Origin of the sequence: Campylobacter concisus (assembly GCF_003048985.1) — a bacterium.
Classification (GTDB): domain Bacteria; phylum Campylobacterota; class Campylobacteria; order Campylobacterales; family Campylobacteraceae; genus Campylobacter_A; species Campylobacter_A concisus_AY.
On sequence record NZ_PIRS01000006.1, the window covers coordinates 57672 to 115342 of the forward strand.

The following is a 57671-nucleotide window of genomic DNA, read 5'->3' on the forward strand; positions in this document are numbered from 1 at the left end:
CAGGTGAGCAGCTAAAAGACCAAGAGTTAAGAAATGCTGTATATACAAGTGCGTGGCTGAGCGATGCAAAAGTGAAATTTTCAAAAAATAACTGCTTAGCGTATCAAAAGGGTTCAAAATACTTAACTGGTGCACCTATAAGACAAGAATACTTAGAAACTGCTATAAAGTGGATAACTGCTAAAAGCTACGATAAAGTAGGCGATGATAAAGATATATGCGAATATATGGCAAAAAATGCAAAAGATAGTAAAAACGCTGATGATTTATGGGGATATTTTAGTGGCGTAATAGACTGGGTAGAAATGAAATTCCCTAGATACCGTAAGGAAATGAAAGGATTGCCTTGGGGAGCCTACTATAATGAGTTTAAAAATAGCAATTTAGACAAAGATGAGTTAGAAACAATCATAAGTGAGCTAATGAAAGATAGTGATGTAGGAAGCAAGGGAGGAATTTATCCTTATTTATTGAGCGGCAATGAGAAGCATCTAAATATAAGGGCATTTGACAATAATCAAAAGCGTGAAGTCTATGAAAAGCAAAATGGAATTTGTGCGATATGTAAAAAGTATTTTGAGATAGAACAAATGGAAGCCGACCACATAATACCTTGGAGCGAGGGCGGAAAAACACAGCCTGATAATTGTCAAATGTTGTGTAAAAATTGTAACAGAACAAAATCAAATAAATAGCTATCTATCCAAAAGTGCCATTTTTGGCACTTTTGTTTTTTCCTTATCTAGCAATACTTTTAGCACACAGAGCCTAAAATTTAAAAACTCACACTTTTTCAGCTTCAAATCATAAAACAAAATGTAAAATGCTTAAAGTAATAAATCTTTTTAAGATTGGCTTTATATTTTAAGGATTTATGATGATAGACGCTAAAAGATTTGAGAGAAATTTTAACGCTATAAGCGAGTTTGGAGCGCTAAAAGGTGGTGGGCTGACAAGGCTAGCCTTTAGCAAAGAGGACCTTGAAGCAAGAAAATTTCTTATAAATTTGATAGAAAAAAATGGCTTTAAACTTAAAATTGACAATGTCGGCAACATCTACGCCATCTATGATGATGGCTGCGAGGTGGGAGCAAAGCCAGTTTGCGTGGGCTCTCACATAGATAGCGTGCCAAATGGCGGCTTTTATGACGGCACACTTGGCGTCATGGCTGGCCTTGAAGCGCTAAGCTCTATAAAAGAGGCTGGCATCAAGCTAAAGCGCCCACTTTGGCTCATAAATTTTAGCTGTGAGGAGTCAAGCCGCTTTAAGACAGCGACTATCGGCAGCAAGATAATAAGCGGCAAACTAAGCCAGCAAAGACTTCATGAGCTAAAAGATGAAGATGGCATATCGCTTTTTGAGGCGATGAGTGCGACTGGGTTTAAACCACAAAATTTAGATGAAGCCATCCTAAAAGAAAACTCCCTACACGCCTATCTTGAGCTTCACATCGAGCAAGGCCCAGTGCTTGAGCGAAGCGGCATAAGCGTCGGCGTGGTAAGCGGGATCGCAGCGCCAATTAGATTTGAGATCACAATACAGGGCAAGGCTGATCATAGCGGCGCAACTCCTATGAATATGCGTAGTGACGCTCTGCTTGCCGCTTCACACATCATAATCGCAGCCAATAAATTTGCCAAAAATAAAAAAACAGCTGTCGCAACCGTTGGCTACGCGCATGCAAAACCAGGCGTTTTAAACGTCGTGCCAGGCGAGGCTAGGCTAGGCGTTGATCTAAGAGATATCGATAAGGCTAGCTTAGAGGAGCTAAATTTAGAGCTTAGAAATTTTGTGGATGAGCTAAGCCATGAGCTTAAATTTAGCTACGAGATAAGAGAGCTAAGTAGCGACGAGCCAGTAAAACTAAGCGAACACGCCATAAATTTACTTGAAGATGAAGCCAAAAAGCTTGGCATAAAAACGCTTACTTTGCCAAGTGGGGCTGGGCATGATGCGATGAATTTAACAAAGCTTGCAAGTGCAAGTAGCGTTGGCATGCTCTTTATCCCTTGCGTGGATGGTATCAGCCACAACGTCAAAGAGGCGATAAATTTCAAAGACGCAGTAGCCGCAACTAAAATTTTAACAAACGCACTAATAAGACTTTCAAACGAGGAGTAGTCATGGACAAAATAGCAAAATTAGCACTATCTTTAAAAGAGGATATGATCAAAGATCGCAGATACTTTCACTCGCACCCAGAAACTGGCTGGTTTACATTTTTTACGACCGCAGTTTTGGCAAAAAGGCTTAGCGAGCTAGGATATGAAGTGAAGCTTGGCGAAGAGGTCGTAAAGAGCGATGCAAGGCTTGGAGTTGGCAGCAAAGAGCAGTGCCAAAAGGCGATCGAGCGGGCAAAAAGTCTTTTAAATCCTGACGAGGCAAAATACCTTGAATGCATGAAAGATGGCCTAACTGGGCTGACAGCCTTCATCGACACAAAAAGGCCTGGTAAATTTAGTGCATTTAGATTTGACATTGATAGCGTTGATGTGACAGAGAGCGCAGAGGCTGCTCATAGACCTTGCAAAGAGGGCTTTGGCTCAGATATCGCTGGTATCACGCACGCTTGTGGGCACGATGGACACATGGCGATGGGTCTAGCGCTTGCAAAGCTGATCGCTAAAAATTTAGACGAGTTTAACGGTAAATTTAAATTTATATTTCAAACAGCAGAAGAGGGCACAAGGGGCGCCGTGGCTATGGAGGCTGCTGGCGTGCTTGAGGGCATCGAGTATCTACTTGGCGGACACATCGGCTTTCAAGCAGAAACAAATGGGGGCATAGTTTGTGGCACAAACAAACTGCTTGCAACTTCTAAATTTGACGTGCATATCACTGGTCGCTCAGCCCACGCAGCAGGAGCGCCGCAGGAGGGAGCAAATGCCCTTTTAGCCGCAGCTCAAATGGCTCTAAATATGCATGGCATCACAAGGCACGCAAAGGGTGTGACTAGGATAAATGTAGGCGTTTTAAGAGCAGGCGAGGGCAGAAACGTCATCGCACCAAACGGCTATCTAGCCTGCGAAACAAGGGGCGAAGATACAAATTTAAATGAGTTTATGTATAAAAAATGCATGGATATCGTAAAAGGTGTGAGTGAAATTTATGGCGTCGAGAGCAAGGTCGTGATGACTGGGGGCACAAGCGGGGCAAATAGCGACAAAGAGGTGACTGAAATTTTCTATGAAGCGGCAAAAGAGAGCCCATTTATAGATGATGATAAGATCGTTAAAGAGCTTGACTTTGGCGCTTGCGAGGACTTCGCTCACTTTATGAGAGCTTTGCAAGATAGGGGCGCAAAGAGCGGCTATATGATGATCGGCACAAATTTAAAAGCAGGACATCACAACAGCAAATTTGACTTTGACGAGGAGTGTTTGGTCGCTGGGGTTGATATCTATCTAAGGGCTGCTTACAAACTAAATGGAGCTAAAAAATGAAAAATGCTTTACTAATCAGCGCTTCAAGCTACCAAGATACTGGCTACTTGAGACACTGCAAAAACTGGGTTAAGGACTTCTTGGGTGAGAGCGGCAAGGAGGAAATTTTATTTATCCCTTATGCTGGAGTTAGGCTAAGTAATGACGAATACGAGCAAAAGGTGATCGACCGCCTAAAAAATAAAAATATAAAGTCGATCCACCACTACGAGGATAAAATTTCAGCTATCAAAAACGCTAACAGTATCGCAGTTGGCGGAGGCAATACCTTCATGCTGCTTTACACGCTTTATAAGCTAAATTTAGTTGAACCCATAAAAGAAGCAGTGGCAAACGGCACAAAATACTTTGGCTGGTCAGCTGGTGCAAACATCGCTGGCAAGACGATGATGACGACAAATGATATGCCTATCATCATGCCAAAGTCATTTGATAGTCTAAATATCTTCCCTTATCAAATAAACCCACACTTTATAAGTGGTAAGCTAGCAGGCCATAACGGCGAGAGTAGAGAGGAGAGGCTAGAGGAGTTTTTGATAGCAAATCCAAACGATACCATCTACGCACTGCCTGAGGGCACGGCTCTAGTTATAAAAGGTAGCGAGGTTGAGGTCATCGGACACAGCGACATCTTAAAGCTTGAATATAAAAAAGAGATAGAAAAAATAGCAACTAAAAGCAAATTTAAAATCTAAACAAGGAGAGAGGTATGGAATCATTCAAACTCATTGCTGCCATTCTTGGCATCGTTGCAGTTGTAGCACTTCTTGTCTTAAAAAAAGAGACAAGAACGGTGCTAATAGGTGTTGGTCTGGTGCTTTGTTTAATCGCACTAAAACCTATGGGGGCATTAAGTGCTTTTACTGACTATATGACTAAAGCAGGGCTTATAAAAGCGATTTGTGCTAGTATGGGTTTTGCTTTCGTTATGAAATACACAATGTGCGATAAGCACCTTGTTGGGCTTCTTACAAAGCCACTTAAAAACGTAGGATTTATATTAATCCCTGCAACAACAGTGCTAACTTATTTTATAAATATCGCCATCCCTTCAGCTGCTGGCTGCTCTGCTGCTGTTGGTGCGACGCTTATACCGCTTCTAATGGCCTCTGGTGTTCGCCCTGCGATGGCTGGTGCGGCTGTTTTTGCGGGTACATTTGGCTCAGTTCTAAGCCCAGGCTCTGCGCACAACGTATACGTAGCCGATCTTGTTAAAAAGACAGTTGCAAACTACACTGTTCAAGATGTCATAAAAGTGCAAATTCCTAGTGCATTTACAGCTCTTATTATTGTAGTTATTACACTAACTATTGTTGCGATACTTTTTAAAGACTACCAAAAAAATACAAATTTTACTCTTGAAAATGGTGCTACAAACGAAGATAAATCAGTTTTCAAGGTAAATTTTATCTACGCTATTATGCCACTTGTCCCACTTGTCATCTTGGTTATTGGCGGAACAAGCCTTGCAAAAGACTATAGTTTTCTTGCGTGGACAAAGATGGGCGTTGCTGAAGCGATGATACTTGGTGCGATCATAGCTATCTTTGCTACGCTTACAAACCCACAAAAGATCACAAAAGAGTTCTTTAATGGCATGGGTCACGCTTACGCTGATGTTATTGGTATCATCATCGCAGCTGGCGTCTTTGTCGCTGGTCTAAAGGCGTGCGGAGCTGTTGATGTGGTCATCGCATGGCTAAAAACAGATCAAAGCTATGTTAAATTTGGTGGAACATTCGTACCATTTATCATGGGTATAGTTACGGGCTCAGGTGACGCTGCTACATTTGCATTTAACGAAGCTGTTACAACAAATGCCGCTGCACTTGGCTTTGAGCAAGATAAGCTTGGTATGGCTGCAGCCATCGCTGGCTCACTCGGACGTTCTGCTTCTCCAATAGCAGGTGCTGCTATCGTTTGTGCTGGTATCGCTATGGTTAGCCCAGTTGAGCTTGCAAAAAGGACATTTTTAGGTATGTTTATCTCTGTCGTGGCGATCGCATTTTTTGTCATCTAAAGGATGAAAAATGGATATCGTAGAGAGATTTCTAAACTATACGAAATTTAACACCACGACAAATAAAGAGAATGGATTAAAAGGCATTATGCCTTCTAATCCAACCGAGTACGAGCTGGCTCTTTTTATAAAAGATGAGCTTAGCTCGCTTGGTATCAAAGATATCATTCTGCAAGACAACGCTATCTTGATAGCAAAAATTCCTGCAAACTGCGAAAACGCACCAAGTATCGCCTTTTTTGCACACTTAGATACAAGTAGCGAGCAAAAAAACGACACAAAAGCTAAGATAGTAAAATACACAGGCGGCGACATCTGCTTAAACGAAGAGCAGGGCATTTATCTTAAATTTAGCGACAATCCAGAGCTTAAAAAGTACGAGGGCGACGACATAGTCGTGACTGATGGTACTAGTTTGCTTGGTGCCGATGATAAGGCTGCGATCGCTAGTATCGTAAATATGGCTAGCTTTTTCATGCAAAATCCTGATGTAAAGCACGGCAAGATCGTGATCTGCTTCGTGCCTGATGAGGAGCAGGGCTTGCTCGGTGCAAAAGCGCTTGATGTAAATTTGCTTGGAGCTGACTTTGGTTACTGCTTAGACTGCTGTGAGATAGGCGAGCTAATATATGAAAACTGGAACGCGGCTGACTGCACGATGGTATTTAAAGGCGTTTCGGCTCATCCAATGAACGCAAAGGGCAAGCTTGTAAATTCGCTGCTTTTAGCGCATAAATTTATCTCGCTTTTACCAGGCGGCGAAGTGCCAGAGTGCACTGAGGGCAAAGAGGGGTATTTCTGGGTAAAAGAGCTTAGTGGAAACAGCGCAAAAACGACGCTAAAGATCGACATAAGAGAATTTGACGAGCCAAAATTTCAAAAAAGGCTTGAGTTTTTAAACGACATGGCAAATTCTTTTAACAAAATTTATGGAGAGTGCTGTGAGATCACGCTAACAACACGCTATGAAAACGTCTTTAAGTTTTTAAAAGATGAAAATTCGCTCCCGATAAAACTTGCAAAAGATGCCTTTAGCGAGCTAAATATCACTCCAAACATAAAGCCTATGCGTGGCGGATATGACGGCGCTGCGATCTCTGCAAAGGGCGTGCCAACGCTAAATTTATTCACAGGGGCAAACAACTTTCATTCGGTCTACGAGTACCTGCCAGTTAGCAGCCTAAAAGCCGCAAGCGAAGTGATCAAAAAAATCATAATTAACGCTGCTAAATAAACTTCATAAAAGCCTAGATTTAGTAAATTTAGGCTTTAAATTTTACTTTCAGGATAAAAATGAAGGCTTTAGCTTTGTTTAGCGGAGGGCTTGATAGCATGCTCTCTATGAAAATAATAAGCGATCAAAACATCGAAGTGGTCGCACTTTATATGGATACTGGATTTGGCGTGGATGAGGAGAAGCATGAAGTTTTAAGGCGCCGTGCAGCCTTGGCTGGGGCTAGCCTAAAGGTGGTTGATATGAGAAACGAGTATCTTCGCGATGTGCTCTTTAACCCAAAATACGGCTACGGCAAGCAGTTTAACCCTTGCATCGACTGCCACGGATATATGTTTAAAACAGCTCTTAATATGCTAAAAAACGAAAATGCAAATTTTATAATCACAGGCGAAGTCGTAGGACAAAGGCCGATGAGCCAGCGCAGAGACGCACTCTTTCAGGTCAAGCGCCTAGCTGATGACGAGGATGATCTAGTGCTTCGTCCGATGTGTGCTAAGCTCTTGCCGCCAACTAAGCCAGAGCGCGAGGGCTGGGTCGATAGAGAGAAGCTACTTGACATAAGCGGGCGCGATAGAAAGCCGCAGCTTGCTTTGGCGAAGGAATTTGGCTTTGAGGACTTTGCAACGCCTGGAGGCGGGTGTTTGCTTACTATTGAGAGCTTTGCTGTAAAGATAAAAGACTACTTGAAATTTGATAAAGAGATGCGAGATATCGACGTTACGTGGCTAAAACTTGGTAGGCATCTGCGCCTGGTAGATGGTGCTAAAATGATAATAGGACGTGATGAGAGCGATAATAACGCACTTTTGGCTCACCCAAATGATAAATTTGAGCAGGTTAAATTTAAAGAGAGTGATGACATCGTGGGAGCTGTTAGCTTCATAAGCAAAAACGCTAGCAAAGCCGACAAAGAGCTTGCTGCAAGGCTCGCGCTAGCTTATACAAAAGCTAGCAAAGATGATGAATTTGAAGTTAGCATCGCTAATGAGAAATTTATTATTAGGCCTGAAGATAAAAAGCTAGCACAAGAGTTTTTTGTGAAGTAAATCCAATTTTGCAAAGGAATTTGATATAAATTTCTTTGCAATATCCAAAATTTTATAACTATTTCAAACCCTCACAAAATCTAAATTTACAAAATTCCCAGTCATAAATATGTCACAACTGTACCAAAGTACAATGGTTTGATTTTGATAAAATCGCTAAATTTAGGAAAAAATTTAAAAAAGGGAGACACATGTCAAAGGAAATAGGTGTAGTAAAAAATGTAACGCAAGGAAGCGTAAAAGCTGTAAGCCTAACAGGTGAAAGCAGAGAGTTAAAAGTAGGTGACATAGTATATCAAGGAGAAAAGATAGTCACTGAATCAACTGACGCAAAAGTAGTAATAGCAAAAGCAGACGGAAAAGAGATAAGCCTAATAGGTAAAGACTCAATAAATTTAGACCAAAGTGTTAGTGAAAATTCTCAAACAACAGCAGATATAACTTCACTTCAAAAAGCGATCTTAAGTGGTGAAGGCCTAGCTGGTTTAGAAGAAACTGCAGCTGGTGGAAACCAAGCAGGTGGAAACGCTGGAGGTGACGGCGTAAGTCTTGGTGCTGCTAGCTTTGCTCAGGGTGGGCACTACTCAAATATAAATGCGAATTTTAACAACCTCTCATCTCAAGCAAGCGCAAATTCCCCAGTTCAAACAGGTGTAGGTGGTGCAGTTACACTTGACAACCTTGCAGCTGCTATTGATGCGATATATCCAACCAGCAATGTTCCAACTCCAGCAATCACAACAATAATAGATGGCAAGTATGGTGGCAAATGGAATGCTGATGTAATAGGTGATCTATCAAATGACAATAGACCATTTATTAAAGGAACAGCAGAAGCTGGATCAATAGTTGAAATCTATGACAATGGCAATAAGATAGATGAAACAAGAGCCTATGATGATGGCACTTGGGAGTATGTAGTGCAAAATGACCTTCCTGATGGAAAGCACACTATCACAACTGTGGCTGTTGTAGATGGCGAGAGAAGCCTTAGCAGCACAGGAGCTGAGATTACCATTGATACAACTAAACCAACAGTAGAGTGGACAGATTTACCACATAACATTATAAGAAAAAATGTAATTTCTATGAGCGATAGTGATCCTGAGCCATCAATGAGTGGTAAGACTGAGCCAAATTCTGAAATAAATGTAAAAATAGGCAAAATAGAAGATAGTGGAACTCATACAGTTTTTGAAGGTAAGGTAAAAGCTGACGATAATGGTAACTTTACAGTAGATAAATCTACAATGGGTGATGGTTTTCCAGAGCACTTTGTGCCTGGTGAGTACTCTTTCACAACACAGGTATTTGATCCTGCTGGTAATGAAAGTTTTACAAATATACCTAAAAACTATACACCAAAAAACGGTGCATTCTCAATAGAGCGCATATATGATGATGAATTTAGTGATCTAACAGAAGTGCAAGGTGATTATAGTCCTGTTTATAGACCTGTTGATGGTGATAGAAAGCCAACATTTGAGGGCACAGCAGAAGCAAATGCTGAGATAACATTAGTTGTTAAACATCATGGCTTTGACTTTATGACTAATCAAAGAACTCCAGTTGATATACAGGAAGTTTTAACAACAAGAGCTGACGAGAATGGTAGATGGAGCGTAGAGGCAAAAGTTGATTATAAAGACTCTATGCAAGATTATCACACAGTGGAGGCAAAAGCTACTAATCCATCAGGTGATACACTTGATCTTACCCCAACTACATTTTTTATGCCAACAACCGCACCAGAAGATCACCTATAATCAATTATGCGAAGAGTTTTGCTCTTCGCTATTTCTTATTATTTAAAAAATTATTATTTGACACAAATTTAGATTTATACAAGTGGCGAAAAACCAGTAAAAGTAAGCTTAGATGAGCTATGAGTTAGAATTTCTACCAGGTGCTTTAAAAGAGTGGCAAAAGCTAGATAAAAAATTTAAAATATTTACTATTCAAATTTACAACTACGTCGCAAATCCAAAAATTTAAAAACTATTTCCTATTAAATTTTTATCATAAATAACATGATAGCTTTCTTTGCCTATTCAAGATACTTTATAGCTACTTTCTTTATCACAATTGTGATCAGTTAGCTCTAGTAGTATCTATATTGCTGTTTTATTTAGATATATGATGATAGTGTTATAGAGATGGTTGGGGAGAGGAAAGAATGAGAAAGAGTCAATGCCTAAAAACATAATCCACTTTTTAGCCTGAAACTCTTGCAATTAGATTAATTGCTTTTCAAAAATTTAATTAGAAATTTACCTATTATATAAGTTCTTTTGTCGCCAGTTATACTAAAAGGAGAAGCTAATGCTACAAAGTAGTCACTGCTTAAATATACATAATCCCTCTACACTATTTAGTTTCTATAAAATTATCTTTTATGCCTTATAAACTTAAGCCAACACTTTGTTTAACAAATTTATAATAAGTGTTTTTATCTTAATCTTAAAGGAACAAACATGAAAGGAACTGTATTAGCTCCTGGCATAATATTAAATGCTGATGATCAGCGTTTTACTTATCTACAAGAAGACGTAGCGTCTGTGGCAAAAGATGGAGCTGCCATAGTTTTAAAACAAGGCGATGAGGTTGATTTTATCGCGGATGGACAAACTGCAAAACAAATTTATCTCACAAAAGCAAAATCCATGAATCTAAATTTAGATAACATAAATTTTGATATTAAAAGCAATGATTTATCTACTATTAGAACGCTGGGATTAGCAGGTTCTGCATTGCCTATTTTGGGCATTATCCCATTCATTGGATTTATCTTTTTTATCGCTGGATTTTTATGTATGTTGTTTGCTATATTTAAGCTATCAGATAAAGTCGGTAGTCCTACACTAAAGAAAAACTATATCTTATATCTAGTTGTCGCAGTAGCATCGACTATCCTGATCTCAATCGGCGCGATAACTGGAGCATTAGGCTTTGCTGGTATGGGCTCTGGCTATGCAAATGCTGGTGGGACAGGTGCTATTTTTGGCGTCATTTTAGGCTTAGCGGGCGTTGTAGGTATGATTTATGCATTTTTCAAAGAATTTCAAGTCTATAACGAGCTTTCAAACATATCTGGCGATAAATTTTTCCTCTACTATTTTATAGGTTCGGTTGTTGGAACTATTACTTTATTTATAATCATTGGTTACATCTTGTTGATTGTAGCATTTGTTTTACAAATCATAGCATGGTATAGACTACAAGAGATCAAAACAGCTTAAATTTTAATCATAAATCGGAGAGGAATTTCTTGCTCCGATTTTCTTTCTTTATACAACACAAAACTTGTATTTAATTGCCTTATTATAGTAAGTTTGCAGTATAAAATTTTGCTAAACATTTACGCCAAAGCCATTAATGCAAACACACTAAAGAGTAAAGTAGAGATGGTATCGTATGAAAATGAATAGGGGTAAATTTCAAAGCATGAGATTTAAGACTATTCTTATATCTTATTTAGTATTATTTTAGGTATTAAATAAAGGATAAAAATGCAAACCATACAAGCAAATTTTACAGCTAGCATAAGCGAGCTAAAAAAATCTCCAGCTCAAATTTTAAAACAAGCTGGAGATAATGTTGTAGCTATACTAAACCACAATGTCCCTAGCGCCTATCTAGTACCCAGCTCTGTCTATGAAAAAATGGCAGAGATAATAGAAGAGTATCATCTAAGTAAAGCAGTAGATGTTGCTTTAGCAAGTGGTGAAAAACCAGTAAAAGTAAGCTTAGATGAGCTATGAGTTAGAATTTCTACCAAGCGCTTTAAAAGAGTGGCAAAAGCTTGACAATAGCATAAAAGTACAGTTTAAAAAGAAGCTAAGTGAGCGTCTAGAAAACCCAAAGGTTGCTAAAGATCAGCTGCGAGACTATGAAGATGTCTACTTGAGGTAAAATTTTATCTAATCAGCAAAAAATAAAAGCATTTATAGAAAGCATTTTGTAAAATAAAACAATCCTGAAAAAATGTACCGCTTTTTATAAAAACTGTACCATACTTTTAGGAAATCTTAAAGAAAGGGAAACTGCAAAAATGGCAGTTAAAGTATCGATAAGTAGGACATCTATGGTGTCAAGGGGGAGACTTGAACTCCCGACCTCCGGCTTATGAGGGTTTAAAAATAAACCTTGTGTAAGCACCAAAAAGACGGCACACAGCCAGTTTCACACTAGGTATCTGCTACATTTTGCTACAAAGTTATATTGCATAGGTAACAAAGATGCAATATTTAGTCAAGCGAAATGGCATATATTACTTTAGAGTAGCCATCCCACTATATCTGAGGCCTTATTTTGGTAATAAAACCGAATACATAACCTCCTTCCTAACAAAACGCTTTGATACAGCAAAAAATCGTGCTAAGATCTACTCTATAATTTTTAACGCGATCAAAAAGGCATGGAAGATGAATTTGAGCAGCGAACTTATAGAGCACTTGGTGCTTATGCTTTTAAAAGCCAAGGAGGCCAAAAGTATCAAAGAGCATGATATGCTTGGCAGATATATAAATTTAGATGGACTACTATCACTAAATTTGTTTTTAAAACAGAGTTTAAAAGAAGATAGCTTGCCCAGTGTAATATCAAAAGAGATTGATGATATCTGCAAAAAGCTATCTTGTACTGACTCTCACACCAAAAAGCTTCTTGGCAAAAGAGTGCTTGAAGCAACGATAGATAACATAAATCACATATCATATAAAATGTGCAAAAACCAAAAGCTACTAAATGATAAGCAACAGATATTTGTACCACTTGGTAAAAAGCACAAGAGTGCAAATTTAGATGATAATACTAAAGACGAGATAGCAAAAGGCGTTAAAGAGGCTAACATAGATAGCTATCAAGATGACATAGAGACTTTAAAAAAGCAGGATTTGGTGCTGCCTTTTACTAAAAAGTCCTTAAAGCACTCTGTTTGTGAGCTAAGAGATGCTATAAATGAGCTAGCAAAACAAAAGGGTGCACTCACACAAAACGATATCTTAAGAATATTTGGTTGTGAGTTATCGCCAGATGGAGACAATGAGCTAAGTGAAGATCTAAAATTTGGATATGGTAATTTGAATGATCCTACCTTTGGTGGTCAGGTGAAGCTATATAGGGCAGATAAATATGAAGATAAAGGCATAGTTTTAAATAACATTGAGGCTAAAGATCTTGCGATAGATGATACAAGTGATGCTAGTAACATGACTTTTAATGAAGCTATAAATTTCTTTCAAAAGCTCTTCTCAAATAGAGCTAAAAGCTTTATATCACAGCTAGACTCAACTACTAAAAATGAGAGTAAGGCTGGCATGGTCACGCTAAAGAGTGCTTTTGAAAACTATGTATCAAACAAAAGCATTTCAAACAACTGGAGTGATAGCACATTTGGTCTTGTTAGACATGTAGGACGGCTAATGTCTATGAAATTTGGCGATGAGCTAGATATCAAAAAAATAAAAAGAGATGACTTGCTAAATTTTAGGAATGTCTTACTACAACTACCAACCAAGCTCTCTCAAAATAGTCTCTATAAAGATAAGAGCCTAGATGAGGTCATAGCTTTAGCAAAGGATAGGCCAAAAATTTCTAAATCAACTATCAAGAAGTATATTGTTAGAGTTAGTGAGTTTTTTAAATACTGCTATGATAGCGACTATATAGATAAGAATCCAGCTACAGATCTACAAATAAATTTAAACCAAGATGACGTTACAAATAAAAACCCTTATGAAGATAGTGATGTAAATGCACTTTTGGATATTATTAGTAAGATTAGATCAAGTGGTGATACCAAAAGTCAAAGAATTAACAAAGATGAGCTATTTTTCGTTACTCATATAGCAGCTTACTCTGGTATGAGACTAAATGAGATAATACAGTTAAACACAGATGACATAGTCGAAAAATATAACATAGTATGCTTTAGTTTAAATACAAAAGTAGATGTAAAAACAGGTAAGAGCAAGACTTTAAAGACCAGAAACTCTGCAAGGATAGTTCCTATCCACTCTAAGCTAAGTAGCATTGGGCTATTTGAATTTATAGAGAATAAAAAGAAGCTAGCTAGGAAATGCAGCAAAGCAGTTAGGCTATTTAGCTGTGATAATAAAGACTTCTCTGAATATTTTAGAAAGAAGATCAATACTCAAGTTATAAAAGATAGTGATAAAACAAGGACATTTCACTCATTTAGACATACTTTCATAAACAAGCTCATCCAAAGTGGCCAGAGGGTTGAACATATAGCTGCTCTTGTAGGGCACGAACAACAATACAAGATCACCATGAACACTTATGGCGAGCCAGTAACTCCAAAAATTCTAAAGGATCTAGTTGAGGAGGTAAATTTTTATCAAGGAGGGGAAGAGTGAGTGCTTTTTATTGTAAATGTATATAGCCATTTACAATAAAGAAGCGTTTAGGCTTTTAAGATCAACCATATTTGTAGTCTATCACATATATTTTTATGATATAATTGTATTATATTACATAATTCAGGGATAAACTATGTTAGATCAACTTTTTTTAAAGAGCAATGACCTTATAAGATTAAACAACCATAAATTTAAAAGATATTTTATAGATTCTAAGGACTTATCTCATAGACTTATCGTTATCCTTGGGCAAAGAGGAATAGGCAAAACAACTACATTGGCTCAGCTAGCTAGTAAAAACAAAGACAGTCTTTACCTAAGTTTAGATGACATAGAGATATCAAATGATATAACCTCGATCATAAGAGAGTTTGTGCTAAATGGCGGAAAACATCTATATCTGGATGAAATTCATAAGAGTAAAGATATATCTGCAGTATTAAAATTTGCCTATGATAATTTTAAAGATCTAAACATAGTAGCCACAGGCTCATCTGCTCTTGAAGTATTAAAAAGCTCTCATGATCTAAGTAGAAGAGCGATCGTATATAAGATGAATGGAATGAGTTTTAAGGAGTATCTAGGGTTAAGGTATGGTATAAATTTAGAAGCGGTTGAGCTTACAAATTTACTTACAAATCATCAGGAGATAGCTGTTGATATCATTAACGCCTTAAAGCAAAAAGATCTAGCAGTTATTAAACTTTTTAGAGAGTATCTAAAAGTAGGTTACTACCCATACTATAATGATATGCCAAATGATACTGCCTTTTATCAGACTCTAAGGCAAAGCATAGAAGCTACGATAGATAGCGATCTTTTAAGTATATATCCAAATTTAAATGGCAATACGGCAAGAAAGCTAAAGATCTTAACTCATGCCATAAGCACAAACGTCCCATATCAACCAAACTACTCAAGCCTAAAATCGCTTGTTGATATAAGGGATGATAGGACGCTAAAAGAGTATCTTGCTATGCTTGATAGTGCTGGACTTATAAGGCTTTTAATGAAAAACGAGCTTGCTATAAAAAATATGGATAAGGCGGATAAAATTTACCTTGAAAATACAAATTTAATGTATATAAACAGCCCTGATATAGGAAATATTAGAGAGACATTCTTTGCCAATCAGCTTGGAAATATCACCGAAATTTACTCAGGCAAAAATGGTGACTTTATGGTTGGCAATAAATTTACCTTTGAAATAGGTGGAGCCAAAAAAGGTTTTGAGCAGATTAAGAATATGCCAAATTCTTTTATAGCAGCAGATGATATTGAAGTCGGGGTGAGAAATAAAATTCCACTTTGGCTGTTTGGGTTTTTATACTAGCACTACTTTGGCAATAAACTATTGCTAGCATAAAAAGCAATTGTGAAAAATCACCTTAACTCAAGACAAGTTAAGTAAATTTTTAGCTATGACTTCGTCTTACTGCTTATAAAACCTCTTTATTAATTTCAATTACACAAACCTACAAGAGCAAAATCAAATTAACACTCCTGAAATAAGTTTAAAATAAGCTTTAATATAAAAAAATTATTAGTAATATATATTTTAATAGCATAAAAATATAATAAAAAATATATTTATACTTGTAAAAATATAATTTTTAATGTATATTTAATAAATAAAAACCTAATATTTTACGATATTAAATTTCAAAACGAAGGAGAAAACATGGAATTTCTTATGGTTTCGATGTTTTTCGTCACGAGTCTTTTTCTGTGGTTTAGACCTGAGAAAAAGCGCGCGGTTATGGGCTTTGGTATCGCGGGTATCGCGATACTCGTCATTATGATGGCGTGGGTGAATAAATTCGCCGTCGTGCCGATGGGAAATTTTTAGGAGCGAGCGATGGAAAGTATACAAGATAAAATATCCCAAAACTCTGCTCGTAGCTCCGAAATTTCTGCAGGTTGGGGCGAAGATGAGAAGCTATTTTTCAACCTTTTTGCCCTCGCTGCCCTCGCTCTCATCGCTTTGCCCGTAGGTATCGCATGCCTTGTTTTGGGCTTTGGTATGGGCGATAGTCCTTGCATCATGTGCTGGCACGAGAGATTTTGCATGGTAGCGATCTCGTTTATGGCGCTAGTTATCGTTAGATACGGCTTTAAGGTCAAATACCTCGCTGCAATCCTCTTTTTAGCGTGCCTTGGGCTTTACGACGGCTTTTTGCATTACAGCCTAGACGGCACGGGCGGAGGATACCTCGACATAAAGCAGGGCTTCGGGCTCGAAATTTTAGGCGCACACACGCAGTTTTGGGTCGTAGTGGTGCATTTTTGCGTCATTATATTTTTGGGCGTGATTTTACTGCTAGGCAAAAACGTAGGTAAAATAATACAAAAAAGCGAAGAGGGCGCATACGGCGCGGTTTTACCCAAATTTGCGCTAGGCAAAGTTGCAGTTGCGGCCTTTGCGATCATTATGGCTTTTAACTGCGTGCAGGCCTTTATCACCGCAGGCCCGCCGCCCTATCTAGCCTCCGCGACGCCTTCGCGCATGAGCATCGATCCGTCAAAGTGGTTTTGGGAGCTTGATCACTGGGATGAACATGAGATAGATTTTCGCGAAAGCTGGAATCCAAAACTACCAAATTTACCAAAGTAAGGATATGTAATGAAAATTTTAAATTTAATAACACTTTGCACTTGCTTGGCGTTTGGTGGAGAGTTTGATCTAAATGCAACAAATGGTGCAGTTACAAATCTAACTCCTTTAAAAAAAGCTGGACAAATAGAGCTAAAACTAAATAATAGCAATCCAGTTACAGGTCTTGACTATGATGAGGAGAGCAAAAGTTTTTTGGTTGGCACTCTAAAATTTGAGCTTTACTCTATGGATGAAAATTTAGATCAGATAAAAAGCTATCTAAGAAGCACGCCTGATTGGATCATACAGATGGAAGATACGGTTGGTGCAAGCTTTTTTAAAGGTTCTCTTGGGCTGATTAGCTACAACAAAACGTATGAATTTTTCAAATTTATACCAGATCAAAGTAAGGATGATGCAAATAAGGCGTGGAGATATTTGCATGATGGCTATGATAAATTTAGTCTTGATTTTAAGGACAGATACTACACAGTTCGCGCAAAACAGCAGTATATTCTCTCTTGGGATCACTCTGACTTCTACGGCGAATTTTTTATAGCAAGCGTGCCAGATGACATAAAGCAAAGTTGGAGTATTGCTAGTTTTAGTGATAGCGATAACCTTTTGTCTACAGAATTTATTCCGAGCTTTGATGAGAGTCTTGGCGTAAAAGAGGGCAGAGAGATAAATGACTACTATGTCACGGGTATGGATGCGCAAGGCGAGTTTGTTTATCTGCTCTCAAAGCAATACTCAAGCATCCTAAAGCTCGATCCACGTAGCAGAAAGATCGTGGAGGTTTATAGCTTTGAAGGTACGAGCGATGCCCATGCGCTCGCTATTAAAGAGGACAAATTCTACGTCGCATCCAGAGAGAACGGCGTGAATAAAATTTTTATTTTCGAGAGATAAAATTTAAGCCGTCTTTTGGGCGGCTTATTTTAAAAATAATCTAAAACATAGTATTTAATCCCTCGCTCATTGTCGAACTGATATCTGCCAAATAATTTTTACCAAGTTGCTTAAAGTCCATTTTGTTATAATGTTATTACCAAAAGTAGCAAAAATGAAAGAGTAAATTCTAAAACTGCCAGCATATTCTACACCGACGAAAGCAGGTAAGGTAGCCTAGGCACTAAATGCATACAAAATAGAGGTCAGAAAGGCTATAAAAGCAAGAGTAAAATAGACTCATCAAAAAGGCATCGGCACTCGGCATCATAAATTTAGCAGACTCCGCGAAGCCTGATCGCTGGTGAAGATTCTCTGGACGCAGGTTGCCATGGAGCCAGACGGAGCAGTGTAATATGTGGTAAGCTATTTTTCGGGGAAGAATTGGTGTAAATTTTGAGCAATTTTGTGAATAATTAATATCTTCTTAAAATGGACTGAATATGAAAATATCAAAGGTAAATATAAAAGATTTTAAAAGATTTAAGGATCTAACTTTAGATTTATGCAATAAGCCAGCGAAAATAATCGCATTGGTTGGTACTAATGGATGCGGTAAAAGTAGTGTTTTGGATGCTTTTATTGCATGCGGAGGAAGTTATGGTGGGAACATTGGGAGCGGTAGTATACCGGAAATATTCTATAGAACAGACAATAAGAATGCGTTTCAATTAATATCGATTGAATATTTAGATGATGAGGGCAATATCATTAACAATAGCAGATTATATAGTGATCATGATTTCTATAAGAATAATAGGAAAATTATTTTTTCATTCAGAAGTCCGTATCGTTACAACACTAGTTTGAATATTAGCGAGATTAGAGCAGTAGATCCTATTGAAAACAATTCCGATGGAGCAAGCTGTTCATTAAATTTAGACAGCAAGGTAGAGGATAATTATAGAAGATTATTGGGATTTTATAACCAAATTATGGAAAGAGAAGATATTAAGCCATCTGAAGCTAAGATTAAAGTCATAGGCTTATTAAATCAATCTATAAAAAACTGTTTAGATTTAGAAATTGTTAGTTTGGGAAATGTGGCACAAAATAACGGTACGCTAAATTTTAAAAAATCAGATTCAGATATAACATTCTCATTTGATAGTCTCTCTGCCGGAGAAAAGGAAGTTGTTGATATTTTATTAGATTTATTTTTAAGAAGAGAGAAATATAAAAACTCTATCTTTCTATTAGATGAGCCTGAGTTACATATTAATACATCGATTCAAAAAAAATTAATGATTGAGATAGAAAAACTAATAGGCGATGAAGGGCAAATTTGGATCGCGACTCACAGTATCGGTTTTTTACGGGCATTTCAAGAAGAGCTATCTGGGAAATGTCAAGTTATTCAATTTGAAGATAATATGAAATTTGCTTCAGAAGCTATAACATTGACCCCTGTTGCAAATAATAGAACAACATGGAAATCTATTTTCAGTACAGCTCTAGATGACTTAACTGGATTAATAGCTCCTAATAGAATTATTTATTGCGAAGGGCGAGATGAACCTAGAGGGGATGGCTCTGAAAGAGGGCTTGACGCTCAAGTTTTAAATAATATTTTTAATGCAGAGTATCCAGATACTGTTTTCGTCTCTAGCGGTGGAAATACAGAGTTGGATCAAAGAAGCAGCATTGCATTAGCGATATTAGGCAAGGTGTTTCCCAATATGGAAATTTGGGTTTTTAAAGATAGAGATATGGCATCAGGAAAGCTAGTATCAGAAAAAGAGAGACAAGAGTATTTAGCTAATCAGAATGAAAGATTTAGAGTAATGAAAAGGTGGGAAATCGAAAACTACCTATTTGATGAAGAGGTGTTGAGAAAATATTGTGCAGTAAATCAAAAAAACTTTGATGAAGTTAAATACAAACAAAATTTTACAGATTTAATAAACTCAGATGTTAAATCACAATTTTCGCTGATCAAAAGTATTTGCTCAATTTCAACTCATATAAATCCCGAGAATTTTAAAATAAATTTATCAAAGCTAGTGGCTTCAGATATGAATATTTATCAAGAATTAAAGTCTTGTATATTTGATAGAAAATAGCTATTTAACGAGCTATGATGTCTGCTACCAAATTTAATATCATAATCTATCAAATGTGGTTAAATTTTACCCACAATATTTAAAGTCAAGAATTATGCAATGTTGTGTCTCTTTTGGTGGTCTATCGAAAAAAACACAATTTAAAGTTAAAATTTAAAGGTCGGACTTTCATCCGACCAGTATCAGGAAGGAGGAGTTAAAATATATAAACCGCGCCGAGAACGATAAATGCTCTTAGGCAAAAACCGCCGACTAAAACACCATACTCATTATATACACAGCTTTTGATGCCTTCGCTACATCCGCATACTGCTCCATCTTTTGTCACGCCACATCTTTGTAGCATAAATTTACTGCCGCCAATTAATGGCAGTGCAAGACCAAGCACTATAAAGCCTATCCAAAACATCGGTGCTAGAGAGCCTGATACTATTTTGGTTATGCTAGCCATGCCAGCAGCTTCGTTTCTAACGCTTGCAAATAGCATCAAGAGGGCAAAAATTTCAAGTGCCACCAAAATAGTGTGAAATTTATGCGACTCGTGGCTCAAAATGCCGCCACCACTTAGCACAGATATAGCGTTTGCGCTAAGACCTGTTGATATGGCTGAAATAGTAAATAGTATCGGTAGCCATATGCTTGCCCATAGTGGGATCGCTTTTACAACATACAAAAGTAGTCCAGTATAACCCATCACTCCAATTGCAAGTAGCGAGCCAAAACTAAGCATCATATCGCAAATTTTGCCACCTTTTTTAACTTGTAAAAGCACGAGCACGCTAACTATTATGAAAAATGTTAGAAGATATGTGCCGATACTCATTATAGAAACTGGTCTTGTGTAAAGACCTATGATCTTAGCTGGATTGATCGCCGCACTTGGTGCTAGGTCAAATAGCAAAAGTACAGTTCCAACTATGACCGCTACTGGCGCTAGCAAAAATCCAAATTTGTAAAATTTCTCATCGAGCTTGCCCAAAAAGCCTTTATAGGCTAAAGCCGAGCACAAAAATGCCCCAGCACCTAAACCGCCCAAAAACAGATATATGACTATGAGCCATCCCCAAGTTGTTTGTTCCATTATCTATCCTTTAACTCTTAAAAGTTAGAAGAGCTCTTGACTGCTCTATCTCGTTTTCAAGATATAAATTTAAAAAATCAGCAAAGCTCACATAGGCTTCTAAATTTGTAGCCTCCTTACAGCGAGAACTAAATTTATAAAACCACTCAAACGGATGAGTGCGGATGAAGTCATATTTTTTACGTAAAATTTCATCCATTTTCTCTTTTTCGTCTGCCTGTAAGGCATTGAAGCTTAGAAAGTAAAGGTATTGCAGCTCGTATCCTATGAAATCATCTGGAAATTTATCAAACTGCTCTTTACTAAGCTTTAGTCCAGAGCTTTTATAAAAGCCACGCACCTGCATAGTCTTTTCGCCAAACATCGTTTTATAATCAAAATAAACCGACTCGTATGGCTCAGCTTTTGGGTGTCTTGGCCCTACAAATAGCCTATTAAATTCATATCTTAGCTCGTCTAGCAAATTTAGATCATCTTTACACTTATTTAGCCAAAGTATGAAGTCATGATTTTTAAATTTATCACTAAAATTAAGGCTTATGCTTATGAGCTCATCTAAATTTTGCTCTCTAAGCTCTACTAAGAAAAATCGCCTTAAAAAGTCTTCAACACTAAGGCTAACGCTAAGCTTTTCTTTGACCTTATCCATCTTTTACTCTTTAGTGTATGAAATCATTTCGCTTCATTCTTGGATAAAAGCGGATATTTGGCTTGGTAAAGAAGTGTTTAAAGCCTGGCATCTCTTTTTGCATACCAGCGCTGTCGCTAACGTTGCTATCAACTAGTTTTAGTACTCCACACGGACAGCCTGCTACGCAAGCTGGCTCTTCGCCACGCTCAAGTTTTTCAGCGCAGAGATTGCACTTTTGAGCTTTACCGTCTTTACCTTTTGTGATAGAGCCATAAGGGCAAGCCATCAAGCAGTATCCACAGCCTATACACTTATCATGAAGTGGCTGTACGACACCATTTTCTAGCTTGATATATGCTCCAACTGGGCAGACATCCATACAGGCTGGCTCGTCGCAGTGGTGGCAAGAGTGAGTTATAAAGATCTCTTTTTCTATGCCATCTTCATGTATCATAAGGCCATCAACATGTCTCCAGTTGATGTCTGGATCTTGGTTGTGATAGACTTGACATGAAATTTCGCAAGCCTTGCAGCCTATACAAAAGTTATAATCAAATAAAAAACCTTGTTTTCTTTTCATCTTAGACCCCTTTACATCTCTTGTTTAGCTGCTTTTTTTACTTCACAAAAGCTAGCTGTATAAGTTGAGCCATTTCCTAGATCGCTAACGCCGTCAGAGCAAAGTATATTTGCTCCAGTTCTTGATTTTGTCACTTTTACCCAGATGTTGTTCCACGCATAGACTATGCCTGGGTTCATTTGATTTGTCTCGACTGCTGTAAAGACGGCTGTACCTTTTTCGTTTGTTGCCTCAACTGTATCTCCGTTTTTGATACCGCGTGCTTCCATGTCTTCACGTGTCATAAATAGCTCAGCATTGCCTTTAACGATAACCCTTTTTAAGATATAAGGCATATTGCCCCAGTTTGAGTTATCTTGGAGCTGAGTACCTGGCGTCATGAAATAAAGCGGATATTTTTTGAGATAGTCTTTTCCAAATTTATTGCTCTTTTCATAGTAGTCCCAGTCAGTTTCAAGGTCTATTACCGGATGATATCCTGCGTCTTTAAAGGTTTGTGAGTAAAGCTCGCATTTTCCACTCTTTGTGCCAAAAACTAGTTTGTCTTTTGGTGCATAAGGGTAGTATGGGAACTGATCCTTCATCGTTTCAGGTGTTCTAAATGGTTTGATCCAGCCGACTGATTTTAGTTTTTCATAGGTGATGTTTTGTTTTTTGGCAAATTCTGTATCCAAAAAGCGTCTGCAAACCGTTTCACTATCCCAGTTAAAGCACTCTTCTGTATAGCCCATCGCTTTTGCAAGAGCGTTAAAGAACTCTAAATTTGTCTTAGCTTCACCAAGAGGTTTTACACTTTGAGCGTTGTAGCAGACGTATCCAGAAATTTGGTCGTTTTGGATATCCTCACTCTCCATAAATGTAACACCAGGTAGAACATAGTCAGCATAGTCACAGGTATCTGTTTCGTAAGGATCAATTACAACCAAAAAGAAGTCATCGTCCATTACACGCTTTTTGATCAAATTTGTATTTGGTGCGGTTACCATTAAATTTGAGTTGTAGTTGATGCATGCTCTAATGACTGTGTTTATAGGCTTGTCAAGATATGTTGGATTTTCTTTTTGTATGCCTTTACCAAATTCTATATAGCTTACTTGCTGCCTTTCTATCTTTTTGCCATCTTTATCTTTTGGAGAGAGATCTGGCATGCAGTTGTCGAAATTAAAGCAGCCTTTTACATGCACATATGCCCAAAATAGTCCGCCACCAAGCTTTGTCAAGGCGCCAGTTAAAACTGGTAAAAATGTAACCGCACGAACAAGTCTTGCTCCGTTAAAGTGTCTTTGTCCGCCGTCGCCGTGCATGATAGCTGGTGCTTTTGCGTGGGCGTACTCTCTAGCAAAAACTTTGATCTGATCCACACTTGCTCCGCACATCTCAGATAGTTCGCCATAGGTGTAGAGTGAGCACTCGTGCACTAGATCTTCAAAGCCTGTTGTGTATTTTTCCACAAATTCATGATCATATAGATCTTCTTCTATTAAAAATTTACAGACCGCTAGACAAAATGCAGGGTCGCTAGATGGTTTTAGCTGGATAAACATATCAGCTTGGTTTGCTAGAGGAATTCTTATCGTATTTATAACGATGATCTTTCCGTCTCTTTTTTTAACACGGTGAGCAAATCTTATCCAGTGTACGGCCGTATAAGCTTCGTTTGATCCCCAGCTAATGTACATATCGCTCTCATCGATCTCAAGTGCATCTTTTGAGAAGTCAGTACCTATAACGCTAGGAGTGCCCGCGTATCTTGGCCAGTCACAAGGGTTTCTAACAAGTCTTGTGGCTCCATATTTTTCAAAGAAATTTCCTGGTGCGATAGTTTTTGAGATATGTCCTTCATTGCCAGAGTAGACAAACTCGGTCAAGGCTTCGCCGCCAAATTTCTCTTTTATCTCAGTTAGCTTTGCAGCTATCTCTTTTAAGGCTTGATCCCAGCTTATCTTCTCCCATTTCCCTTCGCCTTTTTTACCGACTCTTTTCATAGGGTGCATGATGCGGTCAGCGTTATATAGGTGCATGGCATAGGTGTGACCCTTGACGCAGACTGTGCCTTGCGTTAGTGGGTGCTTTGGATCTCCTTTTATGCTTACCATTTTGCCGTCTTTGATCTCAGCGATCATCGAACAGGCATCGCGGCAGTTTCTAGGACAGGTTAGGTAGTGGTACTCTACATTTTCCTCGTTCTTATAGGATTTTGGGTTAAAATCCACCTCAAATTGCTCCATACCAAATAGGCTAGGAGCTGTTCCAGCTGCTGCTAGAGCTGCTCCGGTGCCTTTTAGGAAAGAACGTCTTTGCATGTTTTCTCCTTAAATTTGATAGCTATTTCATCTCAAAGATAAAAACTTTATTCTTTTTGCCTTCTCGTGAGAAGATGTAAAATTTATTATCTTTGATTGCTAATGCTCTTGGGTTATTTACCCCACTAAAACTAAATGCCTCATCTATCTCTTTGGTGGTTAAATTTAACTTTAAAATAGTTGAGAAATTTTTGCTTAAAAGATATAGCGCATCAGGCTCTACATCAACACCAGTAATGTAGTAATTGTTTAAATTTCTACCTTCTTTTAGCTCTAAATTTGCTCCAGCTTTTGGCATAAATTCTTCTAAGATCATCTTGTCATCACCATCAAATATAGCCACACTCCAGTAGTCTCTAACGTCATTTGGCACGCTAGCTGTGAAAAATTTATTCTCACTTTCTAAGTAGTCCCAGCCTAAGATGTACTGCTGTTTTGATCTAATGGTAGAAAATCTACCCTTGTTACCAAGGTCATTTAGCTTCCACGCGTCATATCCAGCCAATAGGTGCCTCCACTGGCTATTTTGCTCATCTTTACTAAGGTTGCTAGCTGGCTCATAAAAGACAAAAGTTTTGTTGTAACTTATCATGCCAAGCTCTTTTTTATACCAAGTAGCCCCGACTGTTGCCTCCATCTCCATTATAAAATGACGGTCGTGTTTGGCGTAGCTAACCGGCTTTAAATTTTCATCTGCGATGTAAAATTCGTTGTCGTTTGAGACAAGAGCGAACTGCTTTTTGCTCTCATCGTAGTCAGCTCCAGTTATTGCATTATCATTTTGCAAATTTAGAGTGAGCGTATCTTTAAGGCCTAGCTCCTTTACGTTTTGGATCGCTCCATTTTTACTATCCATGTCAAAGTTAAACCCAAAAGCAAGGCTTGCCAATGCGACAAAAAATATTAGCTTTTTCATCTTTTACTCCTTACTTTGCTAGGTCTGGAAGCTCAGGGTTCCAGTCAAATCTAAAATCAAGCGAGCTATCCCAGTGGTCTTTCTCCCAGAACCATTTTGAAGGATCGATACTCATTCTTGGTGGTGTGCTAGATCCTAGATATGGCGGTGGACCAGAAGCTATAAAGGCTTGAACGCAGTTTGCAAGGATGATCACGATAAAGACTAAATTTGCAAATTTGCCAAGTGGTAAGTAGCTTAGAAAGTTGCCATATTCGCCATTTGAGCTTTTTTGCATGATAAGGCCTAAGTTTTTGCTAAACAAAAATATAAGAGCCAAAAATATGATCACACAAAAATCAACAACCATAACCCAAAACTGAGTGTGGGCACCTAAAATTTCAAGACCAAAACCTTGTTTGATGTCAAGATAGCCGCCAAATGTTCCATCTAGGCTGTAGTGGATAAAGCCGTTAAATATGCCCCAGCAAGCCATTAGTAAAAGTGCTGCTAGATAGCTAGGCTTTAGTCCGTACCTGATGATGAAAAGCGCTATTAGGCTGATAGCTATCATCGTGATCCTCTCGGCCCAGCACATTACGCAAGGGTTATCACCTAGCCCAAAGCCAAGTACTAAACAGGCGATACCAACTGGAAGTGCCACAAGAGCAGTGATGGCCAGTGACATAAGGTTGAAAAAGCCTTGTTCGTTTGCTGGGATTTCGTTTTGTTTTGTTTGCATCTTGCCCTCCTAAAAGTTGCCTATTGGCAAGACTACCCATAAATTTACGTAAAATTCTAGTGCAACTAGTATTACGCACCCCAAAGCCATACAGGACGTTGCTATTTTCTTCATTTGTGGCTTTATGTATAAGATAAGCCCACTAATCAGAAATAGCGTCAAAATTAGAAATTCCATTTTGAGCTCCCAATTTGTAAATTTTCAACTACAAGCATGCTTATCTGAGAAAAATAATATAACTATATTTATTAAATTTAGTTTAAAAAATATATTTTTATAGCTAATTTTTATTTTATATAATTGAATTTTGTAAATAAAAATATATTTATACAAAAATATTTTATATAATTAAGCTATATTTAATTAAATTAATATTAATTTTTACAAAATTATTTTTATTAGTTAGCTTGTAAATTCAAATTAGCTTAAAGAATAGTTATGTAATATTTTTGCAAAGGTAAAAAGGGGTAGTAATGGAAAATATATTTTTAGAATCATACGATGTTTTTAAGGTATGTAAATCCCCAAGCAAATTAAAAATTTATGATGAATTTTTGCAAAATAACAAAAGGTACTCTATAACGCGTTGCTATTACGTCATTGTAGTGGATAATACCTTTTTAACCTACTCACATCTAATGGTCTATGAGCAACTGCTCTATCTTTTATACTCACAAAACAAACTAAAAAATGGCGACTTTTCGCTCACTCTTAAAAAAGCAGAGCTTGCTAAGAAATTTAAAACAGACATCACAAAAAGTGCCACAGATACGATAAAGTGCTTTTATGATATGCAGGATGTGAAAATTTCGATCTTTGTAAAAGATAAGATCGAAAAGCAGATGAATATCATCGAATTTATAGATGCAGATCAGACTGAAAAATATGGCGAGCTACAAGATGAGATAAATTTGAGGCTAAACCCAGAATTTGTAAAGCTCTACCGATGCATCTATCTTGATAAGATCGAGTATTTAAACAGCTTTGACATAGAGCAAGGTAGCTTCATAAGATACTTCATGCAGCACGAGCTAGATGGTGGCGTAAGAAGCTCAGCTATAATCGATAAAATGGGCGTTTTAAACTATTTGTCTTTTGCTTATAAGAAGCGCTTTGAGCAAGAGGTGGCAAATGTTAGCTTTTATTATAAAAATGAAAAGTACGAGATAAAAGATGGCTTTGTAGTAGTCACAAATCACGAAAATAGAGTGATGGATAATCAAAATGCCTCTATTGAGCTCTTTGGTCTTATATATGAACAGATCACAAAAAATTGCACTAAAAACATCTTACTAAATGATGCAAATTTGCAAAATTATTATGCGAGGTTTGGTAAATTTGAAACAAATCAAACTATCTTTAAAATTTTTAGCAACATGGAGCTCATGTTAAATCACTCAATGCAAAAAGAAAATGCCAAAATTTCTTTCTTCTCTCACTTTTTTGAAAGCATAGTTTGTAAAAGAGATGCTGAGCTTGAAATTTTGATCGAACTAAATCAAAAAGGCTTTGAGTATATCATCTCGCGAAGTGCAAATTTAGACTTTTATAACGTTGAGTCAGCTGACTACGGACTTACTTCATATCCAGCTAGCTCTTGTGCGGTAGGTGGAAATTTCTAAATTCAGTTGATTTTAGCTTTTAGTTTGGCGATAACCTCGTCAAGCTTCCCGCTATCTTGAGCGTTTTTTAGGCATTCGTTTATCTCGGTCATCTTTTTTGTAAATTCGTTTTTTATAATGTCAGCCACAAAGTCCTCGCTGCTAGTCTCGTCCAAGATAGGATACATGTCTCGCCAGATATCTTTGATCCACCAGCCGCATTTTGATATGCAAGGAAACTCTTTAAGCTCGCCAAGCTTTAGGCTCATCATAACCTCATCAGAGCATTTGATATCGTCTGTGACAAAGTCTTTATGTGCGCTATCAAAGCTCGTAAACATGCGGTAGCCAAGGCTTGATACGTTGTTTTCAGAGCAAATTCTAAACTGAAAAATATTATCTTGATAGTCTAAATTCGATATGCAAATTTGATGTTTTTGGGTGAAATTTGGAAATGAGTTAAACCTTTTATCATCTATGTCTAGCTGCCAGTTTGAGCCACTATCGCTATTTAAAAACTCTTTAAAGCTTAGTTGTACAAATTCTTTATAGCTCATCTCATCAGCTTCGAAAAAGTCATAGTTACTACTGTTTTTTTCTTTAAAATCTTTAAATTTCATATTGTTTCCCATTAAATATCATCTCTAACTTATCCAAAAAGATATTTCACTATTCTATGATAATTTATCTTATTGATCTTTAAAATTTTAATCAGGCTTTCTAAAACTTATTCTATATTCTTTATCCTTTTTTGAGTGTTATAACGACCTTTGAGTCTATTTTAGTGTATTAGAAACCACAAGATTTATTAGTTACCTTATAATTAATAAGAGAATTGTTCACTGTGGATAAAAAAGTTAAAATTAATCTTGCTAATATGGATTATAAAACATGTAAGATAGAACTTAGAATTTAGAGATATCGCCTGCTTTAAAGAAAATATTTATAGAGCAAGTAGATAAAATTATTTGGAGCAATAAAATCGCATCTTCAACCACTAACCTTGCAGATGGCAATCTCGTAAAAGAGATCGAAGTCTTTGTGGTATTTTTAAAGAGCCCAAACCTAGATGATGAGCTATTGCGCCACATAGATAGAGTGGTGCCGTACATATAGTTTTTATCTTAGAGTATCAGGGCGGATACAAAGCTTGTATTTGCTATAAAGAGGCCACTATATCTGGAAATATGGCTTTTAAAGTAAATTCTTACTACTATACCGACTGGCAAAACAAGCAAGATTTGCATTTAAAGCTAGAAAGCTTAAATCTTGACACAGCCTACGAAAATTTTATTCGTCAAATAGCTGGCGATAAATTACAAAATTTGATTTTAGGCGAAAGCCTCAAAGAGTCTGTAGCTAGGTTGGAGCAAAAGGAGCTTTTACAAAGGCAAATTTTCGCATTAGAGTCTAAAATTCGCAAAGAAAAGCAGTTGCTCTTATAAATGATGAAAAAGCGACGGCGATTATACAGCATATTACCTATAATGCGCTAGATGAAAAATACGGTACCGCGGTTTTTACGGATCCTACGATAAAAGGTCAGCTTGACAAAAATGCGGTTAAAACAAAAAACATCTTTACGATCATGTCGTGTATGATTCTTCAAATGAGAAGAATTTTGCAATGGAACTAGATACAAGCAAGGACGTTGCCGTTTATGTTAAGCTTCCAAGTGGCTTTTATATAAGCACGCCTGTGGAAAATACAATCCCGACTGGGCGATCGCGTTTTATGAGGGCGATATCAAGCATATTTATTTTGTGGCAGAGGTCAAGGGGTTTATGAACTCTATGCAGCTTCGCCGCGTCGAAGAATCAAAAATCCACTGCGCAAAGGAGTATTTTAAGGCTATAAGTAGTGATAGTGTGGTCTATCGTGGCGGATAGCTACAAATCGCTACTGGATAAAGTTATGAAGTAATATTATCAAAGAGCTATACCATAATTTAGAAGAGCTTTTTGCAACGTACCTAAACCGTTGCTGTCTTGCTCTTCTTTTTTGTATTGAAATATTAACTATAATAGATAAGGTCAAAAAGTTATAGCAATATAAAAGTAATTTCTTTATAAAAATATCTTTGTGTGCGAATCAAATTTTTAACATGACCACTTCAAAGCCTATAAAAATATATGCATTAAGCTATTTATAAGTATTTTTTTGATATGCAAGGTCACATAGTCAACTAATCAACAAACCACTTGGTATATCGCATTCTTCAGACCATAAATCCATATTTCTTCCTTATTAATTGAATAAGTTATCAAATTATCCTATAATTTGCACAATTTGCTTAAAAGCATTTTAGAAATAAAAGGAGGAAAATATGAATAAAAATATTTAAAGGTAGAGATTCAGCCTAAGTATTTAAAAGAGAATCTCTACAATATAGTAATAAGCACACCTATTGTAATCATTCTCTACTTTTAAAATACTTAAATAAAAAACTTCATTAGCACCAACCATATTGAGTTTATTGGGCACACTATAAGTATGCCTATTTGGTGAGATAGTTATCACTATCTTTATAAAAATTTAAAAAATCGAAAGGGAAAAATATGGCTAGTAAAAAAGCACTTTTAAAGGACTTAAAAGTCATTAGAAAAAACAAGAAAAAAGATGAGATTAAACAAGTATGTATTGAAGTCTTGTTTCCAGAAAAAGCAACACTCAAAGAGTGCAAGTTACTAATCGAAAAAAGTTTTAGCGTAAAGCTATCAAACAAGGAGTTTTCCAAATGGAGGAAAGAGTATGAAGAAACAAATGCCAATCAACCCTCTGATGCATGTCATATTATCTTACCCAACGAAGATAATAAAGAATATGAGGAGCTAAGCAATGGCACTAACAATCAAGAGTAGCGATACAGCAGTTGCGGCAAATGCCGTAATTGCTCTACAAGAACATATCGAAATGAGCAATAAGGCTAGTGAAAATATTAGAAATAATATTGAACTTTTTAATCAAGCCGCAGATAGCTTTGATAAAAGCTTTAAAGAAAAAATAGAACTTATAGAGCAAGGAGGTATTGAACTTATAAATGCAACAAAAGAGATTCAAAACAACTTTAAAAATACTCTAAAAGGTGCAGACAAAACTATATCGAAGATCAACTCATCTTTTAGCTCTTTGATGAAGAATATAGTATCTGCATTAATTGCCTTTGTATTTATAGAAGCGATCTTCTTTTTTGGCTACATGTTTTATGATAGCCATAAGACAAATGAAGCCAGATCTGTACTACAAAGCAGTCTAGATAAGGCACTTTATGATGTGTCTAATCTTAAAGGCTTTATCATCCATATCTACAACCAAGATAGCCAAAAAGCTAGCAAAGATTTTACTAAATGGCTAAACACAAATGGTGACAGCAATGTTTGGTAGTAAGCAAATTTTTCTAATAGCAAGACACATACAATGTATGACACTTCGTTTTCATACCTTGTATAATCTTGCTCTGCCGAGGGCTACAATGCGAGATATAAGAAGCGTTAAAACGCTTCATCTCGCTAGCACATTTTATGAAAGGGTATCATATGTCAAAAAATGTCAAGGATAAGGTGCTCTCCGCAAGGATCACTTATCAACAATACGATAAGCTATCTAAAATAGCTCTAGAGTTAGATATGTCAAGATCAGAAATCATTTCCTATCTTATAGATAATGGCACTGTAAATTCTGAATCCATAAAAAAGAAAGGGCTAGATGCATCAATAATTACATATTTTTCTAGACCTTTTAATAACATTAATCAAATAGCAAAGAGACTAAATATAGCTTATAAGACTAGTGATAATATAGATTTAGAAGTGATACTGCAAACACAAGAAGAGTTGTACAAAATTCAATCAGTCCTAACTGAAATTTTAAGCATAATAAGGAGTAACTATGATAGTTAAGATCTCAAAGGGAGAAAAAGGCATAGCTGATTATCTAAAAACTGGCAAGAAAAGAGATTCAAAGCTAACTAGAGATGAAAAAGATGATAGATTGCCACTGGCTGGAAATTTAGATCTTATAGAGATGTCTGAAAAGCACCAGATAAAGAAAAAGAACAAGAAATATAACTACTATCATATATCCTTGTCATTTACTTCAGAGGAGTGGAGCAGACTATATGAAAGTGGCAATATAGATGAGTTTATAATGGACTTTTTGAAACTAACTTTCCCAAATCACGACATAGAGGAGCTACTTTTCTACGTTGAAGCTCATCTGCCTATAATCAAAGAAGAGCCATACATTCCTCGTCCAGAAGGGGCACTAGAAAATAGAACATTAAACAAGAAACATAAAAATGGCGAACCATTAAAAAGAGAGCCTCACATCCATCTAATAGTCTCTTTTGAAAATATAAAATTTACTCATAGCGTAAAAACTGGTGGAGCCATATATACAAAAGGTGCAGCCAAGCAACAAGTAAAAGCTATCATGGCTAAATCAGTAGAGAAATTTAAAAGAGTGGTTAATGACATCTTATCTAACAAGTATGGTTTGAATAATATAGAGCCTTTAAGCATGGATGAAGACCAACTAAAAAAGCAATATGAAAGCTTTAAAAGTGCAGCACAAAAGGTTAAGAAAGGCAAAGAAAAAGATACGCATATGAAGATAGAAACAGATGTGGTGATCGAGCCAAAAGCAAATACAAAAGAGCAAAATATAAGTGTTGAAGAGATACTAGCTGATGCTAAAAATTCTACAGCTGATTATCTATTAAGAATGATAGAAGAAGATGAGAGTTTCAAAAAAGACTACTATGATAGAGCAAAGAGGCTTAACGCAATGGATATAAGAGAATTTTTGCCTATGATCAATGCAAAATTTAACATTACCGCAAAACCTAAAATAGTAAATGACAAATATAAAGTAAGTGTAGATGAGTTTAAGGGAACTTATAATCTAACTGATCTAATGTGTAAGATAGTCTATAATGGCAGAAAAGGAGCATTATTTCATGTAGTTAATGAACTAGAGCAAATGCTTATAGAGCTTCAAGCCAATAAAAATGAGCCAAAGATAACATTGAGTGTGAGCAGTGACTTTGGCGCGCCAAATAAGGACCCAAAAACTCAAGTGCTAAATAACTGGGAAACGATACAAATAGAGCCATACAACCTAAAATCGGTACTTAAAAACTATTCAGCTATATCAGTGGCAAGTTTTAAGGATAAAAATGAAGAAGATAGCAGTATTGATAGCATAACTCCTACACTTATATATGATATAGATAACTCTAAATTTACTGCAAATGATGCTCAAAATTTACTGCAAAGCAAAGAGATAAAAGGCTTCATATACCCAACCACTTATCAAACACCGGATACAAAAGTGGAGAAATTTAAACTCATCATACCCACAACAAAGGCTCCAAGCGTGAATGAATATGATGAATACATAAAAGAGATAACAAGAGAGCTTGGGTTATATAACATAGTAAATAACCAGAGTCTATATCCTAGTAAATTTCACTACACTCCAGTGCCAGGAGCTGAACTTGTAAGCATTAGTGGAAAAACTTTGGATAATACAAGAGCCATTGAAGAGGCTGGCTTAAAAACAGATATTAATAATATGGATATTAAAGCCATATATGAAGATTTACAAAAACTAAGAAGATATGAGCTTAGCCATGAACCAAAAGATAGCAACTTGCATATTAAAAGAGCAAGCTACCAAGCTATTTCATCAAAGATTCCAATAAAAGAGTTAATAGAATACTTTGACGAGAGCACTGTGTTTAAAAAATATAAAAATCATCAAATACTTTCTGGCAAGAGCGGCAGATACCTATACCTACCAGAAGAAAACACAGCCTATTCTTTTAGCCAAAATAGACACTATACTCCATATATCTACATTAGAGATAAATTTTATGAAGCAGCCAGAAAGATAAAAACTGGATTTTATGATGATGATCTCATTCAAAAGCTAAGACTTAAACAAAATGAATATGAAGGCCTAGTAAAATGTATCGATGGCCATTTAGATATAAATAGATACTATTTAGCTTTTATAAATAGAACTGAAAACTTTAAAAAATATCTATCAGATATAGCCAAGATTAACTATAAAGGCTTAATTTATAATATAAAAACATATATGAAAGATTGGCAAGATATGCAAGGCTTTAATAAGCTAAAGGAGTGTTATAAAGCATATAAGATCTCTCTAGCAAATGATCATATATCATTTGGCTCATTAAAAATAACAAAGCAAGAGCTATGTGATCAAGGACTTGATAAGGACTTTGGGGTGAAGCAATCAACACAACAATTAAATGAGATAGAGGGCAAAGAGCAAAATGTAAAATCAGGATATGATGGTTTGGGAAGGTAGATTTTGTAGAAGCCAGATCATTAGCATTGCATCTTCTTGGCTGTCTCTAATCCATAAAACCAAATGGCAAAGCAAACATATCATTATCTAGCTTCATAGCCGTATCTCCAGTATAAAAAACTATGCCCTTATCAAATTTACTTTGTAAATTTTCTTTTAGATGGTAGATATGTTTAAAGTCATCTTTGCTGATAGTTTTTGAGGATTTGACCTCTATGGCTATGAGCCTACCTGATATCTCAAGGATAAAGTCTATCTCTTTTTGATCGCTAGTTCTATAGTAGTATATATTGGCTTGTTTTTGACTACTGGTATTTGCTTTTAGAAGTTCGTCAAATACAAATGTTTCATATATTGCGCCTTTATATGAGGAATTTGCAAGCTCTTGTGCTGAAGAAATTTGTAGTAAGTGTGTCAGTACCCCTGTGTCAGTAGCAAAAATTTTAGGAGTTTTTATAAGTCTTTTTAGAGCATTATTAAAATATGGCTGAAGCTTTTGGATCTGATAAGTATGCTCAAGCACGCTAAAATAGCTATCAAATGTCTTATTATCAAGCCCAGACTCTAGGCATAGCTCGTTTTTGTTAAAGATATTGCCGCTTCTTAGCATACATAGGCGGTACATAGTGATAAATTTATCCATATTTCTGATGTTACCTATCTCTTTGGCGTCTGATTCTATATATGTTCTTATATATGAGCTAAACCAGAGATATTTTGATTTCTCTGAGTCTATCTTTGTGATCTCTGGGTAGCCACCATTTATGATCTTCTCAGATAGGCCGTTGTTGTCATATTTTCTAAACACCAGATGGCCTATATCGCTACATAAAATATCTATCAAATTTTCATCACTATGGCTTAACTCTTTTTGAGAAAGCGGATAGAGTTCCACTATGCCTATCCTACCAGCCAAAGAGTCCGAGATATCTCTAAAGCCTTTTAAATTTGCAGAGCCAGTTAGTATGAACTGCCCATTTGTTCTATCTTTATCTATAAATTCTTTTATGGCTAGAAGCAATATAGGCACTCTTTGTATCTCATCTATCACGATAGGCTTATTGCAGTGTTCTATAAAGCCTTTTGGATCATTCCTTGCGGATTCATATATGTTTATGTCGTCAAGCGTTATGTAGTTTGGTATATCTAAATTTAAAGCAAGTGTTGATTTACCAACCTGCCTAGCCCCGCTTATCAAAAGCACCGGAAAGCTTTTCATATACTCTTTTATCTCATTTGCTATGGCTCGTTTGATGTACATAGTATTTTATCCTTAAATATTTAGGAGTATAATACTACAATATATATAAATTTACAAGGAGGATTTGACTAGCTTCGCATTATTTAAAAAGATCAATCCTCTTCTAAAATTTCACAAAGAAGCCATCCAAATGGCTGTTTATTTATAAGCCAGGCTGTGGTCTCTTCTTTTTCGATAGAGTATTTTCCTTTACCTTTCATTATTTTTATTTTTCTGACGCCGTCCACAGTAACAGCCCTCGCGCTGCTATGTTTACCAACTCTCAATAAAAATTGGTTGTCTGCGAGTTTTAAATTTTCATATTTTTCAATAAACTTGTCAGATAGTGCCTCGCGTGTAAATTCATCTGTCTCGTAGTCAAATTGCGAAGTAAATATCGGCATATAGTGAGAGTTGCAGGCTTTTATTAGCTCGTCAATGCCAAATTTATTGTTTTTTATCGTAAACGTTGTTTTAAATTCGCTTTTTGAGTTTATCGCCTCGTATCTTACTGGTATGCCTTGACTACCATTTTGTCCTCTTGGCTCTCTGTTTCTTTTTATATTTGTGGCAACTGAAGCAAAAGTATGTGACTCTATCACCTCGCTATCAGCTACCAGAAAATCACTAAAATACTCTTTTGTATCATAACTTTTACTCTTTTTTAAAAGCATTTCGCCAAAGGCCGTAGCTATAGCACCCTTTAGCGAGCTTCCTGGGATTATGGCTTTTTTTAAATTTGGAGATATAAGCGTCTTTTCAATAACCAGTTGGTTTATGACTTTTTTACCACCACCCTCTCTTTGAACTACTTTGCCTATTTTTTCGTTATACTCTTCTGCAATGTTTTTTAGTGCCTGTATTTTGTAGTAAGAGACCTTTTTTGCCAAAGAACTCTTCTCTTTTATAAATTTTTGCAACTTAAGTATACCCACATCCGTAGCATCTGAGGCTATTTTTTTAAATTCATCTTTAGACTTATCATCAAGTTTTTTAAAAAACTCAAATTCATCAAAAACATACATATAGTATTTATCGTCCGCGCCTTTATCTATGACATAGTTCATCGGCTCATAGGCCTCGCCGGTGCCTATATGTATCGGGCTTATAGGTTTTAGTTTTATCTTATAGTTTTTAGTTTCATTGCGCATTTTTTATCTCCGTAGCTATTAGTATGCTATATCCTTGGTGTACCGTGTTTGCATTTACAGAGTGCCCGCTTATAGCTTTTCCTAGATACTCTTTTTCACAAATTTCATTATATACTACCACGCTACTACTATCAGCCATTAGAATAGGACTTTTAAAAGGATTCGTGTTTGCAAGCCCTCCACCGTGTTTGCCAAATCTCGTAAACGGCTCATAGAAAAACTCTTTTAAATTTTCATCATCTATCACAACAGGGCTAAGCGTCATAAAAGCATTTGATCTCTTTTTAATAACCAATTTTTCAAATGCGCTATACTCAAACGCTCCTTTTCCTATGCTAGCTCTCTTGCCATAGCCGCTTTTAGCCACAGTCTCAAGCGCTTTTTCTAGCTCATCAAGCTTAAATCTATCATCTAGCAAAAGGTAGATATCTTGCTTGCTAAATTTCATCTCCACTAAAGCATACGGCGCAAATTTGCCACTATCGTCGGTTGTAAATGTGAGATAGTTTATGGAGTTTTTGATCGTAGCATTCTTTGTTAGCTCGTAGCCGATCTCTTTGCTTGTTTTAGCATTTTTAAAATTTCCGCCTTGCAGATCCTCTATGCTAAGCCAAATTTTCTTCCTATTTTCTTTTTTTAGCTCTAAATTTTCGCCCAAAAGGTGGCTTGGCATGCTAGGCTTTGGCAGATACCCACTAGCAAAGCCATCAGAGACTATCAAAAATGGCTTTTTGTCGTAGTCGCTTAGTAGCTCATTTAGCCTATCTTCTCCAAGTGCATATCTGATCGCCCAGCAAATTTGCCCAAACAAGGTGTCGCCTTTTAACGGCGTAGTAAAATTTGACTTAGGCGTTATGGTAGTTTTATAAAGTGTCATTATTCCCACCTTAAATTTTTAAATTCAACCCTTCCGTAACCTCTTGAGCCGCTACCGCCTAGATAATCGTTTTCTATTAGCTTAAGTCCGCTCTCAACCATCTGCTTTAGCTCGTTTTCGTTGTCGTTATAAGGCTCTTTTTCATCAAAAACTTTTAGTCTGATAACAAGGTCAAATTTCACTCCAGCCGGCACTCGCTCGATCTGGCGAGGATGCTCTGCAGTTCCGCTTTCCCTGTTGATCACGTTTTCATATTTTGCTTCGCTTAGCTTTAGCCCTTCGCTCTCTTTAGATAACACGCAATCCCCAACGCTTATTCTAGTAATGCCAAATTTATTCTCTTTATCGCCAAAAATTTTTAGTAAATTTTGAGCCGATTTTTTATCTGGCTCTGGGACTTTTTCTAAAATTTTAGAGTTAAAAACCTCTCCCTCGCCATAACTAACCAGCCTATTATTCCACTCTAGCAAGCTTCTCATTTTACCTTTTAGTGAGCTTCCTGGGATATAAGGCTTATTTGTGTTTATATCTTTTATCACTTGCGAGTCTATACCGCCTATCTTCATAGTATCATCGCCACCACCTATATGAAGTCCGCTTAAAAGCTCTATTTGTCCCTTTAAAGTTAAAATTTTCATATTCTCTCCTTATTTTTTAGAAAAGCCTATAACGGCCTCAAAAAAGAGTTTAAACACCCTTAGATCATCTTTTGTTTTTACCTGAGCCACACACTTGTTTATCATCTCAACAAATTCATTACTAGAATGTTTTCTGGCGTTTGAATAAGCCGCTTTTGAATTTAGCATCTTTACAAACGGCAAAATTTCACTAAACTCTTCGGTGTTTGATTTTTGCTCTAGCTCTATGACATAGTCATAAAATGCTCTCATTTGCGTAGCTTTTGTTCCTGATACTTTTTCAGCAACCGTTTTTGCTGTAGTATCAAACAAATTTGGATCTTTTTTGTAGTCTAAAACGATTAGCGGCAAAGAGTTGGTTTGCGGTTTATTGCCGGCACTATAGTTACCACTGCCATTTCTATATCCATTCATCGCTCTCTCCTTTTATATATGTATTCACAAATAGCCATTTTGCTCTCCTTTGGATTGTTTTCTATCACATTATTTAGCATAAGAAGTAGCTCATTCATATCACCACCCCCTTGCTTACCCTGCATATTTCTAGTAAAGCTATAACTTAGCTTTGACTTCCACATTGTATTTCTTACGTCCTCACATACATTTTTACTCATCTCGCAAAGTTCAAGTAGCCTATACAAAAACGCCGTGTTGTCTATATTGAATTTCACAAACTCATCTAAAATTTTACTTCTGACGCTTAAGTAGCTATCCCATTTAGCAGTTTCGCCAAAGATAGTGATCGCGTCTTTTCCTGCCATCTCTTTTGAGCTCTCCAACCATTTTTCGCTAGTTTGAGCTAGAAAGCTTATCGGCGTAGATGGTTTTGCTAAAATGATGCCAAAAGATATGCTTAATCCTTTTGTCTTTATAAATTTCATAAACTCTTGCCTTACAAAAAGAGCAAGCTCTATCATCTGATCGTAGCTTCCAACTATCAGCAGATCATCGCCGCCGGCAAAGACCGTATAGCTATTTTCAAATTTCTCTTTCATCTTTCTTGGCACATATAAAGAGAAAAAGTTATTTATCCCCTTTGAAAATGTGTCAAAATTTGCAAAACTTTGCGTCACGTCGCTATTTTTTATGAAATTTCCCATATTATCCACGTCGGCTTTTATCACAGCGATCGCATTATCCCCACGCGATTTTTTAGCCAGATCTTCAAAGTCCACTATCTCGCCTGCATTTTTAGCGACGTATGATCTTATATTTTCTGTTATCTCAAGATCCACATCCATAAAGTCTATGCCTATAGCTTTGCTATTTATCTTTTTGCTATCGCTAGCCAGTCTCTCGCCAAGACGCACAAAAGCACTGCAAATTTCGCATTTGTCCTTATCGTGAGCTATCTTTCTTATATTACAAATTCTGCAAAGAGTTTGATTTGTTATGCCTTTATCGTATGAAAGTACGGGCTCTTGCTCTTTTAAATTTAGCTTTTTAAATTTCTCTAGCTCAACAGCCTTACTGATCTTATCCCTTAGCTCTTTATATCGCCTAGCCTCAGTAAAGTCCGCTCTCTCACACTCCACGCAAGACAGACTAACACCACTAACGCCAAAGAAATTTTTTATAAAATAAGCGTTTATAACGTCTTTTATCTCTTTAAAAGTCACTTCGTCAAATTTAGGAGATAGTATCTCAAATTTACCAGCCGTACATGACAAGATACATTTTTCATCTATGCTAAATTTTTGACAGATAAATTTAGACAAAACTACCATGAAAAGCTCGCAAAATGCTGACTTTGCCCTTAGCACTTTGGCTGCGTTTTTCGAGCCTAGATTATCAAATATAAATTTTTGTATCCCGTAAAAGTCTCCGCCTATTAAAAACATCTTATCTTGCAGTATCTCATCTATATCTTTTGATCCCTGCTCCAAAGCAGCAAACTCATCGCTAAAATAACTGCTAAATTTGCTCATTCATATCCTCCGTTTTTATTTTTCCTAGCCCAAAAACTGTCTGCTTGCCTGCGCCTATTATCTCGCCTAGCTTTAGTAGCTCCATACACTCTTTGTTAACGCCTTTTATCTCCAAAGAGCCTACTAGTCCGCCAAAATTCATAGTCGTATTTTGCCTATTGCTACGCCTAGTTAGCTCCACGTATTTTAGATCCTTTTTGGTTATCTCGCCTTTTGCTTCAAACGGCAATGCCTCATGATCTTGCCCAAAGAGACCAAGCCTTCTTTGGTAGATGGAATTTAATATATCTCGTAGACCTATATTGTCATTTTTTAAAAAAACATTATCTTTTTTTATTCTTAGCGGTGTTACAAATTTGACCCTGACATCGCCCCCGCCACCATCAAAGCTAAAATCTCTTACGTACTCTTTAGGCAGGCTTATTTTATCTTCCGCCAAACACGCCTCACCATTTAAAAACATATCAAATTTCTCGTATTTGACCCTATCTTTGCCAAGACCATATCTTTTTAGCATCATATATGCCGCAGAGGCTATATACGGCAGTTTTTCGCACGCACTTTCTAGCAAAACTATGCCAAAGTCATACCCTTTAGCCCTTAGCTCAAAGTCCAGCCTATATCTATGGTAGCTATTTTTCTTCTCATAAAAGTCGTAGTATAAGCAGCTCTCATTTGCAAAGCATTCGTCACACTTATGGGAGTGATTTATACAGCTTACGCTTTTTAGCGCATATCCAAAAGCTCCCCTCACCTGCGAACCGATAAAAAATGGCGGCTTTTGTGATGGCTCAAATTTAACTCTAAGCTCGGCGTACCTCATCAAAACTCCTTATCTTCGCATAGTCTAAAACCGCACCCACCATGCTCTTTTAGACTATTTTTTCTATTTGTTTTAAATTTGGAGATAAATTTATTAAGATTTGGTAGCTCTAGCAGTACGCCAAGACTATCTCTTGCCGCCCTTATATTGCGAGAAAAGGTCAAAATCATATTAGTTTTGTTATTCACTTCAACGCTCGATTTTAAAATTACCCTATTATATATGAATTAAAGGCAAATGTTTATGTTTTTTAAATTTTTGTTTAAAAATTATTATTTTTTGTATATCTTATGCACAATTTAACACTTTTGGCTTTTAGCTTAAATTTTCATCTTTTTGGCTAAAATTTCGAAAATTTGTGATTGTAAAGATATTTAAAATAGGTTCTTTCACTTATTATTGTTAAATTTGACCCGATTTAGGGGATTGAAACAGGTTACGAGTTATCTTATCCCCATTCATTTCTAAAATTTAAACAAATTTGACCCGATCAAGGGGATTGAAACACCTCGATCTCGCATAACTCTGCGATCTCAAGTGTTACATTAGCAGATTTAAACAAATTTGACCCGATTTAGGGGATTAAAATCATAAAACATAAACCAAGGCGGCGTAAGCGAAAAAGATTTAAACAAATTTGACCCGATCAAGGGGATTAAAACTTGTCTCCGTTCATCTCTAGTATGACAACTTTCATACTGACTCATTTAAACAAATTTGACCCGATTTAGGGGATTGAAACTGTACCACGTTAGGGGTGAGTGATCTATGAGGTTCATGAGATTTAAACAAATTTGACCCGATCAAGGGGATTGAAACTTGCTCATTACACTATCCTTTCCGTAGGTTTTAGTATCGACATTTAAACAAATTTGACCCGATTTAGGGGATTGAAACAGCAGAGACGAAGCTAGTTGGTCTTTGTTCATACTATTACATTTAAACAAATTTGACCCGATTTAGGGGATATAGCGACCCATACCACACTTAAAAGGTAAATTCAAAATGTTTACTAAAAACCTAGAACACATATTTACAAAAGCTGCTCTAAGCTCCGCATTTGACGAAATTTCTGCAAATTCTCTGGGTTTAGACGAGATCTCATATGCAGACTTTAAGAAAAATTTTAACCAAAACGCAGCTCATCTCATACATTCATTGATAAATGGCACCTATGCGCCAGAGCCACTAAAAAGGATAGCCATTCCCAAGGAAAACCACAACGGAGTAAGGCCCATAGGCATATCCTCTATAAAAGACAAACTAGTTCAAAGAGTCCTATACTCAGAGCTTAGTCCATACTTCGATGAGACGTTTTTATCAAATTCCTACGCCTACCGCCCGCACAAATCCACCTACAAAGCCATAAACAGAGCCAGTAGCTTCATAAACGAAAATGACTGTTGGATACTAAAAGCCGACGTAAAAGACTTTTTCGAGTCGATAGACCACTCAAAACTACTACAAATTTTGCAAAAACATATAAAAGACATAAAGATCATAAGCCTTATCTCGCTCTTTTTAAAAACCGGCGGATTTTTAAAGCGCGACTTTAAAGAGCACAAAGTAGGTGTAAACCAAGGTGATATACTATCTCCTATGCTATCAAACATCTATCTTGATTTGATGGATAGATTTATAAACAAGACCACGGATAAATTTGTCAGATACGCAGATGACTTTATCGTATGCTTTGCAGAAAAAGACGAAGCGACCGAATTTGAGAAAAAGCTAGATGACTTTTTAAAGCTGCTAAATTTATCTCTCAACAAAGAAAAAACAAAAGTCGTAAACATAAACGACGGTTTTGTCTTCCTATGCGTTCGTTTCTTTGGTAAAAACCGCTGTGTAGATAACGACAAAATTCAAAAGATCATCTCAAATTTACACTCCGCAAGCAAAGAAAAGTCAAATTTCATAGACTACATAGACGAAATAAACGCCATCTTGCTTACTCTTAAAAACTACTATCTAAAGATCATACCGCCAAACTCACCGCAAATAACGCAGATAAAAGAGCACCTCATAGACTCTTTAGCCCAAAAGATCGCCCTATACAAACAAAACAAAAGCATAAATTCAAAAAAAGAATTCACCCTCTACCTTGGAAAGATCGACTTTGGAGTATTGTTTAATCAAAACGAGATAAAAGACAAGATAACCCTAGCCATAACAAAAGGCTATGACAAATACCTATCTCAAAAAAGCTACGACAACGACTCCCGCAAGATAAACCAAAAGCGAAATTTCTACGCAACCAAGATCGCCTCGGATTCTACGCTTCATATCAACCAAATAGGTGTCTATCTAGGCCTTAGCAAAAATAAATTTACCATAAAGCAATACGGCAAAATTTATAAAGAATTTCCCATCTCTAAAATTTCCCGCATCATCGTTGATAGCGAGCATATCTCACTATCTTCTGCAGTGATATGGCGCTGTGCAAGAGAAAAGATCCACATCGATTTCATAGACAAGCACTACGTCCCATACGCTACCTTACTAGCCTACAACAGCACCTCTACGCAGACAGCACACAAACAAGCCATGCTCCTAAACACACCAGCCCAGCTATATCTCGCCACCTCTTTTGTCGAGGCAAAGATAAGAAACCAAACCAACTATCTAAAATACCTAAACAAATACCATAAATTTCTCAATCCACACATCCTAAAACTAGAAAACATCCTAGAAAGAAAGCTAAAATACGCCAAAAACACAAACGAGCTCATGGGCTTTGAGGGCTCGGCAGCTGCTATCTACTGGGACGGCATAAAGAGCATACTTCCGCTAGAATTTGAAAAGCGCATAACATTTGGCGCCAAAGACATCGTAAATTCCTCACTAAACTACGCCTACGCCATACTCTACTCCAAGGTTCAAGAGTGCTTATATCTAGCAGGTCTTAGCCTACATATCTCATTTTTGCATGCGCTTGATAGCACGAAGCCAACCTTAGTCTTTGACATGATAGAGCAGTTTAGAACATTTATGGTAGATAGAGTCATAGTCTCGATGCTAAACAAAGATGAGCCCATCTCACTAAACAAAGAGGGGCTTCTCACCGACGCTTCTAAAAAGCTCATAGCGCAAAACATGAAAGAAAAACTCGGTAGCTACACTATGTGGAAAAAGCAGTCATACAAATGCGAAAACATAATCATGCAAGAGTGCTACGACCTAGCTCGCTTCATAAACGGCGAGAGCAAAAGCTATAGACCTTTTGTGGGAAAATTCTAATGAAATTTGTAATAGCCTACGACATACAAAGCGATAAAAATCGCAAAAAACTCTCAGATATCCTTGAAGGCATCGGCTACCGCGTAAATTTTAGCGTCTTTGAGTGCGAGCTAAACGAAACCAAGCTCAAAAAACTGATAAAATCCGCCAAAGCATTGCTAAACGTCAAAACAGATAGCTTGAGATTTTACCGACTATGCGAAAACTGCGTGAGTAAAAGCTTTGAGCTATGCGATAAAAAAGGTATCTTCGAGGCGCAAGAGCTCTTTGTCTAGCTTATGTCGTTCTTAAATTTATTTTGGATTTTTGATTTGCGAACTTTTTTAGCTGAAATTTGACCATTTTTGGCTAAAATCTCGCGAAATAGGTTCGCAAATCTAGTTTTTTTCAAAATATCTCTCATACATTTGCGAACTTTTAGTTATGCCTAAGTTTAGGATAGCCTATTTTAGGACCTTGCGAAACTTATATACCGCTTAAAGTTCGCAAACCTATAAAATTTGAAATTTTTAAAAGAGATTTGCGAACTTTTTTAAGATGACAAATGCCTAAATTTAGGGGTTCTTTCACTTATCATTGTTAATTTTATGGAGTTAGTATTTTTTCATACCCATACATTTGCGAACTTTTTTGAGCTTTTCGCGAATTTTGGGTATCTTTAAAGCCGGTTTCTTAAATAATTTTGCTAATTTTTCCTTTGCAAAAATAGTCTTTTAGGCTATTTAAACAAATTTGACCCGATCAAGGGGATTGAAACAATACTTCCTCCGCTGTTGAGAAACGATGTTGCTTCTCATTTAAACAAATTTGACCCGATCAAGGGGATTGAAACCTTTTCTCCTTTGACTACTACATTGTAGTAGCCTCTATTTAAACAAATTTGACCCGATCAAGGGGATTGAAACGCCTTGAGTGCGTCTTCAGCAGTGTTTGCCTTCACAAATTTAAACAAATTTGACCCGATCAAGGGGATTGAAACCCCTTGGCTACCACATTGTAGAAACCTTTGTTTGAAGATTTAAACAAATTTGACCCGATCAAGGGGATTGAAACGCTATTCTTAAGTTATCTAGAGACACGCTATGTATGCCTTGTGGTATTTAAACAAATTTGACCCGATCAAGGGGATTGAAACAAAGCTCTCTCGTATTCATAGTTTTTACGATAGTATTTGTATTTAAACAAATTTGACCCGATAAAGGGGATTGAAACTCAAAACGGTGCCCCTTACCACTTTGGCAAGAGTGAGGTATTTAAATAAATTTGACCCGATAAAGGGGATTGAAACTCAAACCACGCCGCCCATTTAGGCAAATTCTCGCTTTTTATTTAAACAAATTTGACCCGATCAAGGGGATTGAAACGCTACAGTTGTAGCTGCACCTTTAAGGTCTACACTCTTGATTTAAACAAATTTGACCCGATTTAGGGGATTGAAACTCTTTGTTCTGTTTCTTTAACCCTTGTTTAGCAAGGATTAGATTTAAACAAATTTGACCCGATTTAGGGGATTGAAACGCAATGAACCATAAAGGTATTGCCTTCACCATAGGTATTTAAACAAATTTGACCCGCTCAAGGGGATTGAAACATAGTCATATTCTTATGCTTTTCGTCATTGCTCTTGAATTTAAACAAATTTGACCCGCTCAAGGGGATTGAAACCATATAATGCTACTCGCTGTAAAGAGGGGTATTATAGGAATTTAAACAAATTTGACCCGGTTTAGGGGATTGAAACGGATAACCCATTCCATACTATTCTCCTTAAGATAAATTTAAACAAATTTGACCCGATCAAGGGGACTAATAAAAATGGCAAAGCCTAGGCGCTTTATGTTGTTATTTATAAAAAATGAGTAGTGCTTATATGCGTTTGTTCGGTAAATTTAGATAAGAAGATGTGAGATGATAGGTTTTTTGTGATTTGCGTAGGTAAATAAAAAGCTACTTCAAATGAGCCATGAATTTTAGTTCATGGCTGCATGGGCCAACTATTTAGAAGTTGGCTTCATGCGAAATGTGCCCTTAGTCGTTTGGACCTTGGTGTAGCCACCAAAGCTTTGACCCACTTTTTGGTGAGCGCGAGCAGATGAGTAAGATCTGCTTGAAGACGATGAAGAAGACTTTGAATAAGAACGTGAATAGCATTTTGCCATTTTAACCCCTTTGTGTTGAATTTTTTGTTTTTACATAGACTACTTCAAATGAGCCATAAATTTTGCTTCATGGCTGCATGGGCCAACTATTTGGAAGTTGGCTTCATGCGAAACGTGCCCTTAGTCGTTTGGACTTTGGTATAGCCACCAAAGCTTTGACCCACCTTTTGACTAGCACGAGCAGATGAGTAAGATCTGCTTGAAGATGATGAAGAATAAGAACGTGAATAACCTTTTGCCATTTTGGCCCCCTTGTGTTGAATTATTTTGTTTTGTTGGGAGAATTATAAAAGAGTGTATGGACATATTGTGTATAATTCATAAAAAACTTTAGAGAATATAAAGGATAAAGTGATGGACGCACAAACCAGGATACTATGGCTACTTAAAAAGCTAAATCGTGGCGAGATAATCAACACTGCACAAGACGAGCTGTGGGTAAATGAAAAAGATGATACTCCGAGGCTAAACTATAAAACCATACGACGAGACTTTGACGCGATAAAAAGTGTTTTTGGTGAGATAGAGATAAAGCGCACAGAGTCTGGCTGCTATCAAGCTATCAATACAAATTTACTTGATGATTTGCTCGATGAGAGAAAGAGAAATGTCTTAAAGATAATCTACACAATGCTTGCCAAAAACTCGCAAAAATTTCATGAAAATAGCAAAAAAACGGCTATATCTCAAACTATAAATGAATCATTGGGCGTTTATGACTTTGTCACAAGCCCGATCGAGACGGAACTAGACAAAAGCGTCATAAAAACACTAGAAGATGCGATACACTATAGAAAAAAGCTCGCGATTGAGTATACGCCTACAAGCAGATCCAATAGCAAAAAATTTAAAGAGGTGAAGCCATATAAAATTTTGCTAATCAATGAAAATTTATATCTGGCAAATAGCAACAACGAGTATGATTTTTCACTTTTTAGGATAGCTGGGATAGTAAATTTAGAGGTTATCAAAGGCGAAATATTTAATCACGACTATAACATAGATGATTTTATAAAAAACATCCAGACGCCGTTTGCGGTCTTTTCTCATGAGTGGAGAAGCTCACTTATAGAAGTACAGCTCGAGATCAGCCCAAAAAAGGCCTTTTTGTTTGAGAGAAAAAACTTTTTTAGCTCACAAAAGATAATAGAGCGAAAGTCAGACGGGGCAATCGTAGTTAGCTATCATTTTACGGACCTTAAGGAGATAGAGTTTTTCATAATGGAATTTTTAGGATACGTTAAAATTCTAGCCCCAATGGAGCTAAAACAAAAGATCATAAAAAAGATAGAAGAAGGTAAAAATTTACTCTAAAATAGCCTTTGAGGCATGCTTTTAACCAGTCTAAAACATGCTTCAAGGGACTTATCACCTATGCCAGGAGCTTTTAGTAAAGAGCTTAGCGAGTGATATAGTCCGCTATCTATCGCATCTTTGATAGCTTGAAATCTTATATTTTTTACGCCTAGGGCTTTGGTTTGCCTTTTTAGCTCGTTGATATCAAAATTGAGCGCAAAGTCATCATACAAATCATCGCTTGCATTTTCATCAAATTCCCAAATTTCGCACTCTATATTTAAAGGCTCTAGAAATTTCATCATCAAATTTATAACTTCGTCTTTATCAAGTCCGCCATTTGCAGCACCAAGAAGAGGAAACGCGACGCTGTCGATGTTTTTGCTAGCATAGGTATTTGTAAATTTTTCAAGACCAGCTTTGATGTAGCTCATTTTAGATGGGTCTTTCCAGTGCTTTTTGGTAGGGAAATTTAGCACTTGTCGTCCATCATCTGCTTTATATAGCCATAGCTTGCCTATATCTATTTTATTTGGGTTATCCTCGCTACAAAGCTCGACATATCTCGCAAACATCTCAGGATAGCGCAGCCTAAACTCATAGGCTATACCAGCACCCATGACACCTACGCAGTTAATTGTATTTACGATAGTGCCTGCCTTGGTGTTAAATATATTTCCATTTTTTAGAGTTACCATTTTTTATCCTTAGAAAAATTTAGCTGGATCAACTATGACGTTGATATTATACATTTTAAGATCATCAGCTAGTTGCTCTTCGATAGCTTTTTTACTAATTTGATCTTTAACATATATAGAGCGTATGTAGCGGCTATAAACTACATCATTGATCAAAACTTCTGCCATCATTTTTTGCTTGATATCAGTATATATAAAGCCGTTATCACACCATCTTGAAGAAAAGACATCATTAAAATTTATAAAATTTGGATTTTGCAAGTCGGGCAAGTATCTGCTAAATTTAGCTTCATCCGCAGATGCATTGCGATTTGAGATCAAAAAGCCATCTTGGTGATCTTTAATAACCCTAACGTCAAATCCTAAAATGATAACGTGAGCATTGTTTCTATTTTTATAAAGCATGGCATTGCGAGGATTAAAATAAAATGGGACATAGTCGTGAATTTTATGTCCATATATCTGCTCAACCTTTTCGCGTCTTGCATTAACCTCTTGGTTGCTAATATCTACTTGCCTGTAGGAGTTGTAGTGATTTTGCAAGCCATGTAGTAAAATATTTTTCAAGTTGTTAGAGTCTGTCATATGAAAAATTTCGCTCATACCGTCTAAGAAAGTTTGGTTGCTCATTATAACCTCCGTTATTTTTTCGGAGATTATAAGAGGCATTATAGACATATAGTGTCTGTAAAAAATTAAATAGCTAACTATCTTGTATTTTTATAAAGTCTTGATACTTGTCAAATAGCTTTTTTATCTCTTGTTTTATATGGCTAAATTCTTCTTCGCTGATATTGCCGTGTGCGAAGTCGTTGCGTAGCTCATCTAACTGCTTGTGATATTTGCTCAGTTCGTTGTTTGAACCAAATTTTGTGTTTATAACACCCCTAATCTCTTTTATTTCTTTTTTTGAAAGTTCGAGATACTTCAAATTTTTCATAGTCCTGCCGACAAAGTCTTCATCAGTCTCATTCGTACTAGTTTTTAACGACTGAATAAAGAAATTACTTATCAGATAATTTTTCCTAACGCCCTTAGTAGAGCATTCATCTAAAATTTTCTTAAAAACGACAGGGATATTTCTTTCAAAAACTCCAACTATATAGCTATTTACGCTCTCAAACAGCAGCACCAACGACTGCAGCAAATAACCCTTTTCAAACATATCTTTAGCTAGTTTATACCTAAAAACATATGCGCTATCGTTCCAGTTACATATTTTACTTAGCCTATCTTTTAGATCCTTAGCTCTTGATATAAGTGCGACATCATCTATCCTATCAAGCTCTTTGATCAGCTCACCATGCGAGCTTTTCAGCTTTGCTATATTTAAGCTTAGTATATTATTTGAAAAGTCATTTAAAACATTTACCAGCGGCTCAAATTTCTTTGTCTTTATGTGCTGCGCCAAAGTATAGTTTTGCGAAAAAGCCGCGATCACAAAGGCGATATTAGCGATATCTAGGTATTGCCTTAGGTCTATTATCTCATATAGCTTAAATTTTTCTATCTCCTTTGCAAACAAAATTTGATCTATCTGGGAGACATTTGAGAAGTTTTGTATGAGTAAATCAACTAGTGCAAGCAAAGGCAGATGACGAAAGCCATGCGTCACATCAAAAACTATCCTACCAACCCCACTTTTTACTAAATCATCTATCACTCTCTCAAATATCTCAAACAAAGCCTCAAAATTCTTCTCATCTGTGATCTTGTAGCTATCGTTAAAATTTATCTGAAAATTTGCGTAGTGAGCTATTACCGCTTCGTTAAACTCCCTAGCATCTGTGGTATATATAGGTACTATATTTTCAGCACCAAATTTATCTGCCAGCAACGGCAAAGTGTTAAAAAACTCTTGCGATTTATCAGCGCTCTCACCAGCGAAATAATACCTAGCGCAACCTTCGGTTTTAATGTTCTCTTTTTGGCCTTGTATGCCAAGGATCGTGATAACAGCTGTTTTGTTGTTGATCTCTTCACTCTGGGGTGGATTTGCTTTTTTGACTATAGTTAGTGGCATTTGCTTCCTTTTAAATTTAACAGCTTATATTTTTGAAGTATAGGAGATTATCTCGTTTTGCAACTTGCGTTTTACTTAATAAAGAAAAAGTGGGTTTTACAAATACTCTCTAAATTTTTCATGCTTAAATTCTCGTCTAGTTACCAATTTACCATCTATAGCAAGCTCTTGAACGATACGTTTAGTTGTAGCGTAGATAGTTTTTATCCCAATATTTTTGGCAAAATTTATCATGTTGTAAGTAGCACCAAAATCCCCTTGTACTAGTAAAATATCACCAGCCTTAGCTTCAAGCATCAACTCTTTTTTATATTTATTTAAAACATATAGTATGTTTTCATCAGACGGGCTAATGTTTGACCACGCGTCATCGGCGATATTTATGATATCTTCGACGCCAAAGACCTTTAGAGCTTGACTTTTCTGCTCTTGTGTTAAGTCATGACTTATAAGCACAAACATCTTTTTCATTGCTATTCCTTTTTAAAATTTATCTCCATAAACAAGTTGGGATACTATCTGGCATTTTGGACACAATATGACAAAAAAGAAGCAAAATAGAAAAATTGCTTAGTTTTGAATTTTTATGACATATACTGTCGGTTTTGGACTTTATAATTGCTGTACTTCTATAAAATAAGGATAAAAATGAGAACAAAAGCAAGATACACAGCTATAGTAGCGTCTATAAAAGGAAGCATCAGCCTGCATGTAAGAGTCGTGAGATCCAAAAAGATCTACACAAGAAAACAAAAACACCCAAAGGATATTAGAAGATCAACATAACAAGGTTTATATAATGAAAATCGTCCAATACTATTGCACAAAATTTACATCCAGCCTATATCCAGCAGCATTAGCATAGGCATTTAAAGTAGAGATTGTTGGTGAAATTTTAGAGTTTAGGCTCTCTAGTCTTGAGATGTTGCTTTTACTAGTATTCATTCTACTAGCTATCTCCTCTTGAGTTAGATTTGCAGCTTTTCTGATCTTTATAAGCTTTAACTTTAAATCAAATTCAACTTCAAGTCTATCGTATTCTTTTTTTACTTCATCTTTTTCTAGTGCTTTTGCTTTAAAATCTTCAAATGTTGGTCTCATTTTATCTCCTTTGCTCTTTGTATGATGATCCTCATATCTTTTTTAGGGATAGCGTCTGATTTTTTAATGAGCGTATGTAAAATCACTATTTCTCTATTTATGACATTTACAAAGACACTTCTTGCAATACCTTCTTTACCTTTTGCTCTAAACTCGAATAACCCATCGCCAAGAGGTGCGCTATGAGGTCTGCCCAAATTGGGTCCTATCTCTTTTGCCATTTCAAGTACTCTAAGTAAATTAGCCAAAATAGTATCTGGCAAAGACAATGCCTAGCCTTCAACACTCTTATCATAAAATGTGATTTTCCATAATTGCTCTTTCATGTTGCCTATATTATCATATGTGATAACTTTTTTAAAGTGATAGTTCCCTATTGCATGTTTAAAAATTTTATAAGGGCATTTTCATCAAATCTCTAGTACTCACAATGGGTGCCATATCGGGTGCCATCTATTTAGGCATTATTAGCAATTTTAATAAACTTATATAAAATTTAAAGTAACGTATTTTAGGGATTTATAAACCAAAATAAGTCTTAAGAAATACTAGGTAGTTCGATTCTGCCTCTAACCACCATTTCTTTTAAAATCCCGAACTTATCGATATTAAATTACACTTTTATTAAGAAATTTAAACATTAAGACAAAAATTTTACGCTTCCTTTAAATTTACAAGCTCAAATTCTGCCCAAAATTCGCTCCCAGCTCCAGCTTCGCTCTTTACGCCAAGCTTTGCGTCGTGGATTTTAGCGATATTTGCTGCGATAGCCAGCCCTAGCCCACTGCCTGTGTTTGCATTTTTATTTCTTGAACTATCTGCTTGATAAAATTTATTCCAGATTAGCTCGCTATCTTTTTGCGAGATACCAACTCCATCGTCTTTGACAGATAAAAGTGCGTGCGTTTTTGAGACGCTTAAATTTAGATCAATTTTACTTGAGGCAAATTTTAGTGCGTTGCTTAAAAAGTTATCCACGAGCCTTGATATCATCAAGCTCATCGCCAAGGATTTGAGCATCTGGCGCTACCACGCAGCTAAATTTAAGTCCCTTTGCGCTAAATGGCAAGATGGTTGAAACTAAATTTTTACTAAACTCCGAACCAGAAACTCTAAATTTCACACCAAATTTCACCGCAGGCGACTATGAGATCCACCTTCAAACCCCACTTCGCATAAAACAAAAAAATGCCCTTGTTAAAAGCGAGATCGATTTTAGACTATTTATCCGCCAGATCGCCATGCGATTTGAGAGCATTTTAGGCACGCAGGTGGATAAATTTGAAGTTAAATTTGACCATTTCGAGCAAGAGCTTGGCTTTTACGACCTTGAGCGCTACTCAAACCGCCAGCACACCAAGATGCACTTTGGTGGCGTTATAGGCAAGATGCGAGTTTATGGCCTTGATGAGCGCTCAGCAGGGCTTTTACAGCTAGCCACTATCACAGGCGTTGGCAAAAGCACCGTTTTTGGACTAGGCAAGATAGATGTGACGCAGATCTAGCCTTTCATAAGCGGCACTGGCTAGCTTTTGCACCAAGCACTAAAATGCTAAAAAGGATAGCTTATGTTTGATCTAAAATTAGAGGATATTTTTACAAAAAGCTCATTTGAGTACGCATTAAAAAGGCTCAAGCACACAGCCTTAGGGCTTGACGGACTTAGCATAGATGATCTCTGCTCAGAGGCATTTTTCGCCGAGCTTAAAGACGAGATTTTCACGCTCTCATACTCGCCCCAGCCCTTAAAACGAGCCTTTATACCCAAAGAGAACAAAGACGAGCTTCGCAAACTAGCCATCCCATCTTTAAAAGACAAATTTGCGCAAAACATCCTTATTAGCGAGCTTTCAGGCTATTTTGACAAGGGCTTTTCAAACCGCTCTTATGCCTACCGAAGTGGCAAATCATACTCAAACGCCATTTATCGAGCCAGAGATTTTTGCTTGACGCACGACTTCGTCTTAAAAACCGATATAAAAGACTTTTTTGAAAACATAAACCACACAAAACTGCTTGAAATTCTGCGCTCAAATATCAAAGACGCTCGCATTATTAGGCTCATCGAGCTTTGGATCAAAAATGGCATTTTCGAGCATTTTGACTATACTTCTCACACAAAAGGCGTCCACCAAGGCGACGTCTTAAGCCCACTTCTTTCAAACATCTACCTTGATCAAATGGATAAATTTCTCGAGCATAGCACTATAGAGTTTGTAAGATACGCAGATGATTTTGTTCTATTTTTTAGCTCACGTGAAGCCTGCGAGCAAGGGCTTGCCAGACTAAAAGACTTTCTAGCGACCATAAATTTATCCCTAAACGAAGCCAAAACATCTTTACACGACAAAGATAGCGAATTTACCTTTCTTGGCGTAAATTTCAAAGCTCACGAGCTAAGCATAGGCGAGGATAAATTTGCACGCATCTTAGCAAAACTCACAGCTTCGTCCAAAAAGCCAGAGATCACCCAAAGCGTAGAGAACATAAACGCCTATATCTCACACCTAAAGACCATCTCTCTTAAGCTCTTTTCGCCCGCACAAAAAGATAGATTTTGCCTGCATTTTGATGAAGTTTTGACAAATTTAACTCGCAAATTTTTAAAAACCATAGACAAGCACACTCTAGCAGACGCTCTCTCAAATTTAAATTTCCCATTTGAGCTAAGCCAGTCTGCCAAAAAAGCAAAGATCATAGCCTACTACAAAAACGCTAAACGCCCAGCCGTAAAGTCCGTCCAAAACGCCCTAGAAGCCAAAAAGCGCGAGTACACGAAGTCCTTCTCACAAAGCTCTGTCATTCACATCACGACGCCATTTTATTTTCTAGCGCTCTCACAGGGCAAATTTGTCCTAAAAGACAAAGGCACTATCAAGCACAAATTCCCGATCAGTCAAATAACCCAGATCATCATAAACGCTCAAATTTCCCTAAGCTCCGCCGTCATAAAAGAGTGCGCTAAACGCAAAATTTCTATAAATTTCATCGATGAAAAGACAAATTTAAGCTATGCCACGCTCTTTACAGCAAACTCAGCCATCTCAAAAACCGCCGCCTCGCAGATAACACTGCTAAAAACCAAAAAGTCTCTGCGTATCGCCCAGCAGTTCATCACCGGCAAGCTCAAAAACCAGATCAACTACCTAAAATACCTAGACAAATACCACAAAAGCCTAAGCTCCCACATCAGCTCCATGCAAGAGATACTAACCTCCCACGTCCCAAACGCCCAAAGCGTAAGCGAGCTTCTAGGCTTCGAAGGTAGTAGCGCAAACGCATACTGGCAGGCCATAGCAAAGGCGATTGACTATAAATTTAGCTTTACTGGTCGTATCACGCAAGGTGCAACTGACATTGTAAACTCAGCCCTAAACTACGGCTACGCCATCCTTTACTCAAAGATACTAAAGTCCATTGCTACTGTTGGTCTTTCGCCTCACGTCTCATATCTGAACGCACTTGACGAGCAAAAGCCCACTCTAGCCTTTGATCTCATCGAGGAATTTAGAGCCTTTATAGTTGATCGCGCTATCATCTCCATGGTAAATAAAAACGAGCCTTTCGAGATAAAAGACGGCCTTTTATCTGCCAAAACTAGGCAAAAGACGCCAAAAATGATGTGGCAAAAGGGTACTTAAATGTGATAAGACTTGAGCCAAACGAGCTAATGCATATCAGTGACGGCAAGGTAGATATATTTTTAAAAGATAAGAGCATATTTGACATAAATCAAGTTAGCTCTGATCTAGACATAGACTTTACAAAGCTAAAAACACAAGTGTATATAATAGACAAGCCACTAAGCACCGCCGCCGAGCAATCAGACTATCCACTATACTTTAAAAATGAAGAGGACGGGGAGGAGTCAAATTCTAGCTTAAGCTTTGCTCACCAGCCAAGAGATGAGGAAAAGGACAAGGGAAGACTAAGTGTTACCTATAAAAACTCACAGGCTAGCATACTAAACTACTCTTTACTAAATAAAAGCCTAAATATAGATCTAAAGCCAACAAACAAAGAGACCAAAGAGTCGCTTGAAAAGGCAAATGAGAGGCTAAGCTTAGAAAAGAAAAGTAGCGTGGCAAGTGCTAGCGGTACTGCATTTGCTAATCCAATAATAGAAGATGATGTGGTAGTTTGCCCACATGGCGGCCATGTGATCTTAAAAAGTAGAGCAGGCAGAAGCATAAGATCGGATGATCAGGGCGTGATACTTGATATCGACTTTATCAACTCGCCGATAGTTGGCTGCTCAGCACATAATCCTTGCACAAAGGTAGCATACGTGCCAAGAGCTGCCCTTAGTCTAAAAAGTATAAATAACCACTATGCTGTTATGCAAGATCTAGTGCCAGCGTGCCTAAGCAACACCAGCTCACCGCTAAGATGTATCAAAAAAGAAAATAGGATAAAGCTAGCTCATAGCATAGGTAGCCCAACATCCAAAAACAATAATGCTGCGGTGGTAAATCCAAATTTAAATAGTGCTCACATAAGACTTCATGTAAAATCAGCTCTTAATCAAGCAGACAACCTTGCTGTTTGCATATATAAGCTAAATGATGTGGAGCATAAAAACCAAGAGGGATTTAAGCAGATGGAGCTAAATTTAGATGAGGGCTGCGATGTAAAAGATAAGAAGCTAAAAGAGCATCTAAGCTCTCGCTTTAGAGAGGATAAATTTAGCATCTCATCATTTAACTTCAAATACTCGCTCATGGATAAGAATTTTATCTTTATAACGCCTAAATATATAGAGGCTATATACAAAAATACAACGCTTCCAAAAAGCGGTATAGGATTTTTTCAATTTGTAGATGATATAAGCGATGAGAGTAACCTTATCTATGTCACACCAAGCAAGGCAAAGACGGTGGATATAAAATTTGCTTGTGGGCTTGATAGCAAATATAATGACGATATAAATACAACTAAAACAGTAGTGGTGGCTTAGTGGTCTATGTTCAGTGAAAGAAAATCAAACGCCACCTTGAAATAATCGGTTGATTTCTTATAATTTCTGTACAAACTCGCATGATTTTTGGTGTCTTTATAAATTTTAAAAAATTATGAAAAAACATGCTAAAATTACAGTCAGCTTAAATTTCTGCTACATAAATTTTAAATTTGCTACAAACTTTAAGCTATATTTTATAAAAGGTGACTGCAATATAATATTGTAGAAACATCGTAGTTTAGGTATTTATGGTGTCACGGGGGAGACTTGAACTCCCGACCTCCGGCTTATGAGGGTTTTTTATATGAGCTCCTAAAAGCCTGAAATACGCACTTTAGACGATTTTTTACTTAGTCGTTACATAAAACTGTTCCATTTTTGACCGGTTGACTATTAAATATGGGACAACACTTAAGGGAGCGAAACGGTATATATTACTACCGAGCCACACTTGCTCCAAGCATTAGAAAATTTTTTAACGAAAAGCGAGAAATTTGCTTCTCCACATCCACTAATCTCTTGGAAAAAGCCAGAAAAAGGGCTAAAATTCTAGATAATAATCTTTACCTGATAAAAAGGGCGGTTCACATGAATCTTAGTGATAGCATAATCCAATCTTTTGTAAATTCGTTTATGAAAGTAAAGCTTAGTAAGAGCATCAAAGAGCACTCTCTTCTTAATAAGAAGATGGATGTAGAATTTCTAAATGCGCTCAATGACTACTTTAAACAACGTTTGATAGATGGTGATCTGCCTCAAATTTTAATTAAGGATATAAGCAATATCACTAACACTGCTGGCGCTCTTGGTAGCAAGGATAAAGAAAACATAGGGCAAACTCTTCTAGAGAAAAACATACTAACACTTAACTATCTTGTATCAAAGCTTGAGAAGAGCAGTGTGCTCTTTGATGACAAGCATGAGCACTGTTTCCTTGAAGATGATTCTAGTGATAACTTAGCCAAACATGCCAAACCTAGTTCGTTTGACGCTAAGGACATAGCTTCATTTCAAGAAAATGTAAAAGAGCTTGAAGATAGTGGTTGTTTGCCCATTACTGATGGGCAGCTTAAGGCTATGGCTCAGAGGATTAGCGAAACGGTTTATGCCATATTAGATCAAAAGTATGGTTCGATATCAAATTTAAAGCTAGTAAGGACAAAGAATAGCCATAGAAGCATGGAAGATATTATATTGGATCCAAATCCACCAAAAAATATCAAGATAAAATTAGATGACGATAGTAGCTTTAGTATTTTTAATCCTAGTGCCAAAATAACCAAAGAGTATGAGATCAGGCAAGTACTGCAAGCGACATCTGGCTCTAGCAATCAATTCTCAGCTTTAAATTTAGAAGATCAAAAGAGCTTAAAGGATGCATTCGAGATATTTGAGACAAACACTAAAAGAGCTGACAAGTGGTCGCCAGATACGCAAAGATTAGTTACTGGCGTAAAAAAGCTCTTATTTTTATACTTTAACGAAGATACGCCAGTTTATAGGATCACGAGAGATAACTTGCTTGAATTTAGAGATCTTCTTTATAAAATTCCAACTAAGCTAGCTCAAAAGAGTAGGTATAAAGATAAAAGTTTATCTCAGATACTTAAGCTAGGAGAAAAGGA

The 57671-nt window shown here is 36.8% G+C and carries 53 protein-coding genes, 2 pseudogenes and 1 CRISPR repeat array (2 of these 56 cut by a window edge); of the genes and pseudogenes, 32 read left to right on the forward strand and 23 right to left on the reverse strand.

The annotated features are described in order from the left end of the window. The 17 genes from CVS91_RS05295 to CVS91_RS05370 all read left to right on the forward strand — a co-directional run. A protein-coding gene (locus tag CVS91_RS05295) for an HNH endonuclease family protein (protein WP_021092718.1) crosses the window boundary here: on the forward strand, positions 1-695 show its 3' portion. Its footprint begins 445 nt before the window's first position; only the last 695 of its 1140 coding nucleotides appear in the window; its start codon lies off the left edge, out of view; its stop codon occupies positions 693-695. Positions 696-877: 182 nt separating this feature from the next. Then, positions 878-2122: a M20 family metallo-hydrolase gene (locus CVS91_RS05300; protein ID WP_107830809.1), complete on the forward strand. Its 1245-nt coding sequence runs from the start codon at positions 878-880 to the stop codon at positions 2120-2122. A gap of 2 nt (positions 2123-2124) precedes the next feature. Beyond that, complete coding sequence (locus tag CVS91_RS05305) at positions 2125-3444, forward strand: amidohydrolase (protein ID WP_087583470.1); 1320 nt, start codon at positions 2125-2127, stop codon at positions 3442-3444. Then, positions 3441-4139 (forward strand): dipeptidase PepE, encoded by a 699-nt coding sequence (gene pepE / locus CVS91_RS05310; RefSeq protein WP_107830811.1) that lies wholly within the window; start codon positions 3441-3443, stop codon positions 4137-4139. Before CVS91_RS05305 ends, pepE begins: the two co-directional genes overlap by 4 nt. A gap of 14 nt (positions 4140-4153) precedes the next feature. Further along, on the forward strand, positions 4154-5464 hold the full coding sequence (gene dcuC, locus CVS91_RS05315) for a C4-dicarboxylate transporter DcuC (protein ID WP_107830813.1): 1311 nt from the start codon (positions 4154-4156) through the stop codon (positions 5462-5464). A 10-nt stretch (positions 5465-5474) separates the two neighbouring features. Beyond that, the gene (gene pepT, locus CVS91_RS05320) at positions 5475-6698 is read left to right on the forward strand and encodes a peptidase T (RefSeq protein ID WP_107830815.1); all 1224 of its coding nucleotides are present in this window, start codon (positions 5475-5477) and stop codon (positions 6696-6698) included. A 59-nt stretch (positions 6699-6757) separates the two neighbouring features. After that, complete coding sequence (locus tag CVS91_RS05325) at positions 6758-7747, forward strand: argininosuccinate synthase domain-containing protein (RefSeq protein WP_107830817.1); 990 nt, start codon at positions 6758-6760, stop codon at positions 7745-7747. Positions 7748-7938: 191 nt separating this feature from the next. After that, positions 7939-9513 carry a retention module-containing protein gene (locus CVS91_RS05330; protein ID WP_107830819.1) on the forward strand — a complete coding sequence of 525 codons (1575 nt, stop codon included), beginning with the start codon at positions 7939-7941 and terminating at the stop codon, positions 9511-9513. 708 nt (positions 9514-10221) lie between these two features. Further along, on the forward strand, positions 10222-10986 hold the full coding sequence (locus CVS91_RS05335; protein WP_107830821.1) for a DUF996 domain-containing protein: 765 nt from the start codon (positions 10222-10224) through the stop codon (positions 10984-10986). A gap of 270 nt (positions 10987-11256) precedes the next feature. After that, on the forward strand, positions 11257-11508 hold the full coding sequence (locus tag CVS91_RS05340) for a type II toxin-antitoxin system Phd/YefM family antitoxin (protein WP_103568906.1): 252 nt from the start codon (positions 11257-11259) through the stop codon (positions 11506-11508). Beyond that, positions 11498-11659, forward strand: coding sequence for a type II toxin-antitoxin system RelE family toxin (locus tag CVS91_RS05345; RefSeq protein ID WP_234409674.1), 162 nt, complete (start codon positions 11498-11500; stop codon positions 11657-11659). The genes CVS91_RS05340 and CVS91_RS05345 overlap by 11 nt, the downstream gene beginning before the upstream one ends. 326 nt (positions 11660-11985) lie before the next feature. Next, positions 11986-14127, forward strand: a complete 2142-nt coding sequence (locus tag CVS91_RS05350) for a tyrosine-type recombinase/integrase (protein WP_107830823.1) — start codon at positions 11986-11988, stop codon at positions 14125-14127. 136 nt (positions 14128-14263) lie between these two features. Continuing rightward, the gene (locus CVS91_RS05355) at positions 14264-15463 is read left to right on the forward strand and encodes an ATP-binding protein (protein WP_107830825.1); all 1200 of its coding nucleotides are present in this window, start codon (positions 14264-14266) and stop codon (positions 15461-15463) included. A 348-nt stretch (positions 15464-15811) separates the two neighbouring features. After that, complete coding sequence (locus CVS91_RS10195) at positions 15812-15979, forward strand: hypothetical protein (protein WP_159071398.1); 168 nt, start codon at positions 15812-15814, stop codon at positions 15977-15979. Positions 15980-15988: 9 nt separating this feature from the next. Further along, positions 15989-16744 carry a disulfide bond formation protein B gene (locus tag CVS91_RS05360; RefSeq protein ID WP_103610936.1) on the forward strand — a complete coding sequence of 252 codons (756 nt, stop codon included), beginning with the start codon at positions 15989-15991 and terminating at the stop codon, positions 16742-16744. A 9-nt stretch (positions 16745-16753) separates the two neighbouring features. After that, on the forward strand, positions 16754-17638 hold the full coding sequence (locus CVS91_RS05365; protein WP_107830827.1) for a hypothetical protein: 885 nt from the start codon (positions 16754-16756) through the stop codon (positions 17636-17638). Positions 17639-18120: 482 nt separating this feature from the next. After that, positions 18121-19740, forward strand: coding sequence for an AAA family ATPase (locus CVS91_RS05370; protein ID WP_107830829.1), 1620 nt, complete (start codon positions 18121-18123; stop codon positions 19738-19740). A gap of 196 nt (positions 19741-19936) precedes the next feature. Here the strand turns inward: CVS91_RS05370 and nrfD are convergent, their stop codons facing one another. Genes nrfD through CVS91_RS05400 form a run of 6 tightly spaced genes read right to left on the reverse strand, consistent with a single transcriptional unit; the run spans position 19937 to position 25972 of the window. After that, on the reverse strand, positions 19937-20821 hold the full coding sequence (gene nrfD, locus CVS91_RS05375) for an NrfD/PsrC family molybdoenzyme membrane anchor subunit (RefSeq protein ID WP_107830831.1): 885 nt from the start codon (positions 20819-20821) through the stop codon (positions 19937-19939). Positions 20822-20831: 10 nt separating this feature from the next. After that, on the reverse strand, positions 20832-21470 hold the full coding sequence (locus CVS91_RS05380) for a molecular chaperone (protein WP_107830833.1): 639 nt from the start codon (positions 21468-21470) through the stop codon (positions 20832-20834). Positions 21471-21480: 10 nt separating this feature from the next. After that, entirely contained in the window at positions 21481-22032 is a 552-nt protein-coding gene (locus CVS91_RS05385) for a 4Fe-4S dicluster domain-containing protein (protein WP_107830835.1), read from the reverse strand. Positions 22033-22043: 11 nt separating this feature from the next. After that, positions 22044-24335: a molybdopterin-dependent oxidoreductase gene (locus tag CVS91_RS05390; RefSeq protein WP_107830837.1), complete on the reverse strand. Its 2292-nt coding sequence runs from the start codon at positions 24333-24335 to the stop codon at positions 22044-22046. A gap of 22 nt (positions 24336-24357) precedes the next feature. After that, positions 24358-25251 (reverse strand): hypothetical protein, encoded by an 894-nt coding sequence (locus tag CVS91_RS05395; RefSeq protein WP_107830839.1) that lies wholly within the window; start codon positions 25249-25251, stop codon positions 24358-24360. A gap of 10 nt (positions 25252-25261) precedes the next feature. Beyond that, a complete protein-coding gene (locus CVS91_RS05400; RefSeq protein WP_107830841.1) occupies positions 25262-25972 on the reverse strand; it encodes a disulfide bond formation protein B in 711 nt (236 codons plus the stop codon). Positions 25973-26445: 473 nt separating this feature from the next. Here CVS91_RS05400 and CVS91_RS05405 point away from each other — a divergent pair, with 473 nt between their 5' ends. Beyond that, positions 26446-27594, forward strand: coding sequence for a hypothetical protein (locus CVS91_RS05405; protein ID WP_103606651.1), 1149 nt, complete (start codon positions 26446-26448; stop codon positions 27592-27594). Between the two features lie 2 nt (positions 27595-27596). On the opposite strand, the gene CVS91_RS05410 is transcribed toward CVS91_RS05405, so the two are convergent. After that, on the reverse strand, positions 27597-28193 hold the full coding sequence (locus CVS91_RS05410) for an effector protein (RefSeq protein WP_103606652.1): 597 nt from the start codon (positions 28191-28193) through the stop codon (positions 27597-27599). A 346-nt stretch (positions 28194-28539) separates the two neighbouring features. Between CVS91_RS05410 and CVS91_RS05420 the strand changes: the two are divergent. The 6 genes and pseudogenes from CVS91_RS05420 to CVS91_RS05445 all read left to right on the forward strand — a co-directional run bounded on the left by CVS91_RS05420 (position 28540) and on the right by CVS91_RS05445 (position 33912). Continuing rightward, positions 28540-29018 (forward strand): annotated as a pseudogene (locus CVS91_RS05420) (DUF4391 domain-containing protein). Between the two features lie 181 nt (positions 29019-29199). Further along, positions 29200-29462 (forward strand): annotated as a pseudogene (locus CVS91_RS10475) (hypothetical protein). Between the two features lie 669 nt (positions 29463-30131). Continuing rightward, positions 30132-30434: a hypothetical protein gene (locus CVS91_RS05430; RefSeq protein WP_107830842.1), complete on the forward strand. Its 303-nt coding sequence runs from the start codon at positions 30132-30134 to the stop codon at positions 30432-30434. Beyond that, the gene (locus CVS91_RS05435; RefSeq protein WP_107830844.1) at positions 30412-30957 is read left to right on the forward strand and encodes a hypothetical protein; all 546 of its coding nucleotides are present in this window, start codon (positions 30412-30414) and stop codon (positions 30955-30957) included. Before CVS91_RS05430 ends, CVS91_RS05435 begins: the two co-directional genes overlap by 23 nt. Before the next feature lie 152 nt (positions 30958-31109). Continuing rightward, positions 31110-31472: a plasmid mobilization relaxosome protein MobC gene (mobC, locus tag CVS91_RS05440; RefSeq protein WP_107830846.1), complete on the forward strand. Its 363-nt coding sequence runs from the start codon at positions 31110-31112 to the stop codon at positions 31470-31472. Next, on the forward strand, positions 31462-33912 hold the full coding sequence (locus CVS91_RS05445) for an aminotransferase (RefSeq protein WP_107830848.1): 2451 nt from the start codon (positions 31462-31464) through the stop codon (positions 33910-33912). Before mobC ends, CVS91_RS05445 begins: the two co-directional genes overlap by 11 nt. 46 nt (positions 33913-33958) lie before the next feature. On the opposite strand, the gene CVS91_RS05450 is transcribed toward CVS91_RS05445, so the two are convergent. From CVS91_RS05450 to CVS91_RS05485, 8 genes are all read right to left on the reverse strand, one after another. Further along, positions 33959-35173 carry an ATP-binding protein gene (locus CVS91_RS05450; protein WP_107830850.1) on the reverse strand — a complete coding sequence of 405 codons (1215 nt, stop codon included), beginning with the start codon at positions 35171-35173 and terminating at the stop codon, positions 33959-33961. A gap of 92 nt (positions 35174-35265) precedes the next feature. Beyond that, complete coding sequence (locus tag CVS91_RS05455) at positions 35266-36303, reverse strand: hypothetical protein (RefSeq protein ID WP_107830852.1); 1038 nt, start codon at positions 36301-36303, stop codon at positions 35266-35268. Further along, complete coding sequence (gene csm4 / locus CVS91_RS05460; RefSeq protein WP_107830854.1) at positions 36293-37180, reverse strand: type III-A CRISPR-associated RAMP protein Csm4; 888 nt, start codon at positions 37178-37180, stop codon at positions 36293-36295. The genes CVS91_RS05455 and csm4 overlap by 11 nt, the downstream gene beginning before the upstream one ends. After that, positions 37180-37818: a type III-A CRISPR-associated RAMP protein Csm3 gene (csm3, locus tag CVS91_RS05465; protein WP_107830856.1), complete on the reverse strand. Its 639-nt coding sequence runs from the start codon at positions 37816-37818 to the stop codon at positions 37180-37182. The genes csm4 and csm3 overlap by 1 nt, the downstream gene beginning before the upstream one ends. Positions 37819-37827: 9 nt before the next feature. After that, positions 37828-38232: a type III-A CRISPR-associated protein Csm2 gene (csm2, locus tag CVS91_RS05470; RefSeq protein ID WP_107830858.1), complete on the reverse strand. Its 405-nt coding sequence runs from the start codon at positions 38230-38232 to the stop codon at positions 37828-37830. Further along, positions 38229-39746 carry a type III-A CRISPR-associated protein Cas10/Csm1 gene (gene cas10, locus CVS91_RS05475; protein WP_107830860.1) on the reverse strand — a complete coding sequence of 506 codons (1518 nt, stop codon included), beginning with the start codon at positions 39744-39746 and terminating at the stop codon, positions 38229-38231. The genes csm2 and cas10 overlap by 4 nt, the downstream gene beginning before the upstream one ends. Next, positions 39733-40569, reverse strand: coding sequence for a CRISPR system precrRNA processing endoribonuclease RAMP protein Cas6 (gene cas6, locus CVS91_RS05480; protein WP_107830862.1), 837 nt, complete (start codon positions 40567-40569; stop codon positions 39733-39735). Before cas6 (CVS91_RS05480) ends, cas10 begins: the two co-directional genes overlap by 14 nt. Beyond that, entirely contained in the window at positions 40569-40757 is a 189-nt protein-coding gene (locus CVS91_RS05485; RefSeq protein ID WP_107830864.1) for a hypothetical protein, read from the reverse strand. The genes cas6 (CVS91_RS05480) and CVS91_RS05485 overlap by 1 nt, the downstream gene beginning before the upstream one ends. Positions 40758-41574: 817 nt before the next feature. Here CVS91_RS05485 and cas1 (CVS91_RS05490) point away from each other — a divergent pair. Next, positions 41575-43809 (forward strand): CRISPR-associated endonuclease Cas1, encoded by a 2235-nt coding sequence (gene cas1, locus CVS91_RS05490; protein WP_107830866.1) that lies wholly within the window; start codon positions 41575-41577, stop codon positions 43807-43809. Further along, positions 43809-44084, forward strand: a complete 276-nt coding sequence (gene cas2, locus CVS91_RS05495) for a CRISPR-associated endonuclease Cas2 (protein WP_103640064.1) — start codon at positions 43809-43811, stop codon at positions 44082-44084. Before cas1 (CVS91_RS05490) ends, cas2 begins: the two co-directional genes overlap by 1 nt. A 445-nt stretch (positions 44085-44529) precedes the next feature. Then, positions 44530-45622: a CRISPR direct-repeat array (repeat unit 37 nt; unit sequence ATTTAAACAAATTTGACCCGATCAAGGGGATTGAAAC). Between the two features lie 181 nt (positions 45623-45803). Here the strand turns inward: cas2 and CVS91_RS10200 are convergent. Beyond that, positions 45804-45968, reverse strand: a complete 165-nt coding sequence (locus CVS91_RS10200) for a hypothetical protein (RefSeq protein ID WP_159071399.1) — start codon at positions 45966-45968, stop codon at positions 45804-45806. Positions 45969-46322: 354 nt separating this feature from the next. Between CVS91_RS10200 and CVS91_RS05500 the strand changes: the two genes are divergently transcribed. Beyond that, entirely contained in the window at positions 46323-47282 is a 960-nt protein-coding gene (locus tag CVS91_RS05500) for a helix-turn-helix transcriptional regulator (RefSeq protein WP_107830868.1), read from the forward strand. Here the strand turns inward: CVS91_RS05500 and CVS91_RS05505 are convergent. From CVS91_RS05505 to csx20, 4 genes are all read right to left on the reverse strand, one after another. After that, complete coding sequence (locus CVS91_RS05505) at positions 47279-47962, reverse strand: macro domain-containing protein (protein ID WP_103640066.1); 684 nt, start codon at positions 47960-47962, stop codon at positions 47279-47281. The genes CVS91_RS05500 and CVS91_RS05505 overlap by 4 nt on opposite strands. Before the next feature lie 9 nt (positions 47963-47971). After that, entirely contained in the window at positions 47972-48592 is a 621-nt protein-coding gene (locus tag CVS91_RS05510) for a DUF4433 domain-containing protein (RefSeq protein WP_159071400.1), read from the reverse strand. Positions 48593-48665: 73 nt separating this feature from the next. After that, positions 48666-49985, reverse strand: a complete 1320-nt coding sequence (locus tag CVS91_RS05515) for a CRISPR-associated DxTHG motif protein (protein WP_107830872.1) — start codon at positions 49983-49985, stop codon at positions 48666-48668. Between the two features lie 96 nt (positions 49986-50081). Next, positions 50082-50456, reverse strand: a complete 375-nt coding sequence (csx20, locus tag CVS91_RS05520; RefSeq protein WP_107830874.1) for a CRISPR-associated protein Csx20 — start codon at positions 50454-50456, stop codon at positions 50082-50084. A 177-nt stretch (positions 50457-50633) separates the two neighbouring features. On the opposite strand from csx20, the gene CVS91_RS10205 reads away from it, so the two are divergent. Continuing rightward, positions 50634-50771, forward strand: a complete 138-nt coding sequence (locus CVS91_RS10205; protein ID WP_159071401.1) for a hypothetical protein — start codon at positions 50634-50636, stop codon at positions 50769-50771. Between the two features lie 30 nt (positions 50772-50801). Here CVS91_RS10205 and CVS91_RS05525 read toward each other — a convergent pair whose 3' ends face one another. The 3 genes from CVS91_RS05525 to CVS91_RS05535 form a co-directional block, all read right to left on the reverse strand. Next, positions 50802-51086 (reverse strand): helix-turn-helix domain-containing protein, encoded by a 285-nt coding sequence (locus tag CVS91_RS05525; RefSeq protein ID WP_103641932.1) that lies wholly within the window; start codon positions 51084-51086, stop codon positions 50802-50804. Further along, the gene (locus CVS91_RS05530) at positions 51083-51355 is read right to left on the reverse strand and encodes a type II toxin-antitoxin system RelE/ParE family toxin (RefSeq protein WP_234409675.1); all 273 of its coding nucleotides are present in this window, start codon (positions 51353-51355) and stop codon (positions 51083-51085) included. Before CVS91_RS05530 ends, CVS91_RS05525 begins: the two co-directional genes overlap by 4 nt. 385 nt (positions 51356-51740) lie before the next feature. Continuing rightward, complete coding sequence (locus tag CVS91_RS05535; RefSeq protein WP_234409676.1) at positions 51741-52106, reverse strand: sensor histidine kinase; 366 nt, start codon at positions 52104-52106, stop codon at positions 51741-51743. Between the two features lie 50 nt (positions 52107-52156). Here CVS91_RS05535 and cas6 (CVS91_RS05540) point away from each other — a divergent pair, with 50 nt between their 5' ends. From cas6 (CVS91_RS05540) to CVS91_RS05555, 4 genes are all read left to right on the forward strand, one after another. Next, entirely contained in the window at positions 52157-52591 is a 435-nt protein-coding gene (cas6, locus tag CVS91_RS05540) for a CRISPR system precrRNA processing endoribonuclease RAMP protein Cas6 (protein ID WP_107830876.1), read from the forward strand. Positions 52592-52654: 63 nt separating this feature from the next. Beyond that, the gene (gene cas1 / locus CVS91_RS05545; protein WP_107830878.1) at positions 52655-54727 is read left to right on the forward strand and encodes a CRISPR-associated endonuclease Cas1; all 2073 of its coding nucleotides are present in this window, start codon (positions 52655-52657) and stop codon (positions 54725-54727) included. A 2-nt stretch (positions 54728-54729) separates the two neighbouring features. Then, positions 54730-56043, forward strand: a complete 1314-nt coding sequence (locus CVS91_RS05550; protein ID WP_107830880.1) for a hypothetical protein — start codon at positions 54730-54732, stop codon at positions 56041-56043. Positions 56044-56634: 591 nt separating this feature from the next. Next, a protein-coding gene (locus CVS91_RS05555; RefSeq protein ID WP_103611913.1) for a site-specific integrase crosses the window boundary here: on the forward strand, positions 56635-57671 show its 5' portion. Its footprint extends 745 nt past the window's final position; only the first 1037 of its 1782 coding nucleotides appear in the window; its start codon is at positions 56635-56637; its stop codon lies beyond the right edge, outside the window.

Coding starts and splice junctions, on each gene's coding strand:
- cas2 (WP_103640064.1), top strand. CDS start 43,809: ATGAAATTTGTAATAGCCTACGACATACAAAGCGATAAAAATCGCAAA.
- CVS91_RS05395 (WP_107830839.1), bottom strand. CDS start 25,251: ATGAAAAAGCTAATATTTTTTGTCGCATTGGCAAGCCTTGCTTTTGGG.
- CVS91_RS05325 (WP_107830817.1), top strand. CDS start 6,758: ATGAAGGCTTTAGCTTTGTTTAGCGGAGGGCTTGATAGCATGCTCTCT.
- CVS91_RS05430 (WP_107830842.1), top strand. CDS start 30,132: ATGGCTAGTAAAAAAGCACTTTTAAAGGACTTAAAAGTCATTAGAAAA.
- CVS91_RS05360 (WP_103610936.1), top strand. CDS start 15,989: ATGGAAAGTATACAAGATAAAATATCCCAAAACTCTGCTCGTAGCTCC.
- CVS91_RS05450 (WP_107830850.1), bottom strand. CDS start 35,173: ATGTACATCAAACGAGCCATAGCAAATGAGATAAAAGAGTATATGAAA.
- CVS91_RS05445 (WP_107830848.1), top strand. CDS start 31,462: ATGATAGTTAAGATCTCAAAGGGAGAAAAAGGCATAGCTGATTATCTA.
- CVS91_RS05345 (WP_234409674.1), top strand. CDS start 11,498: ATGAGCTATGAGTTAGAATTTCTACCAAGCGCTTTAAAAGAGTGGCAA.
- CVS91_RS05515 (WP_107830872.1), bottom strand. CDS start 49,985: ATGCCACTAACTATAGTCAAAAAAGCAAATCCACCCCAGAGTGAAGAG.
- CVS91_RS05505 (WP_103640066.1), bottom strand. CDS start 47,962: ATGGTAACTCTAAAAAATGGAAATATATTTAACACCAAGGCAGGCACT.
- cas6 (WP_107830862.1), bottom strand. CDS start 40,569: ATGAGGTACGCCGAGCTTAGAGTTAAATTTGAGCCATCACAAAAGCCG.
- CVS91_RS05500 (WP_107830868.1), top strand. CDS start 46,323: ATGGACGCACAAACCAGGATACTATGGCTACTTAAAAAGCTAAATCGT.
- CVS91_RS05305 (WP_087583470.1), top strand. CDS start 2,125: ATGGACAAAATAGCAAAATTAGCACTATCTTTAAAAGAGGATATGATC.
- csx20 (WP_107830874.1), bottom strand. CDS start 50,456: ATGAAAAAGATGTTTGTGCTTATAAGTCATGACTTAACACAAGAGCAG.
- CVS91_RS05355 (WP_107830825.1), top strand. CDS start 14,264: ATGTTAGATCAACTTTTTTTAAAGAGCAATGACCTTATAAGATTAAAC.
- CVS91_RS05330 (WP_107830819.1), top strand. CDS start 7,939: ATGTCAAAGGAAATAGGTGTAGTAAAAAATGTAACGCAAGGAAGCGTA.
- CVS91_RS05535 (WP_234409676.1), bottom strand. CDS start 52,106: ATGCTCAAATCCTTGGCGATGAGCTTGATGATATCAAGGCTCGTGGAT.
- nrfD (WP_107830831.1), bottom strand. CDS start 20,821: ATGGAACAAACAACTTGGGGATGGCTCATAGTCATATATCTGTTTTTG.
- CVS91_RS10200 (WP_159071399.1), bottom strand. CDS start 45,968: ATGGCAAAATGCTATTCACGTTCTTATTCAAAGTCTTCTTCATCGTCT.
- cas6 (WP_107830876.1), top strand. CDS start 52,157: ATGGTTGAAACTAAATTTTTACTAAACTCCGAACCAGAAACTCTAAAT.
- csm3 (WP_107830856.1), bottom strand. CDS start 37,818: ATGAAAATTTTAACTTTAAAGGGACAAATAGAGCTTTTAAGCGGACTT.
- CVS91_RS05365 (WP_107830827.1), top strand. CDS start 16,754: ATGAAAATTTTAAATTTAATAACACTTTGCACTTGCTTGGCGTTTGGT.
- CVS91_RS05370 (WP_107830829.1), top strand. CDS start 18,121: ATGAAAATATCAAAGGTAAATATAAAAGATTTTAAAAGATTTAAGGAT.
- csm4 (WP_107830854.1), bottom strand. CDS start 37,180: ATGACACTTTATAAAACTACCATAACGCCTAAGTCAAATTTTACTACG.
- CVS91_RS05510 (WP_159071400.1), bottom strand. CDS start 48,592: ATGAGCAACCAAACTTTCTTAGACGGTATGAGCGAAATTTTTCATATG.
- CVS91_RS05390 (WP_107830837.1), bottom strand. CDS start 24,335: ATGCAAAGACGTTCTTTCCTAAAAGGCACCGGAGCAGCTCTAGCAGCA.
- dcuC (WP_107830813.1), top strand. CDS start 4,154: ATGGAATCATTCAAACTCATTGCTGCCATTCTTGGCATCGTTGCAGTT.
- CVS91_RS05380 (WP_107830833.1), bottom strand. CDS start 21,470: ATGGATAAGGTCAAAGAAAAGCTTAGCGTTAGCCTTAGTGTTGAAGAC.
- CVS91_RS05400 (WP_107830841.1), bottom strand. CDS start 25,972: ATGCAAACAAAACAAAACGAAATCCCAGCAAACGAACAAGGCTTTTTC.
- CVS91_RS05350 (WP_107830823.1), top strand. CDS start 11,986: ATGCAATATTTAGTCAAGCGAAATGGCATATATTACTTTAGAGTAGCC.
- cas1 (WP_107830866.1), top strand. CDS start 41,575: ATGTTTACTAAAAACCTAGAACACATATTTACAAAAGCTGCTCTAAGC.
- cas1 (WP_107830878.1), top strand. CDS start 52,655: ATGTTTGATCTAAAATTAGAGGATATTTTTACAAAAAGCTCATTTGAG.
- CVS91_RS05340 (WP_103568906.1), top strand. CDS start 11,257: ATGCAAACCATACAAGCAAATTTTACAGCTAGCATAAGCGAGCTAAAA.
- CVS91_RS05300 (WP_107830809.1), top strand. CDS start 878: ATGATAGACGCTAAAAGATTTGAGAGAAATTTTAACGCTATAAGCGAG.
- CVS91_RS05525 (WP_103641932.1), bottom strand. CDS start 51,086: ATGAGACCAACATTTGAAGATTTTAAAGCAAAAGCACTAGAAAAAGAT.
- pepT (WP_107830815.1), top strand. CDS start 5,475: ATGGATATCGTAGAGAGATTTCTAAACTATACGAAATTTAACACCACG.
- CVS91_RS05410 (WP_103606652.1), bottom strand. CDS start 28,193: ATGAAATTTAAAGATTTTAAAGAAAAAAACAGTAGTAACTATGACTTT.
- csm2 (WP_107830858.1), bottom strand. CDS start 38,232: ATGAATGGATATAGAAATGGCAGTGGTAACTATAGTGCCGGCAATAAA.
- pepE (WP_107830811.1), top strand. CDS start 3,441: ATGAAAAATGCTTTACTAATCAGCGCTTCAAGCTACCAAGATACTGGC.
- CVS91_RS05405 (WP_103606651.1), top strand. CDS start 26,446: ATGGAAAATATATTTTTAGAATCATACGATGTTTTTAAGGTATGTAAA.
- CVS91_RS10195 (WP_159071398.1), top strand. CDS start 15,812: ATGGAATTTCTTATGGTTTCGATGTTTTTCGTCACGAGTCTTTTTCTG.
- mobC (WP_107830846.1), top strand. CDS start 31,110: ATGTCAAAAAATGTCAAGGATAAGGTGCTCTCCGCAAGGATCACTTAT.
- CVS91_RS05385 (WP_107830835.1), bottom strand. CDS start 22,032: ATGAAAAGAAAACAAGGTTTTTTATTTGATTATAACTTTTGTATAGGC.
- CVS91_RS05335 (WP_107830821.1), top strand. CDS start 10,222: ATGAAAGGAACTGTATTAGCTCCTGGCATAATATTAAATGCTGATGAT.
- CVS91_RS10205 (WP_159071401.1), top strand. CDS start 50,634: ATGAGAACAAAAGCAAGATACACAGCTATAGTAGCGTCTATAAAAGGA.
- CVS91_RS05435 (WP_107830844.1), top strand. CDS start 30,412: ATGGCACTAACAATCAAGAGTAGCGATACAGCAGTTGCGGCAAATGCC.
- cas10 (WP_107830860.1), bottom strand. CDS start 39,746: ATGAGCAAATTTAGCAGTTATTTTAGCGATGAGTTTGCTGCTTTGGAG.
- CVS91_RS05455 (WP_107830852.1), bottom strand. CDS start 36,303: ATGCGCAATGAAACTAAAAACTATAAGATAAAACTAAAACCTATAAGC.